Origin of the sequence: Solirubrobacter deserti, assembly GCF_027587175.1 — a bacterium.
Classification (GTDB): Bacteria; Actinomycetota; Thermoleophilia; order Solirubrobacterales; family Solirubrobacteraceae; genus Solirubrobacter; species Solirubrobacter deserti.
The window spans coordinates 1-56,389 of sequence record NZ_JAPCID010000044.1; the positions used below are offsets into that span (position 1 = coordinate 1).

Genomic DNA, 56,389 nt, shown 5'->3' on the forward strand with positions numbered 1-56,389 from the left:
CCCAGCGCGCGCAGGCGCCGGCGGCTCCCTCGCGACCGCAGCCGGCGACAGTGCGGCGAGCCCGGCCGGCGCGCCCGAGGCGGCGCCGCCGGTGGTCAACAAGAACCCGCACGCGGACCCGAACTTCCAGGCCATGAAGGGCAAGGCCCAGGCGGCGGGCGGTGGCGCCAAGGCCCATTCGCCCGCGGCGGCGGGGGCGGCCGCGGCGCAGGCGGCGGCGGTCGGGCCGGCCAACGACGTCCAGAGCCAGGCGGCCGCGGCACAGGTCGACGAGATGTCGACCAAGCAGCCCGGGGCGTTCGATCGCGCCGCGTTCATCCAGGCGGTCAAGCAGGCGGTCGATGCGTCGACGCCGAAGAACCTCGAAGAGGCGGACGAGTTCAAAAAGGGCGGCGCGGGCCAGGTCGCCGGCCAGGTCAGCGGGCTCGTCAAGGACGGCAAGCAGGAGTCCGAGAAGGACATCAAGGATGCGACGGCGGCCGCGCCCGACGCGTCGAAGGGCCAGGCCAAGCCGGTGCAGCCCATGGCGTCGGAGCCGGTGGGGGAGAAGGCCGCGACCGTCGGGGCGCAGGGCGCGATGCCGCCGCCGACGCCCGCCGCGGCGACCGACCTCTCCGCCGGGCCGGACAGCGTCGACGCCAAGATGGCCGAGGCAGAGGTCACGGACGAGCAGCTCCAGAAGTCCAACGAGCCGGACTTCAAGCAGGCGCTCACCGCCCGCGACGCCGCCAAGGAGCACTCCGCCCAGGCACCGCAGGACTTCCGCAAGGACGAGAAGGACGTGCTCGGCAAGGCCAAGGGCGACGCGGCCACGGCCGAGGGCGCCGGCCTGCAGGGCATGCAGGGCGCGCGCGGGAAGGCGTTCGCCCAGGTGCGCAGCCACAAGCAGGGCGCCAAGAGCGACGACGAGGCCAAGCGCGCGAAGGTCGCGACCGACATCCAGGGCATCTACGAGCGGACCAAGGGCGACGTCCAGAAGACGCTCGACGGGCTCGACGGCAAGGTCGACGCGGCCTTCAGCCAGGGCGAGGGTGCGGCGCGCAAGAAGTTCGAGGACTACGTCGGCGCCCGCATGGACGCCTACAAGGAGGACCGCTACGGCGGCCTCGGCGGCGGCGCCCTGTGGCTCAAGGACAAGTTGCTGGGCATGCCCGACGAGGTCAACCGGTTCTACGCGGAGGGCAAGACCCGCTACCTGAAGGACATGGACGGCGTCATCGGCAAGGTCGCCGACGTCGTCGGGGCGGGCCTCACCGCCGCGCGCGCCCGCATCGCGCAGGGGCAGGCTGAGATCAAGAAGTACGTCGCCCAGCTCCCGCAGGACCTGCAGAAGGTGGGCAAGGAGGCCGAGGAGAAGCTCTCCGGCCAGTTCGAGCAGCTCTCGGCGGACGTCGACAGCAAGCAGTCAGAGCTCATCGACACCCTCGCCAAGAAGTACGTCGAGTCCCGCGACGCGCTCGACGCCCGCATCGACGAGATGAAGGCCGCCAACCGCGGCCTGGTCGACAAGGCGATGGAGGCGGTCGCGGGCGTCGTCAAGACGATCCTGCAGCTCAAGAACATGCTGATGGGTGTCCTGGCCAAGGCCGCGGACGTGATCGGCGACATCATCGCCGACCCCATCGGCTTCCTCGGCAAGCTCGTCGACGGCGTCAAGGCGGGCCTGCAGCGCTTCGTCGGCAACATCGCCAACCACCTCCAGAAGGGCCTGATGGGCTGGCTGTTCGGCGCGCTCGGCGACGCCGGCATCCAGCTGCCCAAGTCCTTCGATCTCAAGGGCATCCTCGACCTCGTCCTCCAGGTCCTGGGCCTGACCTACCGCAACATCCGCGCGCGCGTGGTGAAGCTCGTCGGCGAGCCGATGGTCGCCCGGCTGGAGTCCACCGTCGAGGTCTTCAAGACGCTCGTCACCGAAGGCCCCGCCGGCCTGTGGAAGTGGATCATGAAGAAGGTCGGCGACCTCGAAGAGCTCGTCCTCGGCCAGATCAAGGACTTCATCATCGAGAAGGTCATCAAGGCCGGCATCACCTGGCTGATCGCCTTCCTGAACCCCGCCGCCGCCTTCATCAAGGCCTGCAAGGCGATCTACGACATCGTCATGTTCCTGCTCGAGCGCGGCAGCGAGATCATGAACTTCGTCCGCTCGATCCTCGACTCCGTCGGCGCGATCGCCAAGGGCAACATCGGCATCGTCGCCGAGAAGGTCGAATCTTCCCTCTCCAAGGCGCTCCCGCTGGCCATCTCCTTCCTCGCTTCCCTGCTCGGGCTCGGCGGCATCTCCGAGAAGATCCGCTCCGTCATCCAGAAGGTCCAGGCGCCGATCAACAAGGCCGTCGACTTCGTCGTCATGGGTGCGGTCAAGGGCGCGAAGAAGCTCTTCGGCGGCGCGATGAACTGGGCCAAGGGGAAGGTCAAGGCCGGCAAGGACTGGGTCAAGGGCAAGGCCCAGAGCGTCAAGGACCGGTTGAAAGGTAAGCCCGGGAAAGTCGAGGGCGAAGGTGACGATCCTCGAAGCGCCGACCAGAAGCAGCAGGCGCTCGAGGCTGCTGCCGAGGAGGTCAATGCCCTCGCGAAGCAGCCCGACGCCAAGCGAGCTGACATAGAGGCGGCGCTACCGGCCATCAAGGAACGTCACGCTTTGAAGAGTCTCAAGCTGTTCGATGAGAAGGGCGAGACACGAGTAGAGGCGACAATCAATCCCCGTCTTGAGCGACCTATTCCGCTCGCTCCCGAAGACGCCGAGGCGCTGATGGCGAAGCTCGTCACGCTGCGCGCGCCCGGCGGTCAGCGGTTCAGCGAGAAAGAGGCGGACCTGATAGTTCGGCAGCTCGCAAAGTCATCCGGTGGTACCGCGGTCGCCGGGCACATCATGTCCGGGAGGTTCGACGGGTTCAGCGGCTACACCAAAGTGGTGTCCAAGTGCAAGGTCTCCACCGACATCGACGCCGCCCTCATGGCCCTGCACCGCGCAGACGCCATTCTCTCCGGCACTCCAGGCGCGAGGCTGATCTTCGAGGACACGCAGGACAAGGTCGCGCCCAAGCACGACGTGGATCTCGGCGTGGTGGATCCGAACGGCCGCTACTCGGTGATCTATCAATTCGGCCACGCGACGGGCAGTGGCAACATCGCCTCCAAAGCCACGAAGGGTGCTGCGCAGCTCGCCCCCGTCACGGCGACGCGGAAGATCGTCGAGGTCCTCGTGTTCGGCAAGGCGGCGCCGGAGGAACGTGGCGGGCAGATGGTGATCGACGACGGAAGCAAGGCGTACTTCGACGCCCATGGCTTCGATCGGGGCCTCTCTGACTGGCCCGGCCGCAATCCTGGCATGGAGTTGCATGTGACATTCGCCACCGGCGAGACGATCATCTATCCCAAGTGATCGATGATTCTGGGACGCACATACGGGCCGGTGGGGGACTGGTGGTTCGAAGCGCGCGAGTTCGCCGAGCCGCGAGGCGCTGCTTCACTGCGTGAGCTGCTCGGCCGCTGCGAGCTGGTCGCCCGCGTCTTCGCAGACGCCGAGTTGTTGCGCCCGGAGACTTTGACCTTCTCAGGGTGGCTGACAGGACCGCGTGAGAGCTCGCGGCACATCGCGCACAGCGATCTCGTCGTTCCTCTGGCCGGAAACGCTCGCGGGCTCGCCGCTCGCGGGATAGTGCCGGTCGAATCCTTGGCACAGAAACTCGGTGAGTTCGCCTATCCGTTGACGATCGAGGTTGCGGGCACAGGCATCGTGCTCGACGCAAGAGGTGAACGCTCAGCGGAGAGCGACGTCGCTTGGCTTGAAGGGCTCACGATGGGCCACCATGTGGTGTCGGTACGGGTGCAGAGCGATGCCTTCCTCCCCTTCTCGGTCACGGGAACTCCGCAGCATGAGATCTGGGAGCACAATGCGCCCCGGCTGGAGGCAGCGCTGCGGGAAACGTCCGCGCTGTTGGGCGTTGAGCCGAGCGCTGATTTCACCGACCACGCGATCATCGACGGGTTCACCCTCCGTAACCGCACCGACGTGGACGGGGACGTCGTACCGTCGTTCGACGGTTGACAGCGCCTAGGTCGTCTTGCCGATCGCCTGCAGCGCGGTCGGGAGGATCGTCAGCTCGGGAATGAACGCGCGCGGCGGGAGGTTCACAGCGAACACGCACGCCGCCGCGACGTCCTCGGCCATGAGCATCTGGTCGCGTACCTCCCGCGGGGGCGGTTCGGGGCGGTTGTCGAGGATCTCGGTGTCGACCACGCCCGGGAGGATGATCGTCGAGCGGATCTCGCCGGAGGCCTCGAAGCCGACCGCCCGCGTCAGAGCCAGCAGCCCCGCCTTGGCCGCCTGGTAGGCCGGGCCGGAGCGGTCCGTCCAGGCGCCGGAGACACTGCCGATGAACACGACGGTCCCGTGCGCCGCGCGCAGCGCCGGCAGGAAGGCCCGCAGCGCGTTGAACGGGCCGTTCAGGTTCGCGCCGACGACCGTGTCCCAGCCCTCGTGCGTCAACTCGTGCAGCCGCCGCTCCTTGATGTTCGTGCCGGCAGCGACGATCAGCGCGTCGACACCGTCGAACTCGGCGGCGAAGGCGTCGACCGCGTCCCGGTCGGTGAAGTCGAGCCGGTGCGGGACCACGCCTTCGAGGTCGATCGACCGCCGCGCCGCCGCGTGCACGCGGTCGCCCTGGCCGAGGAACGCGCGCGCCGTCTCGAGGCCGATCCCGCTCGAGGCTCCGATGACGACGACCGTGCGGCTCATGCGGCGGTGCCCGCGAGGAAGATTTTGAACTCGGGCGGCGGCGGGCCTTGCGCCAACCGCGCGAACTGCGCCGGCCCGTCCTCCAGCGGCCGGACCGGCTCGAGGTCGTCGCCCAGCGACGCGGCCCCGCTGACGAGCCACTCGTGCGCCTGCTCGAAGTCCGGCATCGTGTACGCGTAGGAGCCCTGGATGCGGTGCTGGGAGCGCACCACGCCGTGGAAGCCGAGCGTCGTGTCGTCGCTCGCGAGCCCGATGCAGACTATCGTGCCGCCGGGGCGCAACAGCTCGAGCCCGAGCTGCCGGGTCGCCTCCGCGCCGACCGCGTCCAGCACGAGGTCGGCCTCACCCGGCTCGGCGCCGTCGGCGTGCGCGCCCAACGACACCGCGCGCGCCCGCCGGGCCTCGTCGCGCTCGACCACCGCCACGTGCGGCAACCCCTCGAGCAACGCGGCCTGCAGCGTCACCAGCCCGATCGTCCCGGCCCCGATGACCACCACGCGCGAAGCGCCGGATGGAGCGAGCCGCACCGCGTGGACGCCGTTCGCGAGCGGCTCCATCAGCGCACCGACCCGCATCGAGACGTCGTCGGGCAGCCGAAGGGCGTCCGCCGCACGCACCTTGACGAAGTCGGCGAACGCGCCTGGCACGTGCACGCCGACGAGCACCCGGTCGGCACACAGGTTCGTGTCCCCCGCCAGGCAGAGCCGGCACTCGCCGCACCCGCTCAACGGGTTCACCGCCACCCGTGCGCCCTGGAGGTCCTGCGCGCCGTCGCCGGTCGCGATCACGGTCCCCGCGAACTCATGCCCCATCACCAGCGGCGGCACGCGGTTCTTCATGTGGCCGACGTAGCCCTCGACCTCGGAGCCGCAGATGCCCACGGCCTCGGGCTGCAGGATCAGCTCGCCCGGCCCGGGATCGGTCGGCGTCGGCTGTTCCTCCACGGCCATCTCGTTCGGCCCGTGCCACACGATCGCCCTCATGGATCCACCCTTACCCCGGCGAGCACATGGTCGAGCACCGCGCGCACCTCCTCGCGGGCACGGGCCGGGTCCTCCGCGTCCGCCACGTAGATCGCGGCCTCGTTCAAGGCGCCCTGGTGCTGACCCACGGCGACGCGTTCGACGTCTTCCGCCCAGGCCCTTCGACGCCCTGTTCGCGGCCGCTCCCGGACGCGCGCTTCGTCGCGGTCCACGGCGCGCGCATTCGTGATGTGTCGCGCAGGCGATCTCACACGACCTCGACCGAGTTCACGAGCTCGCCCAGACCCGTGATCGCGATCCGCACCTCGTCGCCGCCCCGCAGCGTGAACTCGATCGCCGGGATCACCGAAGTACCCGTCAACAGCACCGCGCCCACCGGGAAGTCCTGCGCGCGATAGAGCCAGGACACGAGCTCCTCGAGGCCGCGTTTGAGCGAGGCGGTCGACGTCGAACCCGTGAACACGTCGGACCCGTCGCGCGCGATCGTCAGCGTGATCTCCAGCGCGTCAGCGCTCGGCGCCTCGTCGACCGGCACGATGCACGGACCCAAGGCGCACGAACCGCGATAGACCTTCGCCTGCGGGAGATACAGCGGGTTCTCGCCCTCGATCGAGCGCGAGGAGACGTCGTTGCCGATCGTGTAGCCCAGGATCTCGCCGCCCGCGGAGATCACGAGCGCGAGCTCGGGCTCCGGCACGTCCCAGCCCGAATCGGACCGCACACCGACCGCCGCGCCCGGTCCGCGCACCCGCCCCGGCGCCGCCTTGAAGAACAGCTCGGGCCGCTCGGCGTCGTAGACCTTGTCGTAGAAGTCGTGCGCGCCCTTGGACTCGTCGTTGCGGGCCGAGCGCGAAGCCGCGTAGGTCACGCCCGCGGCCCACACCTCCTGCCCGTCCACCGGCGCCAGGACCACCGACCCCGCCGGCACCGGCCCGTCGGCCTCGGCGTCCAGCGAGCCCGCGGCGAGCAGCGCGTCGAGGTCGCCCTTGAGCAGCTCGACCGGTCCGCCTGCAACCGGCCCACGGGCGAGGCGTGCTCCGCCCGCGGTCTGAACCCGCCAGAGCGCCATGGCTCAGCTCGCCGGGCCGATCGTGATCGTGTGGGTCGTCGTGTACAGCTCGCGCGCGGCCTTGCCCTGCTCGCGCGGCCCGAACGACGACTGCTTCTCGCCCCCGAACGGAGCGTGGAAGTCGACGCCTGAGGTCGGCATGTTGACTCGGATCATCCCCGTTTCGAGGCCGTCCACAACCGTCAGCGCCGAATCCAGGTCGGACGTGAAGACCGACGTGACCAGCCCGTAGGGCACGGAGTTGGAGATCTCCACCGCCTGCTCGGCCGACTCGGCCTTCAGCACCGTGACGATCGGCCCGAACACCTCCTCCTGCGCGAGCCGCGCCGTCGGCTGCTGGCCGTCCACGACCGTCGGCGCGAACAGCAGGCCCGGCCCGTCGAGCGCCTTGCCGCCCGTGACCACCCGCCCGCCGTCGCCGGGCGCGCCCTCGGCGGCCGCGACGAGCTTCTCGCGCGCCGGCGCGTTGATCACGGGCCCGACGATCGTGCCCTCGTCCTTGGGATCGCCGATGGCGAGCCCGTCCACGGCCGCGGCGAGCGCGTCGGTGAACTCGGCCGTGTCGCCGAGCACCAGCACGCGCCCGGTCGCGGTGCACTTCTGGCCCGCGTAGCCCATCGCCGCGCCCGCGATCACCTTCGCGGCCGCCTCCACGTCCGCGTCCGGGAGGACGATCGACGCGTTCAGCCCGCCCATCTCGGCCTGGCTCGCGATTCCGCGCGCGGTCGCCGCCTGCGCCACCTGCAACCCGACGCCGGTCGAGCCGGTGAAGCTCACCACGTCGGCCTGCTCGATCACGGCCTGGCCCGCCTCGGCCTCACCTGAGACGACGTTGAACAGCCCCTCGGGCAGCACGCCGCCCAGCAATTCCTCCAGCAGCAGCGCGCACGCGAGCGCGTCCGTCGACGGCTTGAGCACGACGGCGTTGCCGTACGCCAAAGCCGGCGCCGCCTTCCAGAGCGGGATCGCGAACGGGAAGTTCCACGGCGTGATCAGGCCCGCGACGCCGCGCGGGCGCCGGCGCGCGAGCAGCAACGTGCGCATGTCCGCGGGCGGCGCGGCGGGCAGCGTGTCGCCGTCCGGGTCCAGCGCGGCCTGCGCCTGGTAGCGCAGGATGCGCACGGCGCGGCCGTGCTCCATCACCGACTCGGTCACCGGCTTGCCGACCTCACGCACCATCAGGTCCACGACCTGGTCCTTCGCCGCGTCCAGCGCCGCGGCCGCGGCGCTCAGCGCGTCGGCGCGCACGACGGCGTTGCGCTTCCACGCCTGCTGCGCTTCGCGGGCGCGCTTGAACGCGGCCGCCACCGCCTCGCGATCCGCCGCCGGCGCGGACACCACCACATCGGACTGATCCTGCGGTGACCGGCTCTCGATCGTCTGCGTGCTCATGCTGGGCACGCTAGTACGCGCGAGCGTGCGAGCACTCCGACGGATGCAGGAAACTCCGGCGGGATGGATGCGAACGCGTTCTGGGAGCTCGTCGATCTCGGCCTGCACGACCCTGAGGGCGTCAAACGGCGGGTCGAGGCCCTGTCGGAGCAGGAGCTGGTCGACTTCTACTGGCTGCACCAGGATCACCTCGACCAGCTGCTGCCCGGCGACTTCGACTACCCCGGCCACCACCAGGACGTCGCCCTGTGCGTGATTCGCAACGGCCGGCGCTATTTCGAGGAGATCGTGGTGGACCCGGAGCACCGGCTGCCGCTGGACTCGGGCGGCTTCAACGGGTTCTCGGTCGTGGGCGTCGTGCTGGACGTGTACGAGGCGCGCTACGGCGACGTCATCCGCGACCAGGACGAACCGCCTCCGCCCGGCGCTCGCTAACCTGCGGCCGCCGTGGACGCCTTTCAAGCCATCGTCCTCGGCATCGTCCAGGGGCTGACCGAGTTCCTGCCGATCTCGAGCACCGGACACCTGCTGATCGTGCCGACGTTCCTGGGCTGGGGCGATCCGGGCGCGGCCTTCACCGCCGTCACCCAGCTCGGGACCATGGCGGCGGTCCTGCTCTACTTCCGCAAGGACCTGTGGAACATCGCCCGCTCGTGGTTCTTGAGCCTGTGGATCAAGCCCGAGCTGCGCGGGACGCTCGACGCCCGCATGGGCTGGTACATCGGGCTGGGCACGATCCCGATCGGCATCTTCGGGCTCGTCTTCAGTGACCAGATCGAGGACGGCGCGCGCTCGCTGTACCTCGTGGGTACGACGTTGATCGTGCTCGGCCTGGTGCTCCTGCTGGCCGAGAAGGTGGCCAAGCACGACCGTGAAATCGAGGACATCAAGGCCAAGGACGCGGTGTTCATCGGCTTCGCGCAGGCTGCGGCGCTCGTCCCGGGCGTCTCGCGCTCGGGCGCGACGATCACCGCCGGCCTGTTCTCGGGCTTCAACCGCGCCGCCGCCGCGCGCTACAGCTTCCTGCTGTCGGTCCCGGCGGTCGTGCTCTCCGGGCTGTTCGAGATGCGCAAGATCGGCGACCCGGGCGGCGTCGGCGCGCTGGAGACGGCGCTGGCCACGATCGCCGCGTTCATCGTCGGCTATGCGTCGATCGCGTGGCTGCTGAAGTGGCTCGCGAGCCACTCCACGATGGTCTTCGTCGTCTATCGCGTGGCGCTCGGCGTGCTCGTGATCACGCTGACGGCGACCGGTGTGATCGAAGCGTCGTAGTCTTTTTTGGTCATGGCGACCCGAGAGCGCGTCCGTCTGCCCCCTTCGGTCTTCCGCCTGCCGGTGGAGAAGATCCGCGAGGGCTACTACTCCGACGCCTATTTCAACCTGACCAAGCAGCTGCTGGAAGCCGACAACCACCACCCACGGGTGCTGATGCAGGTCTTCCAGCGCAAGGACTCGATCCTCGGCGGCGTCGACGAGGCGATCGCGGTCCTCAAGACCGGCGTCGGCCACTACGAGGGCGACGTCTGGGTGCCCACGTTCGACCAGCTCGAAGTCAAGGCCCTGCACGAGGGCGACGAGATCGAGCCGTGGGAGACCGTGATGACGATCGAGGGCGACTACGCCGAGTTCGCGCACCTCGAGACCGTCTACCTGGGCGTGATGGCCCGCCGCACGCTGATCATGCGCAACGTGCGCGAGGTGGTCAGCGCTGCAAACGGCAAGCCGATCCTGTACTTCCCCGCCCGCCACGACCACTGGCTCGTGCAGACGGGTGACGGCTGGTCGGCGCACATCGGCGGCTCGATCGGCGTCTCCACCGACGCGCAGGCGTCCTGGTGGGGCGGCCGCGGGATCGGGACGGTGCCGCACGCGCTGATCGCCGCCTACAACGGCGACACCGCGCTCGCGGCGCGCAAGTTCGCCGACCGCTTCGGCCGCGACATGAACGTCACCGTCCTCGTCGACTTCAAGAACGACAGCGTCACGACCGCGCTGGAAGTCGCCGACGCGCTGGGCGAGGACCTGTGGGGCGTGCGGTTGGACACTTCAAACACGCTCGCGGACGAGTCGCTGCGCCGGCTCCACGGCGACACGGCGCCGAAGGGCGTCGCGGCCGAGCTCGTGGAGCTGACGCGCTCAGAACTCGACAAGCACGGGTTCAAGGACGTCCGCATCGTCGTGTCCGGCGGCTTCAACGCGGAGCGCATCCGCGCCTTCGAGGCGGCGAGCATCCCGGTCGACTCCTACGGCGTGGGCTCCTCGCTGATCCGCGGCTCCAACGACTTCACGGCGGACGTCGTGCTCAACGAGGGCAAGCCGGCGGCGAAGGTCGGGCGCGAGTACAGGCCGAACGAGCGGCTCGAGCTCGTCAAGTAAGACGACTTCGGAATAGGTGCCTGCCGGTGGCGTCTCCACCGGCAGGCACCTCATGCCACGACCACGCTCGTCGGCCACGGGCAGCTGGCGAACGGCCTGCTGCAAGGTCCGCCAGCAGGCGGGGCGTCATCGGCGGGCGCGGCATCGACATCACGGTGGACCAGGGCAAGCCGCCGATCGCGGTCAACGCGGACGCCGGCGGGACGGCCCTCGACGCGGACGACCACCTGCTGGGCGTGAGGCCGTTCAAGGGCAGCTAGGAGACCAGCGGGACGAACCGCACGCGCTCGAGCGACCGGCGCTCGAACCCGTCGGCCGTCCGCCGGATGAGCACGAGCCGCTGCTCGTCCTCCTGAACCGGCACGACCAGCCGCCCGCCCTCGACGAGCTGCGCCTCGAGGGCCAGCGGGACGGTCGAAGCCGCCGCGGCGACGTTGATGGCGTCGAACGGCGCCTCGGCCGGCAGGCCCTGTGAGCCGTCGCCCACCAGCAGCGTGACGTTGTCGATCCCGGCGGCCGCGAGGTTCTGCGCCGCCCGCTCCGACAGTGCCGGATGGCGCTCCACGCTCCACACGTGCGCACCGAGCCGGGCGAGGATCGCCGCGTGATAGCCCGAGCCCGTCCCGACGTCGAGGATCCGCTCGCCGCCGCGCAGCGCGAGCAGCTCACACATGCGCGCGACGATCAGCGGTTGGGAGATCGTCTGGTCGGAACCGATCGGCAGCGGGACGTTGTCCCACGCGTCGGAGGCCAGGCGCGCCGGGACGAACCGGTCGCGCGGGACGTCGTGGACCGCCTGCAGCACGCGCTCGTCGGAGACGTGCGGACGCAGTTGCGTGAGCAGCCGGTCCCGGCCGCGCCTCACACTGCGACCCCCCTCACGCGCGAGTACGAGCCTCTTGGGCGAGTGCTCGCAGCGACGCGAGCCGCCAGGCGAGCTTCGCCGTTCACGCCATCACGCCGCCCGCCGCTCGGACCTCGGCCAGGGCGCGCTCGGAGTCGCCCGGCTCCACGTCCACGCCGCGCACCGCGGTGGAGTCCACGGTCACCTGGAAGCCGGAGCGCAGCGCGTCGAGCGCGGTGTTCTTGACGCAGTAGTCCGTCGCCAGCCCGACGACCGTCACCTGCGTGATGCCGTGCTCGCGCAGGATCTCCTCGAGGTCGGTGCCCTCGAAGCCGCTGTAGCCGTCGGTGTCGACCGCCTGACCTTTGTCCACGACGACGTCGATGTTCGTCTGCACGAGCGCCGGGTGCAGCTGCGCGCCCTGCGTGCCGGCCACGCAGTGCACGGGCCACGGGCCGCCCTGGTCGCTGAACGAGTTGTGGTCGGCGGGATGCCAGTCGCGCGTGGCCACCACCAGGTCGTAGTCGCCGGACGTGGCCAGGGCGTTGATGCGGTCGGCGATCCGGTCGCCGTCCGGCACCGCCAGGGCGCCGCCGGGCGTGAAGTCGTTCTGGAAGTCGACGATTACGAGGGCTCTTGCCATAGGGCCCTGATTGTGGCGCTCAGGTCTTCGTCGCCGTAACCGGCCTCGACGACCTTGAGCATCTGCTGCCGGATCAGGCGAGGCAGCGGGAGGTCGGGCGCGGCGTCGGAGATCAGCCCGGCGTCCTTGGCGGCCAGTACGAGCGGGAACGACGGCGGGAACTCGCGCGCGATCATCGGCTCGCCCTTGAGCCGCGCGTACGGCGTGTCCATCAGCCCGCCCTCGATCATGGACAGGAAGGCGCGTGGGTCGACGTCGAGCTGCTCGGCCAGCGCGATCGTCTCCGCCAGCGCCTCGACCAGCCCCAGCACCCACGCGTTGCCGACGAGCTTCATCCGCTGGCCCGCGCCGATCTCGTCGCCGAGGTCGATGACCTTCGCCGACACGGGCGCGAAGACCTCGCCCAGGCGCTCGCGGCCGGGCCCGCTCGCCAGCACGGTGAGCTTGCCGTCCTCGGCCGGCTTGCGCGTGCCCATCACGGGACCGTCGACGTGCGGCGCGAACTTCGCCGGCCACTCGACCCCGATGGTCGACGCCTGCCACCACACGACGCCGTCGGGCAGCGTCACGTCGTCCATCACGGCCGCGACGGTCGGCCCGTCGGCGAGCATCGTGATCACGACCTCTGCGCCTTCGACCGCCTCGCGCGGCGTGCCCGCCACGCTCGCGCCCAGGCCCTCGGCCTTGGCCGCGGTCCGGTTCCAGGCACGGACCTCATGCCCCGCGGAGGCGAGGTTGCGCGCCATCGGCGCGCCCATGATGCCCGTGCCCAGGACCGCGATTCTCATGAGCTCAGAAGCGAAGCACCGCGCCGATGCCGCCGAGCTCGTCCAGATCCGTGTGGTGGCGCACGACCATCGCGCTGGCGGACTGCTCGATCGCCTTCTCGATCGCCGGCTCGACGATGTTGTCCACCGGCTCGCCCTCGTCGCGGCCCTCCGGCAGCAGCAGCCCGGCCTGGAAGTCCACCCGGCCCGGGATCTGGAAGTTCTCCGCGATCAGCAGCGTCTCCACGCGCGCCTGGTTGAGCGCGTCCAGCACCTCGGCGATGCCGGCCGCGCCGCGCCCGCCCGTGCCGACGCCCTGCTGTAGCCGGTCCAGCGCCTCGCGCTCGAGGCGCATCTGGTGCGCGGTGATCTCGGTCGCCGCGGCTGCGCACACGTCGTCGAGCGACGCGTTCTCGATGTCCACGGAGATCTTGCCCGCGATCCGCTCGGCCAGGTACGGGTGCAGCTTGCCCTTGAACTCGGTGATCAGCTCCTCGGGCGCGCCGATCAGAATCCGGTCGGCCCCGCGCTTCTTGTAGAGGTCGAACGCGAGGTCGGCGGCGTTCTGGAGGTGGTCGGAGACCTCCTTGTCGACGGAGCGCTGGTAGCGCATCTGCGACCAGCCGCCCTGATCGTGCTGGGAGTGCACGTCGTCGACGAAGCGATCGGTCTCCTCGAGGCCCTCGTTGGGCCCGAAGAACAGCCGCGCGGCGCGGCGGTTGCTGAGCAGCACCATCCACATCTCGTCCGTGCCCTGGAGCACGAGCGGCTCGACGTACGGCGTGTCGTTGACCACGACCTTGTTGTCCACGGGCCGCCGCAGCCGGATGACCTCCAGCAGATCGGCCGGGCCGCAGGCGTAGACTGCGACGGCGCGCGTGCCGTTCTGCGCGATGTCACCGCCCTCGAGGACGCCGCGCACGCGTTCGATGTCGTCGCGCAGCGCGAGCAGCTCATCGTGCGTCAGCCCCTCGGTCTCGTCGACCTTGTGCGACGCGTCCGTCAGGACCGAGGTGATGGCGGATGATCGCGCGTTCGCGGTGGCGAACTGCGTCGGGTCCAGATTCAGGAACACGGACAGCACGCGCCCCTGCTCAGGGTGCACGGCGGAGAGTGCCCGAAGGCGGGCCTGCGTGATCGGTTCGGCCATTGCGGTCGCCTACCCCACGTTCGCGGCGGCCGAACCGGGTTGCGTCAACACGCGCACCCGGGTGTCACGGCCCCCGGTTGACGGACTCGCCTCGGGCAGGATCCCGAGGCCTTCCAGCATCACGAAGAACGCGCGCGCCCAGACCGACTCGGTCGTGCGGGCGCGGACGTCCTTCCAGTCGATGCGCTCGCGCAGCGCGCGGGAGATGGCCAGCAGGGACTCGTAGCGCAGCGAGTGCTCATCCAGAGCCATGAGCTTCGTCACGAGCACGTCCTCGAGCGCCATCACGCGCATCTCCATGCCGAGTACGGACATTACCTCGCCGCGCTCGATCAGGGCGTCGTCGACCGGCGTGCCCTTGGGGTGGTGGATCAGGTCGACGAGCGTCTCGCCGTCCCAGACCTTCACGAGCCATTCCTCCGGCGGGTCCTCGAAGCGCATGCCGGCGGCCCCGAGCGCCTCGACCGCACGGTCGATGTCTTCGGGCTTGAGCATCAGATCGAGGTCGTGACGGGTCTCCGGGCCGCCGCGCGCCCAGCTGGCGAGGCTCCCTCCGAGCAGGAACGGGACGTCCGCTTCACGCAGGGCTGCGGCGGACTTCTTCAGCGACGCCTCGAGATCCGAGAACGGGCTCTCCTCATCCGTGGACATGTGAACGGGCTACCCGGTGCCCACGATCGGGTAGCCGTTTCGGATATGAGTTCGATCGCCATCGACGGCCGCCCCGCCGAGCGGCGGGAGGAATGCCGGATCCGGATCGCCGCCGCGGGGGACATCCACTACGGGGAACGCGCCGACGACCGGGAGCGCGCGCGGGCGACGTTCGCCGCGCTCGAGGACCGCGTGGACGTGATCCTGCTGGCCGGTGACCTCACGACGCACGGTGAGCCCGAGCAGGCGCAGATCGTCGCCGACGCCGTGCGCGACGTCGGCGTGCCGGTCCTGACCGTGCTCGGCAACCACGACTGGCACGTCAACCGGGCGGACGACTTCAAGGCCGTCCTGCAGGAGGCGGGCGTGGTCGTCCTCGACAAGACCCATTCGCACGAGGTGCTCGACATCTGCGACACGCAGGTCGGGATCGCGGGCGTGAAGGGGTTCATGGGCGGCTTCCCCGGCTCGCACCTGCCCGACTTCGGCGAGCCGTCGCTGCGGGGCGTGTACCGCGAGAGCATCGAGGAGGCCGAGGCGCTCGACGAAGGGCTGCGGGCGATCCAGATGTGCGCGTTCCGGATCGTGCTCATGCACTACGCGCCGACCACCGAGACGCTCGTCGGCGAGCGGGAGACGATCTGGACCTTCCTCGGCACCGACCGGCTCGCGCCGCCGCTGCTCGAGCACAACCCGGACATGGTCCTGCACGGGCACGCCCACGCAGGCACGTTCGAGGGCCGCATCGGCGAGGTGCCGGTCTACAACGTCAGCGTGCCGGTGCTCGGCGAGGACTTCTGGGTCTTCGAGCTCACGGGTGAGCGTCGGCGCGTGCCCTCAGAAGTTCACTGATCACGGCCCTTGCCGGATTCCATGTGCGGACAGTCACCCGCGGCCGGGCCACGAGATGCCGCGGCCCTTGATGTTCGCGGTCAGGTACGGCGGGTCCGAGCCCTCGGGCAGGTACAACAGCCACTGGGGCTCGCCGGCGCTGAACCCGATGTCCGGACGCAGGATCGCGTACATGGCGTTCTTGAGGCCCTTGGCGTACCTGCTCTTGGCCATGCGCTCGATCGCGCGCGGGTCGACGCGGGAGAGCCGGATCGTCTTGGTCTGCGCGCCGTTGGGCGCGCTGATGTCGCGGCCGGTGAGCTCGCCGTCGAACCCGAACTGGAGGGCGACCACGCGCCCGCCGGACTTCATCGCCACCGAGGCGCGCTCGGGCCAGACGGTGAGGTCGTACAGGGCGTCGCCCTCCTTGGCGGCGGCGTCGAGCACCTTATGCAGGTTCTCCGCGCGCATCAGCGAGTCGGGCTCGGCGCCGCCCGGCTCCGGGTTCTCCTCGCCGCTCAGCCGCAGGCCCTTGCCGTTGAGGTTGGCGATGAAGCTGTCGGGCTCCCCGCGCAGCATGTAGACGTTCCACTGGCGGCTGGAGCCGGTCAGCGAGAGGCGCTCCACGGGCTCGCCGGTCTCCTTGCGCGCGGCCTTGCTGATCCGGTCCAGGGCCTTGGGGTCGAGCTTGGCGACGGGCACGGTGCCGATCGGGTCGGCCTCGCCGACGTCGTCCTTCATCGAGCGCCCGGAGGCGTCGATGCGGACGACCAGCCGCCGGCCTGAGTCGATCGCGGTCGCGTCGACCTCGAGCAGGTTGACGTTGAGCGACTGCAGCCGGCCGTCCGGGCCGAGCTCGCGCTCGAGCGCCTCGATCACGCGCTCGAAGTTCGCGGACTGCATGAAGTTGCCCTCGATGGAGGCGGCGTTGCCGCGGCCGTACTGGCCGGTGAGGTCGGCGGGCCCGAGCTCCCGCATGACCCAGAAGCCGCCGTAGGCGCCGGCGACGGTGGCGAGCAGGGCGAAGAAGACGGTGATCGCGCGCATGGTCTAGAGCTCCGAGAGGATCCGCTTGCGCTGCTCGTCGTAGGCCGCGTCGTCGAGCAGCCCGGACGCCTTGAGCTGGTCGAGCTGGCGCAGCCGGGCCGCGATGTCCTCCGGGTCCTGCGCCGTCCGTGGCTGCCACTGCGGGGCGGGTGCTTCGAACGTGGGCTCGCGAGCCGGCTGCGGCCGTGGGGGCGGCGTCCCGAAGGTGGCGGCGACCGGCTGTGCCGGCTGCGGCACGGCGTGCCCGTGGCTGCGGCGGCGGCCGACGAACGGGACGGTGAACAGCACCATCGGCGCGGAGACGGCGGCGATGATCTCCAGACCGGGGCGCGTGTCGTTCTCGTTGACGTCGAGGATGCCGAGCATCACGCCGGCGCCGACGGCGATGATCGCGGGGAGGATGAAGCGCAGCAGCGAGCTGGCCAGCGCCGCGCCGGCGAGCGCGACGAACGCGCCCAGGATCATCAGCACGATCATCTCGCCGAAGCCGTCCGGGCACGGCGCGCCGAGCACGTTGCCGTACTCGTCGGTCCCGCAGCTGCCGTTCTCGATCGCCTGCGCGATCCCGTAGGTCATGAGGGAGAGCCCACCGGCAGCCGCTCCGAGTCCGATCGTCGTCCGTATGAGCACGGCGCGATCGTATGGCCCGTCCGGAACCCCGCGCCATTCGGGGAACCGAACCTTTGGCGGGGGAGTACCGTCCGCGTGGTGAGCGTTACCCGCAAGGAGTTGCTGGCCGGGGGTGCGGCGCTCGCGCTCGTCGGCTGCGGGGAGAAGAAGTCCGCGGGGCCGGCGTTCTTCGCCCTCGATCCGCGCTGGCGCCACTTCGACGCGTTCCTGTTCGCCGCCCACCCGAAGCCGGTGCGCGACGCGATCGAGCGCCACCGGCGCGGGCTGGACGCGGGCGCGGCCGACTACCTGCGGCGCCACGAGGCGGAGCTGGACGAGGCGGTGGCGGTCGCCGGCGCGCGGTATCTCGGCGTTCAGCCCGGGACGCTGGCGTTCGTCGACTCCACCACGATGGGGCTGGCGCTCACCTACCGCGGGCTCCTGCAACCGGGCGACGAGGTGCTCACGACCGAGCACGACCACTACGCGACGCACGAGTCGCTGCGGTTGAGCGGCGCGACGGTGCGCCGGGTGCGCCTCTACGACGATCCGGCGCAGGCGTCCGCGGACGCGATGATCGGCGCGCTCCGAGGTGCGCTGACCGAGCGCACGAAGGTCGTCGCGCTGACCTGGGTGCACTCGGGCACGGGCGTGAAGCTGCCGCTGATGAAGCTGCGCGCCGCGCTCGGCAACGCGGTCACGCTCGTGGTCGACGCCGTCCACGCGCTCGGCGTCGAGCCCGATCCCATCGACATCCACCTGTGCGACGTGCTGGTGGCCGGCACACACAAATGGCTGGGCGGGCCGCGCGGGACGGGCCTGATCTGGTCGATCAAGGCGTGGGACAAGATGGCGCCGGTGATCCCGTCGTTCGGCCGCGAGCCGTACGGCGCGTGGCTGCAGGGCGAGCCGGTCGGGCCCGTCGAGGCCGACCGGGTCGGCGAGCTGTTCACGCCCGGCGGCTATCACTCGTTCGAGCACCGCTGGGCGCTCGCACAGGCGTTCGACTGGCAGCACGGGCTCGGTCGCGCGCACGTCGCCGAGCGCACGCACGGGCTGGCGGAGCGCTTGAAGGACGGGCTGGCGCGCCTGTCGCACGTGCGGCTGGTCACGCCGCGCTCGCGGGAGGTGTCGTCCGGGATCGTGTGCTTCGACGTGGCGGGCATGCGCCCCGACCAGGTCGTGGACCGCCTGGGACGGCGCCGGATCCGTGCGTCCGTGACCCCGTACGCGGAGCAGCACGTGCGGCTCGGGACCTCGCTGCACGTGGACGCGAAGGACGTCGACGCCGCCGTGAGCGCTGTGAAATCGCTACGGGGGTAGGCTCATTGACACGAAAATCCACTCCTACGGGAGCTTGAAACCGTGTCAGAGAATTCCTTCAACGCCCGAGCGGACCTCGAAGTCGGCGGGCGTTCCTATGAGATTTACCGCCTGGACGCGCTCCAGGAGAAGTTCGACGTCGCGCGCCTGCCGTTCTCGCTGAAGGTGCTGCTGGAGAACCTCCTGCGCACCGAGGACGGCGTGTCGGTCCGCAAGGAGGACATCGAGGCGCTCGCCAGCTGGGACCACAACGCCGAGCCCTCCAAGGAGATCGCGTTCACGCCCGCGCGCGTGGTGATGCAGGACTTCACCGGCGTGCCGGCGATCGTGGACCTCGCGGCGCTGCGCGACGCGATGTCCGACCTGGGCGGCGACCCCGCCAAGATCAACCCGCTCGTCCCCGCGGAGCTGGTCATCGACCACTCGGTCCAGGTGGACCAGTTCGGCACGCGCGAGGCGCTGCGCTTCAACACCGAGCGCGAGTACGAGCGCAATCAGGAGCGCTACGAGTTCCTGCGCTGGGGCCAGACGGCGTTCGAGGGCTTCGTGGTCGTCCCGCCGGAGACCGGCATCGTCCACCAGGTCAACCTCGAGTACCTCGCGCGCGTGGTCTTCGAGTCCGGCGGCGTGCTGTACCCGGACACGCTCGTCGGGACCGACTCGCACACGACGATGATCAACGGCCTGGGCGTGCTCGGCTGGGGCGTCGGCGGTATCGAGGCCGAGGCCGCGATGCTCGGCCAGGCGATGTCCATGCTGATTCCGCGCGTGGTCGGCTTCAAGCTCAACGGCGAGCTGCCGGAGGGCGCGACCGCGACCGACCTGGTGCTCACCGTCACGCAGATGCTGCGCGAGCACAAGGTCGTCGGCAAGTTCGTCGAGTTCTACGGCGCGGGCGTGACCAACACGCCGCTCGCCGACCGCGCGACGATCGGCAACATGTCGCCGGAGTTCGGGTCGACGTGCGCGATCTTCCCGATCGACGCCGAGACGATCCGCTACATGCGCTTCACGGGCCGCTCGGAGGAGCAGTGCGAGCTGGTCGAGGCCTACGCCCGCGCGCAGGGCATGTGGCACGACGAGAGCGCCGAGGAGCCGACTTACAGCGAGACGCTGGAGCTGGACCTCGGGGACGTCGTCCCGTCCCTGGCGGGCCCGAAGCGCCCGCAGGACCGCGTGTCGCTCACGGAGTCCAAGGCCGCGTTCCGGATCGCGCTCGAGGACATCCTCCCCGACGCCGAGCCGGAGGCCGCGGCCGACGAGCCGGGCGTGCCGGGCCACGGGACGACGGCGCAGACCGACGTCGACGAGGAGGCCGAGGAGTCGTTCCCCGCCTCCGACCCGCCCGCGCACAACGGCGGCAGCGGCGGGGACGACGGCTCGCCCGCGACGGCCGGCGGCACCGGCGGCCTGCAGGTCGCCGAGCGCGAGGAGCACCACGTCAACCTCACGCTCGAGGACGGCACCGAGACCAACCTCGATCACGGCCACGTCGTGATCGCGGCCATCACGTCCTGCACGAACACGTCGAACCCGTCGGTGATGATCGCCGCCGGCCTGGTCGCGAGGGCGGCGCGCGAGCGCGGCCTGAAGTCCAAGCCGTGGGTGAAGACGTCGCTCGCGCCGGGCTCGAAGGTCGTCATGGAGTACTACGAGAAGGCCGGCTTGACCGAGGACCTCGAGGCGCTCGGCTTCCACCTCGTCGGCTACGGGTGCACGACGTGCATCGGCAACTCGGGCCCGCTGCCGCAGGCGGTCTCGGACGTCGTCAACGCCGAGGACCTCGCGGTCGTGTCCGTGCTCTCGGGCAACCGCAACTTCGAGGGCCGGATCAACCCGGACGTGAAGATGAACTACCTCGCGTCCCCGCCGCTGGTGGTGGCGTACGCGATCGCGGGGACGATGGACATCGACCTGCTCGACGAGCCGCTGGGCCAGGACTCCGAGGGCGCCGACGTCTACCTGAAGGACATCTGGCCCTCCGCGGCCGACGTCGCGCGGGTGGTCGAGGGCTCGGTCGACGAGGAGATGTTCCTGAAGTCCTACGGCGAGGTGTTCGAGGGCGACGAGCGCTGGCGCACCCTCCAGATCCCGGAGGGCGACCGCTTCGCCTGGTCGGACGACTCGACCTACGTGCGGCGGCCCTCGTTCCTGGAGGACGTGCCGAAGGAGCCGGTCGCGCCGGAGGACATCCAGGGCGCGCGCGTGCTGGCCAAGCTCGGCGACTCGGTCACGACCGACCACATCTCGCCCGCGGGCGCGATCAAGAAGGGCACGCCGGCGGCGAACTACCTCAACGAGCACGGCGTCGAGCAGAAGGACTTCAACTCCTACGGCTCGCGCCGCGGCAACCACGAGGTGATGGTCCGCGGCACGTTCGCGAACATCCGCCTGCGCAACCAGCTCGCGCCCGGCACGGAGGGCGGCTTCACCCGCCACCAGCCGTCGGGCGAGGAGATGACGATCTACGACGCCTCGAACAAGTACGCGCAGGAAGACGTGCCGCTGATCGTGCTCGCCGGCAAGGAGTACGGCTCGGGCTCGTCGCGTGACTGGGCGGCCAAGGGCACCAAGCTCCTGGGCGTGCGGGCCGTGATCGCCGAGTCCTTCGAGCGCATCCACCGCTCCAACCTGGTCGGCATGGGCGTGCTGCCGCTGCAGTTCAACGACGGCGACAGCGCTGAGTCGCTCGGGCTGACCGGCGAGGAGGAGTTCTCCATCACCGGCGTCGAGGGCGGCGAGGCCAAGGAGGTGACCGTGCGCGCCGACGACAAGGAGTTCAAGGTGCGTGTGCGGATCGACACCCCCAAGGAGGTCCAGTACTACCAGCACGGCGGCATCCTGCCGTTCGTGCTCCGACAGCTGCTGGCGGCGTAACTTGCCGCTACCGGAGACCCTGCGCCGGCTGCTCACCGCAGCCGGCCCGTCCGGCTACGAGCAGGCGCCGGCCGCGGTGTTCCGCGAGGCGGCGTCGGCGTTCGCCGAGGTGAGGCACGACACCGTGGGCTCCACGGTCGCGCGCGTCCCCGGCACGGGCGGCGGGAAGTCGGTCGCGGTCGTCGGGCACATCGACGAGATCGGGCTGATCGTCCACCACATCGACGACGACGGGTTCCTGTGGTTCACCGGCGTCGGCGGGTGGGACCCGATCGTGCTCGTCGGCCAGCGGGTCGACATCGCGACGCGCGGCGGGGTCGTTCCGGGAGTCGTCGGCAAGCGGCCGATCCACCTCATGAAGGAGGAGGACCGCAAGAAGGGCCCCGAGCTCAAGCACCTGCACATCGACATCGGCGCCGCCGACGGGGATGAGGCGCGGCGCCTGGTGCGGATCGGGGACGTCGCCGTGATCGCCGGGGAGCCGTTGGAGTTTCCCGGCGGGCGGTTCGTCTCACGCTCGATGGACAACCGGCTCGGGTGCTACATCGCGCTGGAGGCCGCCCGGCTCGTGAGCGAGGCGGGCGGTGCGCCCGGCGACGTGTACGCCGTCGCGGTCGCGCAGGAGGAGATCACCTTCGGCGGGTCGCACACCACGGCCTACTCGCTGGCGCCGGACGTGGCGATCGCCGTCGACGTGACCTTCGCCACCGATCAGCCGGGCATCTCCGAGCAGGAGCTGGGCAAGCACCGCTTCGGGTCGGGCGCCGTGCTGACGCGCGGCTCGACGCTGCACCCGCTGCTGTTCGAGCTGCTGCACGAGACCGCCGAGGCCGAGGGCATCCCGTTCACGATCGACGCCTCGGGCCGCGCCACCGGCACCGACGCCGACGCGATCCACCTCTCCCGCGCCGGCATCCCGACCACGGTCATCTCCGTGCCGCTGCGCTACATGCACTCGCCGGTGGAGATGGTGCAGCTCTCCGACGTGGACGCGGCGGCGCGGCTGATCGCCGCGTTCGCGCAGCGCCTCCCGGCCGACGTGGACTTCCGTAGGTAAGTTGCTCCTGCTGCTGTTCGACATCGACGGCACGCTGCTCCAGCGTGCTTCCGGTGAGCACGCGGCCGCGCTGCGTGCGGCGGCCGGCCGCGTGCACGGCGTGGACCTGTCTCGGGTGGACTCCGTCGAGTACGCCGGGCGGACCGACCGCGCGATCGCGCGGGACCTGCTGGCCGCGGCGGGCGTCGAGGAGCTCGACGAGGCGTGGGTGGAAGAGACCGTGCGCGAGTACGAGCGGCTCTGCCCGCCCGACCTGAGCGCGACGGTCGCGCCGGGGATGGTCGAGCTGCTCGACGCGCTGGCGGCGCGCCCGGACGAGTTCCGGCTCGCGCTGGTCACGGGCAATCTCGAGCCGGTCGCGCGCCGCAAGCTGGGCGCGGCCGGGATCGGGCACTACTTCGAGCCCGGCCAGGGCGGGTTCGGCTCCGACGACGAGGACCGCGGCCGCCTGCCGGCGATCGCCCGCGGCCGAGCGAGCGACCCGGCGTGGCCGCGCGGACGGACCGTGGTGATCGGTGACACGCCGCGGGACATCCACTGCGCGCGCGTGGACGAGGTCCGCGTCGCCGCGGTGGCGACGGGCTCGTTCGGCGTCGAGGCGCTGGCCGAGGCGGACGCGGTCGTCGACGACGCCCGGTCGCTCCTGCCGGTGCTCGAAGATTGGCGCTGACCCCCCCGAGTGCTCAGTTTGTCAACCTCTGGTTGACCGATCGAGCACTCGGCGAGATCAGCGCGCGAGCTGCAGCACCGCGGCGGTGGCCGGCGCGCCCTTGCGCTTGCGCACACGCGTGACGAACACCGAGTCCGACCCGGCCGCGGTGGTGGTCAGCGTGTCCTGGACGCCCGCGGGCGGGCGGTCCCAGATCGGCTTGTTGATGTGGCCGCGCGCCGGGAAGCGGCCGGGCTCGTGGCCCGGATCGGCGCGGGCGGTCGGGTAGGTGCCGTAGAGCGCGTGGTCGCGTGAGACGGATTGGCGGCCCAGGCGGCCGACGCGGACCTGCTGGCGGCTGTAGGTGGCGCGCACGTACACCAGCTCGGTGCCGACGACCGATGGGCCGCGCAGCTGCACGCGCGCTTCGCGGCGCAGCACCGTCCGGGTGCCGGTGAGCAGGTCGACGGCCTCGATCCGGCCGTCGACGTCGTAGACGAGCAGGCTGCCGCTCAGCGCCGGGCGGCCGAGCGCGCCGATCGTGATCTGGCGCGGCGCGAGGTCGGTCAGTGAAGCCGCGACGAGCTCCTGGCCCGCCCGCCAGGCGACGAAGGTGCCGGAGATCGCGACCGCGTCGGCCGAGGGTGCGGGGATCGCGCCGACGCCCGGGATCACCACGTGGCCGTTCTCGAGCCAGGCCTGGCGGCCGCCGCCGATCGCGGGGTGAACGCCGGGCAAGGCCTGGATGCCGGCCGGGCCGCGCAGCTCGCCCAGGCCACCGGGGCGATGGAAGGCGACGGCCTCGCCGTCCACCGACGGATCGGCGAAGCCGGCCGCGGCGCCGACGATCTGCGCCTGGGCGGGCGCGGCGAACAGCGCGGCGGCCACGACCGCCAACACGGCCGCGTCGGCCCACCGCAGCGAGCGCAGGATGTGCGGCTGCTCGGCCATCGCGGCGTGTGCGGCGCCACCGCCGAACGGCGCCAGGACGACCACCGGGAGCGTACGGCCCGCCCCGAACGCGAGGCCCACCAGCACCCCGAGCGCCGGGTCGCCGAGCGCGACGGACACACCCGCCAACGCCCACACGGCGAAGGTGAGGATGAAGGTCGTGAAGCCGAGGCCGAGCAGCACGCCGTACAGGCCGGCCGCGAGCGGGACGGGCATGACGCGCCGCCAGGACTCCGGCACCTGGCGCCGCACCTGCGGCATGATCCGCGCGCCGCGCGCCTCACCCGCGCCGGCTGCCAGGGCGATGACCGCGGCCACCGCCGGCGCCGCGGCGCCCAGCCCGGAGCCGAGCAGCGCGAGCCCGCCGAACGTGAACACGCCGCCGACCAGCGCGCCCGCCGCGAACGTCGTGCACGCGACGATCGTCGTCCGCAGCCGCCCCGCGTAGCCTGCCGGGGCGAGCGTCTCAACCATCGAGAACCCGCACGGCGACCACGCGCCGGTGACGCCGGCGACCAGTGCCAGCGCGATCAACGTCACTTCGACCATTGTCGACCAGCTTACGGGCGATTGCTGAGTTCACGCGCTCGTAACCACTTCCGGCTGACGGTCGAGAGACTCCCGCCCCGATATCGACGGATCGGGGAGCGATGCGGTTCAAGGACGAGCTGGCCGAAGCGCGGCCTGAGGCCCTGCTGGGCACCAGGCGGCGCTTCCTGACATTGGCGGGGGCGGCAACCGTCCTCGCGTTGAGCACGCGGCTACCGGGCTCGGGCACCGCCTACTCGAGCGCGCGCACGCTCTCCGGCTACCCGTTCACGCTCGGCATCGCGTCCGGCGACCCGCTGCCGGACTCGGTCGTGCTGTGGACGCGGCTCGCCCCCGAGGCGCTCGTCCCGTTCGGCGGGATGCCGTACGCGCCGGTCGACGTCGAGTGGGAGCTGGCGCACGACGAGGCGTTCAGGCGGATCGCCGCACGCGGCGTCGAGGTCGCGTGGCCGGAGGTCGGCCACAGCGTGCACGTGGACGTCAAGGGCCTGGAGCCCGGCCGCGAGTACTTCTACCGCTTCGTGGCGGGCGGCGAGCGCAGCCCGATCGGCCGCACGCGCACGGCGCCGGCCGCCGGAAACGGCGCGCTCAAGTTCGCCATGGTCTCCTGCCAGAGCTGGCACGCCGGCTTCTACACGGCCTACAAGCACCTGGTCAACGAGGACGTCGACGTCGTCCTGCACCTCGGCGACTACATCTACGAGTTCGCGACCGACCCGGTCGGCGGCGCCCGCAACACGCCGATCCCCGAGTCCGCGCAGGTCCCGACCGAGAGCCTGGACCAGTACCGGCAGCGGTACGCGGTCTACAAGACCGACCCGGACCTGCAGGCCGCGCACGCGGCGGCGCCGTTCATCGTCACCTGGGACGACCACGAGGTCGTCAACAACTACGCCGACGAGAACACCACCAACGACCAGCCGGAAGCCGAGTTCCTCCTGCGGCGCGCGAACGGCTACCGCGCCTACTGGGAGAACATGCCGCTGCGGCTGCCGAGCAAGCCGGCCGGCCCGGACATGCAGCTCTACCGCCGCTTCCGCTACGGCGACCTGGTCGAGTTCAACGTGCTCGACACCCGCCAGTACCGCGACCGCCAGCCGGGAGCGGCCGGGCAGGACCGGTTCGACCCGACGCGCACGATCCTCGGGGCCGAGCAGGAGCAGTGGCTGCTGGACGGGCTCTCGGCCTCCCCGGCGCGCTGGAACGTCCTCGCCCAGCAGGTGCTGATGGCGCAGCTGGACTCCGACCCGGGCGCCGGCACCTCGATCCCGACCGACGCCTGGGACGGCTACGCGGCCAACCGCATCCGCGTCGCGGACGCGCTCACGCAGCGGCGGATCTCCAACCCGGTCGTGCTCTGCGGCGACGTGCACCGCCACCAGGCCTCGCACGTCAAGGGCGACTACCGCGTCGCGAACGCGCCGATCGTGGCCCCGGAGTTCACGTGCACGTCGATCTCCAGCGCCGGTGACGGCTCGGTGGAGACGCCGAACGCGGCCAACCTGCTGCGGGCCAACCCGCACCTGGAGATGACGACCAGCCAGCGCGGCTACGTGACCTGCACGGTCACGCCGGACACCTGGCACACCGACTTCCGCGTCGTGCCGTACATCACGCGCCCCGGCGCGCCGGTGTCCACGCACGCCAGCTACGCAGTCGAGAACGGCAACCCGCAGATGGAGACGGCATGAAGCGCCTGATCGGCTTCACCGCGCTGGCGCTCGTGAGCGCCGCGTTCACCGGCACCGCCGTCGGTCAGCTCGGTGGCGGGCCGGATCCGGTTCAGCTCGACCCGAGCGTGGACCAGCTGGAGATCCTGCGCTGCATCGGCTACGGGCAGGTGCGCCTCGGCCTGCACAACGCGACCACCGACCACCAGTACGGCGACCTGTTCGTCGAGCCCACCGGGCCGCTGGCGTCCTCGCGCCTGCAGTTCTCGAGCTATGTGCCGCCCGGGCTGGATCCGAACCTGCCGCTGCGCGTGACGGTGCCGCCGGACGCCGCGCCCGGCGACTACGCGGTCGGCTATCGGCTCGGCGCCAAGGCGCACGCCTCCACGCCGGTGAAGGTGGTGTCCGACCCGGCGGCGCAGTGCGTCCCCTCCGCCCGCATGACGGCGACGGCGTCCAGCCACGCGGGCGCCGACGATGCGTCGCACGCGGTCGACGGTGACCCGTCGACGATCTGGCGCTCGGTGGCGCAGGAGCTGCCGGCGACCATCACGATCGACCTCGGCGGCGTCTACGACATCAGCGAGCTGCGCTACCAGCCGCGCTTCGACGGGCTGCTCAACGGCCACATCAACGCGTACACGATCGCCGTGAGCACAGACGGCACGACGTTCACGAACGTCCGCACGGCCACGTGGGCCGCGTCGGAGCTGCAGAAGGTCGCGCGTCTGGCCACGCCCGCGCGGGGGGTCCGCAAGCTCCGGGTCACGGTCACGGGCGCCCGCAACAACCTCGCGGCCGCGGCCGAGTTCCACCCGCTCGGCGTGCCGGTCGACGTGCCCGACGCGAGCGCCGGGACGCTGGCCGTCCCGAACGACCTGTTCGCGGGCAGGCCGGTCAACGCAACCGTCACGGCGGGCAACTGGACCAACGACCCTCTGCCGGTCGACGTGTCGGTCGACGCGCCCGCGGGCTGGAAGGCGGACCCGGTGCGGGCGACGCTCCCGCCCGGCGTCATGACGCCGGTCAGTGTGCCGCTCACACCGCCCGCGATGCCGTTCCCGGAGCCGGGCGTGCAGGGTGAGGTGACGCTGACGGGCCGCGTGACGCCGGTCGGCGGCGGCGACTCCGAGGGCGCGCCGAAGGCCACCGTGTGGGTCAAGCCCGACGCGCCCTCGTTCACCTACGCCTACGACGCCGGCACGCCGAGCTCGGTCGTGATCGTCGGCGGCGCTTCGCGGCTCTCGCCGGACGACGTCTGGCGCGAGGGCGCCGTGCTGGGCTGGGTCGGCACCGCGCCGGGCTCCCGGGACCGCGGGGCGGGCTCGGACGCCATGCGCCGCGATCACGTGTTCGGGACGGCCGCGACGCTGCGGATCGCGGTTCCGCCCGGCAAGCACGACGTTGCGCTGCTGCGCGGCGACCCGGGCGCCGCGTCCGGCGCGATGACCGTGCGCGAGGGCGAGCAGACGCTCGTCTCCGGCGCGGCGCTGCCCCAGCGCGTGTTCGCGTGGGAGCGGTTCGTGCTCGACGGCGGCTCCAGCGGCCGCACCGCCGACCTGAACTTCAGCGGCAACTGGACGCTGGCGGGGCTCGTGCTCGGGCCGCGCTACGAGACGACCGTCGGGGGCACGGTTCCGGCGACGCTCTCGCTCGCGTTGCGCGCGCCCGCGTCCTTCGGCACGTTCGTGGCCGGGCGGGAGGCGACCTACGACACCAGCACGTGGGTGGATGTCATCTCCACGGCCGGTGACGCGACGCTCAGCGCCTCGTCGGTGCGGCTGCGCAACGGCGCGTTCTCGCTCGCTTCGCCGGTCGAGGTGTCGCTCTCGAAGTCCGTCTGGACCGCCCCGGTCTCCAACGAGGAGGTCACGGTCGGGTTCCGGCAACGGATCGGTGCCGACGAGCCGCTGCGGACCGGTTCCTACTCCGGCGCCGTGACGCTCACGCTCGCGACGACCGACCCGTGAGGCTCAGCACTTGACCTTCGTGTCGTAGTACATGACGCAGAAGACCTTGCGGCCCTTGTAGCAGTAGCCCGTGAGCGCCTTGTCGCCGTTGATGCGGTTGCGCATGGTGCCGCAGCAGTCGACGAGCTTGCGCACGCGGCCGCCGCAGCAGCGGTACCAGGCGCCGTCGACGTGGGGCTTGAAGCCGTACACCGCGGCCGTCGCCGTGCACACGGCGGTGCGCGTCGCCTGCGGGAGGCGCGCGCCGTCGGCGTCGGTGAGCGGCGCGCCGTCGTCGTCGACCGGGAGGCCCTGGGCGTCCACGTAGCGGCCGAGGTCGTCGACCGGACGGCCGTTCTTGGCGCGGATCGGGAAGCCCTTGCTGTCGATCCGCGGCAGGCCCGTCGGGTGCGGGCAGGAGTCCGTCGTGTAGATGTGACCGCAGAAGTGGTAGGCCTCGGCCTCGCCCGGGGTGACGAGGGAGCCGATGGTCTTCGCGCCCGTGACGCCCATCACGGCCGCGCCGACCCGCGCGAGGAAGCCGCGCCGCGAGCTCTGCGCCGCAACCCCGTCCGCCAGCTTGCCGCCGTTCATGCGCGCACCATCCGCTGCCGCCGCTCCGCCGCGTGCAGCACGGACTCCAGCTGCGCGCCGGTGTTGAACGTGCCCTTAGACAGCACCGTGCCGTCTGCGTCGAGCGTCACCGCGAACGGGCTGCCGGGCACGTCCGCCGCCGCCCAGGCCTGCGCGTGCTCGACCTCGTCGAAGGTCTGCAGAGCGATCGCGTGGTGGCGGCCGAACGCGTCGATCTGCGGCTTGAGCGCGCGGCACAGGCCGCAGCCCTCCGACGTGAACACGGCGAGGCCGATCTGGCCGGGCGCGAGCGCGTGGAAGTCCTGCGCGAGCGGGCTGTGCGCGCCGACCTCCGGGCCTTCGTGCGCGACTTCGAGCGCGCCCTGCGGGGCGACCGAGAGCCGCAGCATCCCGACCTCACGCGCGAGCGCGAGCACCACGACCGTGAGCGCCGCCAGGCCGAGGAGCGCGGCCGCCAACCCGATCGCGAGCCACTCCTCGGTGGTCGGCGTGCGGCGCGGCAGCAGCGGCGCCAGCGCCAGCGCGGCGGCCAGCAGCGCCGTCCGCCCGGCGGAGCGCGTCGAGAGCCGGCCCTTGGCGCCGAAGCACGCGCACGGCGCCCCGGCCCGGCCGGACGCGAGCGCGGCGATCTGCGCGGCCGTCGCGGCGCTGAGGAATACGGCCGCCGCCCGGGCCGCGGTGTCGAGCCCCGCGGCCACGAGCGCGCCGAGCGTGAGCTCGACCGCGATCACGGCTCCCCACGCGGCCGTCATGGCCTGCGGCGAGCGGACGCCGTACGTGGCGAACGCCGCCCGCGCGGACGGGCCGCCGGCCGCCTTCAATCCTGCGGCGGCGACCAGCACGAGCCCCAGGACGAGGCAGACCACGACTGACACCATTGACGGCGGCGAAGGTACCAGCAATCCCTGAGAAGACGGCGCACGTTGGCGCGCCGCTTCTCAGAAAAGCCAACTACGAGCAGGTCTTCTGAACCTTCGTCGACCCGGGCAGCACGCAGTACGGCACGATCGCGGGCTGCTTGCCCTTCTTGAGCGCGATTCGCGCCACCTTCGTGTTGAAGTTCGGCGCGCTCACCCAGATCTCGACCGTCTGCCCGGCCCGGAACTTGCGCTGCTTCTTCGTCAGCGCGGTGATCACGTTCGACGCCTGCTTGGACACCTTGCCGGCCTTCAGCGACTTCGTCTTGAACGGGCACCGCTTCCCGGAGCACTTGATTTGGACCTTCCAGCCCTTCGGGAACTGCTGCGTCACCCGCAGCATCTTCAGCGTGAACGAACCGCCCTTGGTCCACGACCAGTTGTGCGCGACGCCGCTGGCGATCGTCGGGAACGGCTCGGCGGTCCCGTCGCAGTTCTCGTCGATGTTGTTGCCCTTGATCTCGGCCGAGCCCGGGCGGATGTTGCGGTTGCCGTCGTTGCAGTCCTGGCCGGCCGTGAACCCGTCACCGTCGGCGTCGAGCCCGCTCGGACCGGGGCCCGGGTTGACCACCGGCGCGCCGACGACGTTCACCTGAACCGACCCGTCGCCCGTGAACGCGCCGAACGCGGTGTTCTTGTACGTCGCGCGGAACGTGATGGTGCTCGAGCCGTTCTGGCCCTGCGGCGCGGCGTAGATCACGCTCGCGGCTTCGTGGGTGAAGCCACCGAGCGAGCCGAGCGTCGGCGGGGTCACCGTGGAGAAGACCAGCTCGTCGCCGTCCGGGTCGAAGCAGGGGATGGCGATACTGCCCTGGAACCCGTGCTGCACGGTCACGGAGGTGTTCCCGCAGACCGGGCTGCTCGAGTCTCGGCGCAGCGTGGTGACGCGGCCGGCGGACAGCGCGTACACGTGCCGGCCGTCGGGGGCGATCACGAGCTCGGTCGGCGTCGACATCGTGTTGGTGGGGGCCGTCGCACAGCCGGGCGTCGAGCCGGACGGAAGCACGCAGCCGCGGCTGTCGGCGCGGGGCGCCAGATTGCCGGGGCGGTCGAGCTCGACGACGCCGGTGCCGGTCGCGTAGACGTCCTGCCCATCGGGCGTGGTGATCACGCGGCTGCTCGCGGACGTCGCGAGCGCGCGGCCGGGCGTGCAGCCGGAGCCGTTGCTGACGCACCCGGTGCCGCGACGAGCGAGCCCTGGTCCCGACGGATCCAAGGTGACGACCCGGCTGGACTGAGGGCTGACGCCCTCCGCGGCCGCTCGCGGCAGCAGGCTGGCGTACACCTGGCCCTCCGCGCCCAGTGCGATGTCGGCGAGGCCGACGGCGATCTCCCCGTTGACCGTGCACGTGGCTGCCGGGCCGGCGCCGATGCAGCTCTGCGGTGCCCGGCTGCCAATGAGCCTGCCGGTGTTCGGGTCACGCGCGATCGTGAGGACGCGGTTCCCGGTCATGGCGTACACGCGGTCGTACGCAACCTCGAGCGCGATCGTCGACCCGAGGCCTGTGGCAAAGGCGCACCCGTCGGTGGTGGAGCCGCCCACCGCGCACGCGTACGTCGTCCCGACGTCGGCCGCCTGACTGAGCACGCCGCCATCGGTCGTCAGCACCGTCACGCCGCTCGCGGAGCCCACGTACACGAGGTCGCCCGCGATGACGAGGTCCGTCGGGGCGGACATCGCCCGGGCATCGCTACAGGGACTCAGACCAGCGCCGCTGTTGGCGATGCACGGCGCCCCGGCCTTCAGCGCGATCGAGCCGTCCGCGCCGCGAATGAACTCGTGGATGACGCTGTTGTCGTCGTTGGCGACATAGACACTGCGGCCATCCGCGGCGACCGCCACGGACCGCGGATCGTCCAGCGTCCACGCGGCGTGGATCGTCGGCATGAGCGCCTGGCAGCCGCCGGTCGTGGTCGCTCGGAAGCACTGCAGGAACGAGAGCTGACCAGTCGCGACGTCACGGCGGAACGCGAACACCGCCGGCGTCGACGTAGTGACATAGACGTTCTGACCGTCCGGTGACATCGCGATGTCGGAAGGCGTTCCCGTGAACCCGGAGACCACCGTGCACGGGGCCGCGGTGCCGATGCACCCGGTCGCCAGCACGCCGCCCGGCACCGCCGCGGACGCCGACGCCGCTCCCACGAAGGCGAACAGCGCAGCGGTCAGCGCCACGATCCATGCTCGTCGCGTCCTGCTCCAGCCCCGCATCAGCGCCTCCCTGACCCTTCCAATCAACATCCCTGGGACGCGGGAAGCTAAGCGCCGACGTTCAGGCCGTCAACCGCCCAACGCTCACATGCGGTCGTTTTGGACCATCGTTCGACTCAATTCGGGCGCTCAGGCACAGGTCTTCTGCGCCTTCGTCGAGCCGGGAAGCGCGCAGAACGGCTGGCTGACGGGGATCTTGCGCGCCTTCAGGACGAGCCGGCTGATCCGCGAGTTGAAGTCCGGCGCCGAGACCCACACTTCCAGGGTTTGTCCGGCTCGGAACTTCCGCTGCTTACCGGTGAGCGATGAGATCACGCTCGCCGCGTTGCGCCGCACCTTCCCGACCTTCAGTGCCTTCGACTTGAACGGGCACCGCGAGCCCTTGCACGTGATCTTCACCTTCAGGCCCTTGGGGAACTGCTGCGTGATCTGCAGATTCACGAGCCTCAGCCGCGTGCCCTTGATGTCCCAGGTCGGCAGGATGCCCGACGTCAAGTTCGGGAAGCTCGCGTCGCGGCCGGAGCAGTCCTCGTCCACGCTGTTGCGCGGCGTGTCCTTCGCGCCGGGCCGGATCGCGGCGTTCGCATCGTTGCAGTCCCCGGGCCGCGCCGCCCCGTCCCCGTCGCGGTCGAAGTTCACCGCGTCCGCGCCGTTGCAGTCCTCGTCCACACCATTGTCGGCCGCGTCGGCCGCACCCGGCCGGATGCCGCCGTTGGCGTCGTTGCAGTCCGCGGGCCGAGGCGACCCGTCCGCGTCGCGGTCGGGGTTCTCGGCGTCCGCGCCCGAGCAGTCCTCGTCCACGCCGTTGTCGAGCGCCTCCGCGGCGCCGGGGAAGATGCCCGCGTTCCCGTCGTTGCAGTCCGCCGGCGCCACGTGTCCGTCGAGATCGCCGTCGTCGCCCACGAACCGCCCGTAGATCTCGTACTCACCGTTCGCCAGCGGCGGTCGGTTGTCGTCCGCGTCCCACACGTTGAGCCAGGCCCGCTTTCCGGTGACCGGAACCGTCGCGGCGTCTTCGGGAGCGACGGAGGTGTTGCTGTCGGGACCCGTGAAGGTGAGCCGAAGGTCGTCGGTCGCCACCTCGGCGCCGTCCCCGGTGAGCGCCTGGCCGTAGCGCTCGATCTCCCCGTCAATCAGCCCGGGGAGGTCATCCTCTCCGCTCCAGGTGACGAAGTAGCGATCGAGATCCGGGTGATACGACGCCGTGGTCACGTCGGCGGTGCTCGCGCCGAACGCCGCGTTGCCAACGCCCATCGCGGAGATGCGCTGGTCCGTCCCGTTGGGTCGAAGCCCGCCGTCCGCCGCGACGCGTTGGACGAAGACCTCACCGTCGTCCGTGGTCGAGTCGTCCTTGACGAAGGCCACGAGCGCCTCGTTCGTGACCGGGTTCGTTGCGATCGACGGCTTGACCGCTTGTCCACTCGCGGTGACGACGGTGGATGCCTCTACTTGGGAGAAGGCGCCGAGACCCAGTGAGCTGCTCACGCCGCGGACGAAGATCGACGGTCGGTCCGCTGCGTTCGGAGCCTCCCAGGCGATCATGAACCGGTCGTTGGCCGGCAGGTACGAGATAGCCGGTTCGTCAGGTGCGGCGTCTTCGTCGGGGGTCAAGGACACGGTCAGCTCGATGCCACTGCCACTCGCCAGAGCAGAGGACACCGCCTGGGTCCGGATCTCCACGTTGTCGTCATTGGGGTCGTTGGCGGAGCTGGCCACCCAGGCAAAGCGGAAGCGATCGGCTTCTGGGTCGTACGCCACCGCCGGTTGCGAAGCCACGTCGGCGTCTGCGTCCAGCGAACCGGTGTCGGAGATGCGTACGGGCGGGCCCGTGCTGATCCCGGCGGCGTTGACGACCTGCGCGATCAACTCGCGCTGTCCATCGGGGCTGTTCGGCGGCACCGGGTTCTGGCTGATCACCTTCGGCGTAGCGATGTAGCCCAGGACGTACTGATTGACCTTCGGGCTGTAACTGACGACTGGACTCGTTGGGCTTTCGGCGCCGGGCACTTCGCTTAGGCGAGCCACCGACCCCTTCGCAACCCCTCGCCCGTCGAGGATTTGCCCGAGTATCTCGACGTCCCCGCTCACCGTCGTGTTCCCGACCCAGGCGACGAGGTACTCGTCGTTGAGCGAGTTATGCGCCACGGACGGGTTTCGCGCCTGGACGGACGTGTTGCCGTCAGGTCCGACGCGCGTCAGGCGCGACTGCGAGCCGATGGCGAAGATGTCCGCCGCCTGCGCCGCTGACGGAGTAGCGACGAGTGCGATGAGGCAGAGCAGGAAGGCGCGGACGGCGGGCATGCGCCGACGCTATCCGCGATGGAAAGACACCGCCACGGGGGCGACCTAGACAAAGGTGGTGTGGGCAACCGCCGCATGCGCCGGACCTTGCTCTTGTGCCTCTACCAGTGGAGAATCCTCGCTCTCCTGGGGGCGAGATTTTGCGAGAGGCACCTACGAAGACCATGAGGGCACTAGCAGTCGTCGCGGTGATCGCCGCGGTCACTCTGGGCGTGTCGGGCGCTGCGCACGCCGGAACGTACGTCGTCGAGGCGTGCAGGACGGGCAGCGGGCCTGCCGCCACGGACTCGTGGACGGCCAGCTCGATTCCAGAGGGCGTTGCGGAGGATGTTGTGATCGACGGTTGCGACCGCGGCCAGCAGCTGACGTTCGAGTTGTTCAATGAAGCACTGCAGGGGGTGCGCTTGAGCTTTCGTGCTCCGGCCGGTACGACGGTTGCGGGCGTAACTCTGGTTCGATCCGGGGCCGCGCTCTTCGGGCAGCCGGCGACCTATCGACTCCGCGCCGGCCAGCAGACCCTGGAACAGAGCCCTGACGAACCTGAGTGGCAACTCCTTCCTGGCCCGTTCACGGCTTCTGGTCTGCGGGCGTCCGGTCTGGACGTCGAGTACCTATGTGGGGGCGAGAGCTGTGCCGGCGATGCGCGGTTTCTGAGCATCGAGCGGGCGGCAGTGACGGTGAGCGACGAGGTCGCGCCGGAGCTCACCGGACTTCCCGCGGGCCGGCTCGTCGCCGGTCGGATGCAGGACGGCATCGTCGATCTGAAACTCGGTTTCAAGGACGTCGGCGGCGGCGTACAGGCCATCGAGTACAAGGTCGACGGCGCGGTGCGGTTCATCGAGAACGTGGGGGGACTGTCCTGCAGGACGCCCTATGTCGTCGTGACCCCGTGCGCGTCCGAGGGGTACGCGACGTTGATGCTCGACACAGATGAGCTCAGCGACGGGCCGCACACCGTCGAAGCGGTGCTCGTCGACGTCGCGGGCAACCGCACGATCGCCGGGCCGTTCGGGATCTCGGTGCGCACACCGCCTCCGGGGCCGCCCACGGTGGTGAGCGCGCCACCACAGGCGCCGGACCTGGTCGCCGCCCCGCCGGCGCCGCTTCGGCCGGGTGTTCTGACGCTGGCGGGCGCGCGGACGCGTCGCACGGCGTATCAGGCGGTGACGCTGAAGGGATCGGTCGCGGCTCCGGACAAGGCGGCTCTCGCCAACGCGACCGTGACGCTGACCAGCCGGCCACTCCACACGCAGGCCTGGAGCGGCCCGACGACCACGACCACGGACGCCGAAGGGCGCTTCGAACTCGCGGTGCCGCCCGGCCCTTCGCGCGAGCTCAAGCTCGCCTACGGCGACTCAACGCAGACGGTGAAGCTCGTCGTGACGGCACCCGTGCGGCTGAAGACCGACCGCAAGCGCACCCACAACGGGCGCAGCGTCAGGTTCGAGGGCTCGGTCCCCGGGGCGGGAACGGCCACCACACGCGTTGAGCTGCAGGCGTGGGCCGGTCGCAAATGGGTGCCGTTCAGGACGACGGCGCTCCGGAACGGGACGTTCAAGGCGTCCTACCGGTTCACGTCGACCTTCCGGACGACGCGGTACCGGTTCCGCGCCGTGGTGCACGAGAGCGGCGACTTCCCGTACGCGAGTGGGAAGTCGCCGGTCGTGGACGTGGTGGTGCGGCCCTAGGCGCGGGTGAGCTTCTTGTAGCTGATCCGGTGGGGCCGGTCGGCCTCCGCACCCAGGCGGGCGCGGCGGTGCTCCTCGTAGGCCTCGAAGTTGCCTTCGAACCAGACGACCTGGGAGTCGCCCTCGAACGCCAGCACGTGGGTGGCGACGCGGTCCAGGAACCAGCGATCGTGGGAGATGATCACCGCGCAGCCCGGGAACGCGAGGATCGCTTCTTCCAGCGCGCGCAGCGTGTCGACGTCGAGGTCGTTGGTGGGCTCGTCCAGCAACAGCAGGTTGCCGCCGCGGCGCAGGAGCTTGGCGAGGTGGACGCGGTTGCGCTCACCGCCCGAGAGCACCCCGACCTTGCGCTGCTGGTCGGCCTTCTTGAAGTTGAACCCGCTCACGTAGGCGCGGGAGTTGATCTCGCGGTTGCCGACCTTGATGTGCTCGTAGCCCTCGGAGATCTCTTCCCAGACGGTCTTCTCCGGGTCCAGCGCGTCACGCGACTGGTCCACGTAGGAGAGGTCGACGGTCTCGCCGAGCTTCAGGGTGCCGGAGTCGGGCTGCTCGAGCCCGGCGAGCATCTTGAAGAGCGTCGTCTTGCCGGCGCCGTTCGGGCCGATCACACCGACGATGCCGGCGGGCGGGAGGTTGAACGAGAGGTCCTCGATCAGGAGCCGGTCGCCGAAGCCCTTGCGCAGGTTCTTGGCCTCGATGACGGTCCCGCCGAGGCGTTCGCCGCCCGGGATGTGGATCTGGACGTCGTCGAGCTTCGCGTTGCCCGCCTCGGCCACGAGGGCCTCATAGCGGTTCAGGCGGGCCCGGCTCTTGGTCCGGCGGCCCTTGGGGTTCTGGCGGACCCACTCGAGCTCTTCCTTGATCGTGCGCTGGCGAGCGCTCTCCTTCTTCTCCTCCATCTCGAGGCGCTTCTGCTTGGCCACGAGCCAGGCGGAGTAGTTGCCCTCGTAGGGGATGCCGTAGCCGCGATCCAACTCGAGGATCCAACCGGCGACGTTGTCGAGGAAGTAGCGATCGTGGGTGACCGCGACGATCGTGCCCTTGTAGTCGGCGAGGTGCTGCTCGAGCCACGCGACGCTCTCGGCGTCCAGGTGGTTGGTGGGCTCGTCGAGCAGCAGCAGGTCGGGCTGGCTCAACAACAGCCGCGCCAGAGCCACGCGACGCCGTTCGCCACCGCTCAACGACGTCACCGGGGAGTCGCCGGGAGGACAGCGCAGCGCGTCCATCGCCTGGTCGAGCATGACGTCGAGCTCCCAGGCGCCGGCGGCGTCGATCTCGTCCTGCAGCCGCGCGAACTCCTTCGCGGTCTCGTCCGAGTAGTTCATGGACAGCTCGTTGAAGCGGTCCAGAAGGTCCCTCATGTGGCGGACGCCGTCCTCGACGTTCTCGCGCACGGTCTTGGTCTCGTCCAGGTGGGGTTCCTGCTCGAGGAGTCCGACGGTGGCGCCGGGCGCGAGCTGAGCCTCCCCGCGGTAGTCCTTGTCCTGGCCGGCCATGATGCGCAGCAGGGTGGACTTACCTGTCCCGTTCAATCCGAGGACGCCGATCTTGGCGCCGGGGTAGAAGCTGAGCGTGACCTCTTTCAACACCGTCTTATCCGGTGGATGGGTCCGGCTCAGCTTGTACATCGTGTAGATGTAGGAGCTCGACATCGCGCCCTTCACGTTAGAAGGGCGGCGAAGTCGCCCGCCTAAATAGGAGCTTGTTGGCCGCCGCCAGGCGGCGAACAAGCGGACACCCCTACCACTGGGCGAATCGAGGGCCTGCAAACTTGGACCAACGGCGGGGTGTGAACCGGGTCCGCGCGGCCGATGATTCCTCAATGCGGCCGCTGATCGGCGTCACCACTTCGGAGTTGCGACCCAGCCACCTGGCGACGACCCGCCGCCACGGCGAGCCGGCGCACCCCGAGATGGCGCTGGGCATGACCTACCTGCGCACGCTCGACGCCGCCGGGGCGATCCCCGTCGTGCTGCCCCCGACCGGGACCGACCACCTGCAGGGCCTGCTCGAGCGCCTCGACGGCATCTGCCTGAGCGGCGGCCCGGACCTCGACCCCGGGGCCTACGGCGCCACCGAGCGCCACACGCAGCTCGGCCCGACCGAGCCGAGCCTCGACGCCTTCGAGCTCTCCCTGGCCAAGGAGGCGCTCACCCGCAACATCCCGATCCTCGCGATCTGCCGCGGCAGCCAGGCGCTCAACGTCGCCTGCGGGGGCACGCTGCACCAGCACATCGACGGCCACCGCCAGACCGAGGCGGCGACCGAGCCCACGCACGAGGTGCACATCGAGACGGGCTCCAAGCTGCACCGCATCACGCGCACGCGCACGCTCGCGGTCAACTCCTTCCACCACCAGGCGGTGGACCGGGTGGGGGACGGACTGAGCGTCACCGCGCGCGCGACCGACGGCACGATCGAGGGCATCGAGGGACCGGGCGCGTTCACGGTCGGAGTGCAGTGGCACGCCGAGACACTGTTCGCCCACCTGCCGCTGTTCGAGGCGCTGGTTAGGGCGGCTGCCCGTACCGAACTGCGCATAGCCGCGTGACAATCTGGGGCGGGTGCCCGCCCTTCGCCTCCGTGGCGTCGTCAAGCGTTTCGGCAACCTGACGGCTGTAGACCACCTCGACCTCGAGGTCCCCGAGGGAACCTGCGTCGGCCTGCTCGGCCCCAACGGCGCCGGCAAGTCCACCACGATGCGCCTGCTGACGGCGCAGGCCATCCCGGACGAGGGTGAGATCGAGATCCTCGGCCTCCCGCTGCCGCAGCGCAGCAAGGAGGCGCGCGCGCTGTGCGGCGTCGTCCCGCAGCTCGACAACCTCGACGTCACGCTCACGGTCGAGGAGAACCTGCGCGTCTTCGCCTACCTGTACCGCGTGCCGCGCAACGACCGCAAGGCCGCGGTCGAGCGCGCCCTGCAGATCGCGAACCTGACCGACCGCGCCGATACGAAGGTCGACAAGCTCTCCGGCGGCATGCGGCGGCGGCTGCTGATCGCCCGCGGCCTCGTGCACCAGCCGCAGCTGATCCTGCTCGACGAGCCGACCGTCGGCCTGGACCCGCAGGTCCGCCAGGAGCTGTGGGCGCTGATCGACCGGCTGCGCTCGGAGGGCGTCTCGATCCTGATGTCGACCCACTACATCGAGGAGGCCGAGCGCCTCGCCGACACCGTGACGATCATGTCCCACGGCCAGGCCGTCGCCACCGGCACCCCGCGCGACCTCATCACCGAGCACGCGGGCCACGAGGCCGTCGAGGTGTACGGGCCGCCGGCGAAGCTGCACGAGGTGGAGCAGGAGGCGAAGGCCGCCGGCTACGCCACGCGACGGACCGGCACGAGCATCAGCATCCTCAACGCCAACGGGTACGAGGGCGAGCGCCGGCCGACGAACCTCGAGGACGTGTTCGTCCTGCTCACCGGGGAGGAGATCGCGTGAGCGCGCCCAAGCGGCTCGGCCGCCTCGAGCGCCCCGCGCTGATGGGCGTCCTCGTGCGCGAGATCATCAACTTCGCCAGCTTCTGGCGCTCCTCGACCTTCAGCGCGACCGTCGAGCCGACGGTCTACCTGCTCGCGTTCGGCTTCGGCTTCGGGTCGCTGGTCTCCACCGTCGGCGGCTACGACTACGTCGAGTACGTCGGCACTGGGACGGTCGCCACCGCGGTGCTGTTCTCGTCCGCGTTCCCGGCCATGTTCGGGACGTTCGTCAAGTACAAGTTCCAACGCACCTACGACGCCATCCTCGCCGCCCCGGTGGACACGGAGGAACTGGTGACCGCCGAGGTGCTGTGGCTGAGCGTCCGCGCGGGGACGTACGGCTGCGCGCCGATGCTCGTCGCGATCGTCTTCGGCCTGGATCCGAGCTGGGGCATGCTGCTCGTTCCCTTCATCGCGATGATCGCCGGCTTCGGCTGGGCCTGCTTCGGCACGACGATCAGCGCGATCGTCAACTCGATCGACAACTTCAACTACATCACCAGCGCCGTCCTCACGCCGCTGTTTCTGGTCGCGGGCACGTTCTTCCCCATCGACGGCCTGCCGCAGTGGGCGCAGGTGATCGCGCAGATCAACCCGCTGTACCACCTCGTCGAGCTCGTCCGCCACGCCGTGTTCGGCTTCGAGCCCGGCGCGGACCTGATTCACCTGGGCGTGCTGGTGTTCTTCGCGCTGCTGATGTGGCGGCTCGCCATCCACTTCATGGAGAAGCGCCTCATCGCATAGGCGGCCCGAGCACGAACGGCCCGTCCAGGGCGCCACGGACGGCGCGCTGGACCTGCAGCTCGGCCTCGAGGTCCGCGATGTGCTCCAGGTGGTCGCTGTGGCGGCCGCGCAGGACCTGCGTGGCGAACAGCCACACCAGCCGGCCGTCGAGCTGGGAGCCGGCGACGTTGCGCAGCTCGTCCTCGGCCTCGTGCGCGGGCATCTGGATGCGATAGGAGTCGGGCGAGGTCAGCACGTCGTAGACCTCGGCGACGGCGAGGATGCGCGCCGTCATCGGGATCGAGTCTCCGGCCAGCCCGTCCGGGTAGCCCTTGCCGTCGATGCGCTCGTGGTGGGCGAGCACGGCCGCGGCGACCTCGCCCATGCCCTCGACGCGCAGCAGCAGGCGCGCGCCGTCCGCCGGATGGCGCTTGATCAGCCGCAGCTCGGCCGGGTGCAGCTCGCTGCGGCCGATCAGGATGTGATCGGGGAGCGCCTCCTTCCCCAGGTCGTGCAGCAGCCCCGCGGTGTGGACGACCGCCTGCTCGCGCTCGGACAGGCCCGCCGCCCGGGCGAGCTGGTGCGCGTAGTGGGCGACCGCCGCGGCGTGGCGCGCCGCGCTGGGATCGCGCAGGGCGAGCGTCTCCAGTAGCAGGCCGAGCATTCCCTCGTGGCGGACGTCGAGCTGATTGGTGCGGCGCTCGATCTCCTCCGAGTGCGCCTGGCCCTCGAGCAGCGCGCGCAGCAGCAGCTGGTAGACGCCGAGGGCGAGCGCGAACAGGCCGATGATCCAGGGGCCGAGGGCCTCGAAGCCGTAGACGGCCATCGCGGTCATCACAGCGCTGGCGATCTCCCACGGCAGCACCGGCACGAACACGCCGCGGAACATCTCCAGCAGTGAGCCGCCGCGCAGGATGCGGGTGTGGCCCGCGATCATCAGGAAGTTCAGGAGGTTCGCGACGAGGAAGACCGTGAAGACGGCGATCGCGTAGCCGCCCTCCATCGACTCCTCGTGCACCGCGTGCAGGACGATCCCACCGACCAGCGGGAAGGTCGTGTACGTGAGCAGGTTGTTGAGCAGGTACGTGCCGCGGACCTTGCGGCGCAGCGCGTCCACGAGCGCGCTCGCCAGGCCGAGGAACGCGGCCGGCGCGGGGCCGAGCAGCGCCATGGCGAGCACGAGGCCCGTGAACGAGCCCCCGATCCGGAAGCGCTTGGCGTCCAGCACCAGGATGTCGGAGCCGAGCACGAGCAGCGCGATGAGGCCGACGAGCGGCAGCGGCTCCCACTGGTTCTCGCCCGACAGGTAGGCCGCCGCGGCGAGCACGCCGATCAGCAGCACGCCCTGTGTGACCGCGGTCGCGCGCCGACGTCCCGCGTACGGGACACGCCCCGACGGCGCCCGTTCGGGCGGGGGCGCAGGGGCGTCCGCCACCGCGGCCGCTCTCACGACGGAGAGCGCCCAGGTGACCAGCCCAAGCCAGACGATCAGTGCGAGCCAGACGACCACAGGGAGCAAGTTAGTGCGTACCCCTGTTCACGCGCAATCAGGCTCGGACCTGAGGTTTGCCGCCGCCGCGACCGGTACGTCGATCTACAACCAAAAAGTCGGCCGATGAACACTTTCTGGTTTCGGTGTAGGACTTGCATTGGTGGGTATATTTCGGCGCGGCGGGGGTCAGCCCGCCTGTTCCGAATCCAACGACCGTCAGGGGGGTCATCATGGGTTGGCGGAACTAGTTCCGGTACGGATGCCGGCCCGGCGAGGCTGTAGGGGTCGCCGGGCCGGCAGTCCCGGTTCGTCCAGGCGGCGCGCGGTACCGTAGATGGGTCTATGCCCCAGGTGCTCGACATCGAACAGGCCGTGCTGCTGCTCGAGATCGAGCCTCCCTTCGACAAGCGCGACATCCAGCTTGCGCGCCGCAAGCTCGCGAAGGTCTGGCATCCGGACATCGCGCCGCCCGGGCGTCAACACGAGCACGAGCGCCACCTGAAGGCGATCAACGAGGCGGCCGACCAGCTCGAGCAGCTGGCCGAGCAGTCGCGCGGCGGGAAGGTCTCCAAGAACGCCGTCAAGGTCTCCGCCGCCGCCGCGCGCAAGCGCCGCGCGGAGGAGGGTGCTCGCGCGTACGCCGAGGAGCAGCGCCGGCGCGAGGAGGACGCCGACCGCGAAAAGCACGATCCGTTCGGTTCGCGCGTGCCCGACCACTCAGTGGTCCACCGCTACGCGCGCTGCCTGTCGTATCCGGAATGGGGCGTCGGCAGCGTCAACGGCATCTACTTCACGGGCCACGGGGACGACGTTCAGCAGTGGGCGCGCGTCTCCTTCCAGCCCGGCATTCGCACCGTGCCGGCCGGGTCGCTGCAGTTCGTCGACTTCTCCAAGCCCGACCCCGGCGCCGAGCGGGTGATGCGCTTCATGACCGCGGCCAAGCACGCGCTGGCCGAGGGCGACTTCAAGCTCGCCGCCCGCCGGCTCGTGTACGCGCGTGACGCGGAACCCGGCAACGCGCAGGTCCTGCGCCTGATGACGCTCGCGTTCTGGCAGGCCGGCGACTTCAGCGCCGCCGCGCGCAGCGTGCGCGACTGGATCCGCGCCGAGAAGGACCGTCCGGCGCCCTATCGCTACGCCGCACGCATCTACGAGGACATGGGAGCGCTGTCGCAGGCGGTCGACGCGGCCGAGCGCGAGGTGGCGGCCGCGCCACAGGACGCGTCGGCGTGGGAGCGCCTCGGCCGGCTGCGCATGCGCACCTTCGATCGCGAGGGCGCGCGCGAGGCGCTGGAACAGGCCCGGGCGCTCGCGCCGACCGAGGAAGGGCTGCTGGACCTGGCGCTCGTCGCGAACCTGATGGGCGACGTCGGGGCCGAGGTCAGTGCGTGCGAGCAGGCCACGACGCTGTTCCCGAAGAGCGCGGCGGCGTGGGCCCGCTACGCACACGCCCTCGCGCGCACGGACCGGGTGTCCGAGTGCCTGGAGGCGTGCGAGCGCGCGCTCAAGCTCGGCAACGATCCCGAAGTGCGCGACCTGCGTGATCAAGTGGCACGCATGGTCCCGCGCGAACTCAAGGCCGCTTAGTCCGCAGCGGGCGTTCGGGGAGCGCCCACGCCAGCACGAGAATCACGGCGGCGAGCGGGACACAGGCCACGAACACGGCGTGCGTGGCGGTGTTGAGCGCCTCCCGTGCGGCGTCCGGCACTTGCGCGGTGCCGGCGGTGAAGCGGTTCGGGTCGACGTCCGCGGGCAGCCGGGCGAGCAGCAGCGCGCCGAGCACGGCGACGGCGACGCTCCCGCCCATCGAGCGGAAGAACTGGATCGCGGCGGTGGCGACGCCGAGGTCGCTCGCCTCCACCCGGTTCTGGGTGGCGATCACGAACGTCTGGAACATCAGCCCCATCCCAACGCCGATCACGACCAGGTAGGCCGAGGCCAGAGTTCGCGAGGTGTCGGCGTCCAGCAACGTGAGCAGGACGGTCCCTGCGAGCACGAGCGTCGAGCCGAGCAGCGGGAAGATCCGGTAGCGCCCCGTCTTGGCGATCAACTGGCCGGAGGTGAAGCTCGCGGCGACCCAGCCGAGCGTGAGCGGGATGAGCACGACGCCGGAGCTCGTCGCGGAGGCACCCAGCACGCCCTGCATGTAGACGGGCACGTAGATCGTGATGCCGAAGAGCACCGCGCCGATCGCGAGCGCGGCGGACGTGGAGACGGCGAACGTGCGGCCGCGGAAGAGCGTGAGCGGGAGCAGTGGCTCCGGCGCGCGGCGCTCGACGAACAGGAACGCGGCGATCGCGGCGGCGCCGAGCGCGAAGCCGCCGAGCACCGGCACCGACGTCCACGCATAGTCGGTGCCCGCCCACGCGCAGGCGAGCAGGATCGACGACACCCCGACGCTCAGCACCGCCGCGCCGAGCCAGTCGATCCGGTGCTCGCGCGTGCGGTCGCCGGGGCGCATCGTGCGCATCACGACGACGAGCGCGAAAGCGGCCAGCGGCAGGTTGATGAAGAAGATCCAGCGCCACGACACGGTGTCCGTGAGCGTCCCGCCCAGCAGCGGCCCGGCGACCGCCGCCGTGGCCCACATCGAGCCGATGTAGCCCTGGTAGCGGCCCCGTTCCCGCGGTGAGAACAGGTCGGCGATCGCGGCCTGGCTGAGCGGCAGCAATCCGCCCGCGCCGATTCCCTGCAGCGCGCGGAACGCGACCAGCTGGCCCATGCTCTGCGCGAGCCCGCACAGCACCGAGCCGACCAAGAAGACGCTGATCGACACCACGAACAGCCGCCGGCGGCCGTAGAGGTCGCTCAGCTTGCCGTACAGCGGGACGGTGACCGTGCTCGCCAGCAGGTACGCCGTCACCACCCAGCTGAGGTGCTCGAAGCCCTGCAGGTCGGCGGCGATCTGCGGCAGCGCCGTCGCCACGATCGTCTGGTCGAGCGCGGCCAGCAGCGTCGCGAGCATGATCGCGGCGAACGCGACGAGCACCTGCCGCTGCGACCGTGCTTCGGTGGCCATCGAACCACCTACGGTACGAGCGGCGGGCGGCGATCAGCAGTGCCGCTGCGGCTCGAGCCGGCCGACGGGCACGCACAGGCTCTTGCCGGTCGGCGTGACGCCGCGGCGGATGTCGAAGCGCGTGACCTTGGTGATCATGTTCGGCGCAGCGACGGCGACCTCGACGCGGGTTCCCTGCCGCAGGCGCCGGCCCTTGAAGAGCCTGGTCAGCGACACCTCTCCGTGCCGGTCCGTCGTCGCGCGGCGGAGCTTGAAGGGGCAGCCGCGGCCTTCGCAGGTGACCGTGACCTGCGCGCTCGGGAGCGCGTCGCGCACGCGCATCGACCGGACCTTCGGGTTCGTCCGGGGCGTGACGGCCCAGTCGTGCTTGACGGCGCCCGGCATCTTCGCGGCCTGGTCGCCGCCCGCGCAGTCGTCGTCGCGGCCGTTGCCGGGGTACTCCCGGGCGCCGGGGAAGATGGCGTCGTTGGTGTCGTTGCAGTCGACGGTGTCGGGGAAGGTGTCGCCGTCACGGTCGAGCGCCGGCGCGGGCTGGGGGACCGGCGTCGGCGTCGCGCCCGGCGCCGGTCCGCCAGGGGCGGGCGTCGGCGCGGGCGACGGCGGGCGGCTGAAGGTGTTCGTCATGCACTCCGCGGCCGGCACCGTGCACAGTTCGAAGCGCACCGCCAGCACCGGGGCCGACAGGTTGAGCCGCCGCTCGAGGCTGCGGTAGACCGCGCTGCCGTCGGCGACCGTGTACTGGTCAAGGGCCTGGCCGGACGCGCCGAGCGCGGTCACGGTCATCTTCACCGAGTAGCTGTCCGGGGTCCCGCGGTCCTTGACCTGGCCGCGCGGGTGTGCGCTGTTCGCGGGCAGCGGCGCGCCCGTGCTCGGGTCCACGAACGGCTGATTGTCGACCCAGGCCCACGCCCACGCGGGCATCATGTCGACACGCTCGGCCTGCGCTGTTGCCACCACCAACAACATCAACGCCACCGTCACCGCGCCCGACACCGCCCGCATCATGGGCCAGCCTCTCAGATCAGCGGCTCCATTTCCAGCTGATCGGCGATCTCGCGCGCGACGGCCTGGAAGCGCGCGCGGGCCCGTTCGTCGCCGCTCCAGTCGAATCCGGACGCCGCTTCGACGCGGCCGATCAGCGGGTCGGCGGCGTGGTCGGCGGCCACGCGCAGCCAGCGGGCGGCCGCGAGCGCGGACTCGCGGTCACAGCGCTGGAGGATCTGCCCGGCGGCGATGCCGGCGTCGTCCTCGTCATCGGTGTCGTCGCCGTTGAAGGACCGCGTGAAGGCGCTCACGATCGCCGCCTCCGCCGCCGCGGTCAACGCCTGCACGCGATCGCCGATCCGCTGCGCCAGCGCGTGGCCGAGTGGGCCGAGCTCGCCGTCGAACCAGTGCAGCCAGGCGGTGTCGTTGAGCGGCTCACGCAGAGGATGGGCCGGGTCGGCGGCGATCTCGAGCAGCTGGCGGGCGGCGGCGCGGGCCAGGACGGGACCCCAGCCGAGCGTCCAGTCCTGCGCCGTGGCGTCGCCCTGCTCGAGCACGCGTTCGTCGAGCGCGACGACGGTGTTCGCGTGGAACTGGGTGACGATCGCGTCGAACACGACGCGCTCGGCGGGGCTGGACAACGCGCGCACCGACGTGACCCGGGCGGGATCGGCCCCGGTCGCGGCGCCGAGCGCGACGACCGCCTCGGCCTCACGCCGGGTGAGCGGCGTCGCCGACGCGATGAGTGTGTCCGCGAGGGCCTCCACCGCGCCGCGCTCGTGCGGCAGCCCTTCGACCACCGGCGCGAGCACGGCCGGATCGACCGGCTCGGCCGGGTAGAGGCCCGGCCACGTCGCTTCGTGGCGGCGCAGCGTGCCTTCGCGCGTGAGCACCATGACGGCGCCGAACGCGATCACGGCCACAGGCTCCTCACCCGTCTCCAGCACGCGCTCCGTGAGCGCCGCCACGTGGGCGACGGCCGTGCCCAGCCGCTCGGCGTCGAGCTCGATCTCCACGCACAGGTAGCGGTCCGGGTTGAACTCCCACGGCCCGCACTGGAACCGCCCGTGCCGGCCCGATTCGAGCGCGATGCTCAGCCCGAGCTCGTCGAAACGCCCGCGCCACACCTCCCCGGAGCGGTCGAAGCGATCCCGCGTGAACCCCAACCGCGTGATCACGCGGCGGCGCGCCGCCGCACCGGCGAGCACGATCGTGTACGTCAACGCCATGTCCGAAGCCTGGCGTACCCTGGTCGGCCCATGCGCTTGATCGTCGCCCGCTGCTCCGTCGCCTACACCGGCCGTCTCACCGCCCACCTGCCGGAAGCGCTGCGATTGATCATGCTCAAGGCCGACGGCAGCGTCCTCGTCCACGCCGACGCCGGCGGCTACAAGCCGCTGAACTGGATGACGCCGCCGACGGCCGTGATCGAGGAGGGCGAGACGATCACGGTGCGCAAGGTCAAGGGCGAGGACCAGCTCGAGATCACGCTGCACGAGGTGCTCAGCGACGTCACGCACACGATGGACTTCGACGCCGCCCGGCTGAGCAAGGACGGCGTGGAGGCCGACCTGCAGGTCGCGCTCGCGGACGCGCCGCACTGGTGCGGCGAGGGGTTCCGGCTCGTGCGGCGCGAATGGCCGACGGACATCGGCCCCGTGGACTTGATGTGCCGCGACGAGGCCGACGGCTGGATCGCGGTGGAGATCAAGCGCATCGGCACGATCGAGGCCGTCGAGCAGCTCAGCCGCTACCTCGAGCGGATCCGGCTGGACCCGGCCAAGGCGGACTGCCGGGGCGTGCTCGCGGCGACGATCGTCAAGCCGCAAGCACGCGTGCTGGCCGAATCGCGCGGGCTCACCTGGGTCGAGGTGGACCTCGCGGTGCTGCGCGGCGAGCGCGAGCCCGCGCTCACGTTGTTCGGCTAGTAGACGGCGTTCCCGTACAGCTGGAACGAGGTCTTGGCGAAGTCGCCGCCCTCGTACTTGTTCGCGATGTCGAGCACGACCGCGCCGGAGTTGATGAGCGAGGGCCGCGTGTAGAACGCGTTCATCCAGCCGTCGATCGCGCCGCCGTCGTAGTCGTCGCTGTTGCAGCTCGCGCCCTCGAACATCTTCGCGAACACCTCGAAGCGGTTCATGTTGAGGTCCTCGCGCTTGAGCGTGATCTCGAGGTCGATGCGGACCTCGCCGCCGGCGCAGCGGCTGACCTTGAACAGCTTGGACGTCTGGCCGGTGATGCGACCCACGTACAGGTTGGAGAGGTCGAATGTCTTGACCTCGTTGGCGCCGAAGGTCTCATGGTCGGTGATCGTCAGGTAGGAGCCCGGGGTGAAGTAGTAGTCGGTGCCGGTGGGCGTGGCGGCCTGAGCGCTGCCGGCGCCGGCGAAGAGGAGGGCGGCGGCGCTCAGCAGGGCGGGGAGGATCTTGTTCATGGGCCGCATGCTCCCGGCCTGGGCCCGCCCCGTCGTCGGGGAACCGTCCCTGATCTTTGCGCAGTGCGGTCAACCACACCCCTCCCGATACGGCTGGCCTAGCCCTTTCCGGAGATCACTTCCCAGGCGCGGCGGAGCTTCTCGTGCAGCTCGCTGCGGTCCAGGTCCGCGGGCTCGGCGCTCATCGTCGCCGGGTTCTCAGCCGGTTCGGGCAGCTGCTCCACCTCACGCTCGCTCAGCGTCAGGGTCACGCCGCCGTCCTCGTCCATCTGCGCGACCTGCGGTGCGTCGACGAAGCGGTGCCCGCCGGGCCCGGTCCTCACGTCGATCACGAGCCCGTCGAAGATGTCGGCAGCGCTGTCGGCCAGGACGTGCTCGACCTTGCCGACCTCGGTCCCGTCGCTCGCGCGCACGGTCGCGCCGGCTTCCAGCGTGTAGTACGAGGCCATCGTCACTCTCCGTTCAGGGTCAGGATCAGCGAGCGCGCGCCGCCGTGGTCGCGGTGCTCGCACAGGTAGATGCCCTGCCAGGTACCCACTGCGAGCCGTCCGCCTGCCACCGGCAGCGTCAAGGACGGCCCGAGCAGGGACGCCTTGATGTGCGCCGGCATGTCGTCGGGCCCTTCGATCGTGTGCGTCCAGAAGCGCGCGTCCTCGGGCACGGCCTCGTTGAACCAGGTCTCGAAGTCCTCGCGCACGTCCGGCGACGCGTTCTCGTTCAGCGTCAGCGAGGCGCTCGTGTGCCGGATGAACACGTGCAGCAGGCCCACCCGCAGCCGCTGCAGCTCGGGCAGCGCCTCGAGCACGTCACGCGTGATGAGGTGAAAGCCGCGCGGTCGCGGCCGCAGGGTCACTTCCCGCTGAATCCACATCACGGAATCCTGGCAGCCCGCATGTCCACGCGGTCGCCGCGGAACGGGACGCCCTCGGCCTCGAGCAACGCGCGCTGGCGCGCACCCTTGGCGAGTGAGCCGTCGGCGCGGACGATCCGCCACCACGGCACGTCCTCCTCCGTGTGGGCGAGCACCGTGCCCGCGAAGCGGGGCGCGCCCGGCGAGACGTCGCCGTACGCGCGCACGAAGCCCTCTGGCACCGCGCGGATGCGCGCGAGCACGGCGGCCTCCCTATCGTCCGGTGCATGCGCCATGGGACGTATTCAATCGTGGCCCGCGACCCGGCGACGGGTGAGCTCGGGGTGGCCGTGCAGTCGCACTGGTTCTCCGTCGGCCCGCTGTGCGCGTGGGCGCGTGCGGGCGTCGGCGCCGTCGCGACGCAATCGGTGGTGGAGCCCGCCTACGGGCCGAACGCCCTCGACCGCCTGGCCGACAAGATCCCGGCCGCGCAGGCGCTCGGCGAGCTGCTCGCGGCCGACCCGCTGGCCAAGGTGCGCCAGGTGGCGCTCGTCGACGCGCACGGCCACGTCTCCACCCACACGGGCGGGGACTGCATCGCGCACGCCGGCCACGTCGCGGGCGACACCTTCAGCTGCCAGGCGAACATGATGGCCGCCGAGACGGTGCCGGACGCGATGGCGAGCGCCTTTGCCGCGGCCACCGGGCTCTTCCAGGACCGCCTGCTCGCCGCGCTGGAGGCGGCGGAAGGGCAGGGCGGCGACGTCCGCGGCCGCCAGTCCGCCGCGATGATCGTGGTCCCGCCGGAGGGGGAGCCGTGGCGCCGGACCGTGGACCTGCGCGTGGAGGACTCGCCCGAGCCGCTGGTGGAGCTCAAGCGGCTCCTGACCCTGCAGCGCGCCTACGACCTGGCGGGTGCGGGGGACGAGCTGCTCGCCGCGGGGCGGACGGAGGAGGCCGGCGAGCTCTACGACCGGGCGGCCAAGCTCGCGCCCGAGTCCGACGAGCTGCTGTTCTGGGCCGGCCTGGCCCGCGCCCAGGCCGGTGACCTGGACGCTGGAGTGGCTGCGGTGAGGAGAGCCGCGGAGGTCAACCCGAACTGGTTGACGCTCTTGTCGCGGCTCTCACCCGAGTTCGCTCCGGCCGGAGAATCAGTGCGTCAGCAGATCACCTGAAGGTGGAACGAGCCGCGCGTCGGCGCCGGGGTCGGCGTGCCGCCGTCGTTGCCCCAGTTGACCGCGACCTGGTTGGCCTGGTTGGCGACCGCGGACACGCCCGGGGTCACGTCGCTCGGCGAGCCCACCGGGGCGGCCGTGTACGAGCACTTGCTGACGTCGCGCTTGAAGTCGACCGTGTAGACGGAGTTGCCGTCGACGGTGGCGCGCGTGACGGTCGGGCCGGTCGGGCCGGCGGCAGTCGGGGTCGCGTCGCCGCCCGGATCGGAGATCGCGGCGAAGGTGAGGCTGGTGGCGGCCGCGAAGTCAGCGGCCTCCTTGCCGTCGAGCTTGTCGGAGTTCAGGCCCGTGGCGACGCCCGTGGCGTTGGTCGTGAACGGGGCGCCGGACTTGTCGCCGCCGATGTCGATGCGGCCGCCTTCCTTGCCGACGGTGATGAACTCGAACGCGCGGCCGCCCTTGAGGTTGACCGAGCGGATGCAGGGCTCGTTGCCCGGGTTGGAGCGGCAGCCGTAGATCGCGCCGCCGCCGTCGCCGTCGCGCTTGTTGGACTGACGCGTGCCGAACGTGGTGTTGTCGGCGATGATCTCCGTCTCGGAGTTCAGCGCAAGCGCGGGGTTGCTGGACGGGTTGCGCTTGCCGAGCAGGAGGTTGCGCCCCTCGCCGAAGCCCACCGCCACCGACGGGATGCCGAGGGCGAGGATGAGGGAGCAGATGACCGCGGCGCGGCCGGAGAACCGGAATCGCTTCATGTCCTGTGCGACACCGTGGGCCCAGCCAAGTTGCGCGGCTGCAACGGTTCGCCCAGCGCTTCGTCCGGTCCGTTACGAAGCAAAACCGCCCCGCGTAACAAACGCGGGGCGGTTTCGTTCAGGGCGACTAACGCTCCCCGGGGAGCTTGTCCGGGTTGACGGACACCGGCACGGTGGTGTCCAGCGCGGTGCGGATGATCCGCGTCTGCTCGACGGTGTGCGCGGCCGGGTAGCCCTCGCCCGGCGAGGCGCGCTCCGGCCGGCCGACGTACCCGAACTCGATGTCCGGCGGCAGGATCTGCAGCAGGCGAGGCGACATGTGCGCGCGGGCGCCCATGTTGCGCGGCTCCTCCTGCACCCAGAGGACCTCCTTGAGGTTCGGGTAGCGCCCGACCTCCTCGAGGATCTGCCCCTGCGGGAACGGGTACAGCAGCTCGACGCGGGTGATCGCGACGGACTCGTTGTTCTCGCGCGTGGCGTGGCCCTTGAGGTCGTAGTAGATCTTGCCGGTGCACAGCACCAGCCGGGTCACCTTCTCCTCGTCGATCCGCGGCTCGGCGAGGACCGGGAAGAAGCGGCCCTCGGCGAGGTGCTCGATCCGCGACGTCGCCTGCGGCAGGCGCAACAGGGACTTCGGGGTCATGATCACCAGCGGGCGCTGCTTGGCGACCCGCGCCTGGCGGCGCAGCATGTGGAAGTACTGCGACGGCGTCGTGAGGTTGGCGACGCGGATGTTGCCCTCCGCGGCCAGCGAGAGGAACCGCTCCAGCCGGCCGGAGGAGTGCTCCGGACCCGAACCCTCGTAGCCGTGTGGCAGCAGCAGCGTCAGGCGCGTCGTCTGGCCCCACTTCGACAGCGCGGACACGATGAACTGGTCGATGATGACCTGCGCCGAGTTGACGAAGTCGCCGAACTGGGCCTCCCACAGCACGAGCGTCTCCGGCGCCTCCATCGAGTAGCCGTACTCGAAGCCGAGGCACGCGATCTCGCTCAGCGGCGAGTTGTGCAGCTCCATCGGCGCCAGCGCGCCCGGCAGGGACTGGATCGGCGAGATCCGCTGCCCCGTCTTCGGGTCGTGCAGGACGAGGTGACGCTGCGAGAACGTGCCGCGCTCGGCGTCCTGGCCGGTCAGGCGCACCGGCGTGCCCTCGGTGAGCAGCGACGCGTAGGCGAGCGCCTCGGCCTGCGCCCAGTCGATGCCGCCGTCGGGCCCGATCGCGGTCCGCCGGCGCTCCAGCTGCTTGATCAGCTTGGGGTGCACGGTGAAGCCCTCGGGGATCCGCAGCAGCTCCTCGTTGAGCGTCTGCAGACGGTCCTTCGAGACTTGCGTCTTGACGTCCGGCGAGGCCGAGCGGTCCAGCTCGTAGCCGCCCGTCGGCTGCTCGTTGCCCGCGCTGGCCAGCTGCTCCTTGAGCTCGCGGTGGCGCTTGGCGAGGTCGTCCCAGATCTCGGCGGCGACGGCGTCGGCTTCCTCTTGGGTGATCGTGCCGTCGTTCACCAGCGACGCCGCGAACAGCTCCCGCACCGGCTTCTTGGCCTTGATCTTGGCCGTCATCTCCGGCTGCGTGTAAGCGGGCTCGTCCGCCTCGTTGTGGCCGTAGCGGCGGTAGCCGATCAGGTCGATCAGGACGTCGTGGCCGAACTCCTGGCGGAACGCGAACGCAAGCCGCACGGCGCTCACGCACGCGGCCACGTCGTCGGCGTTGACGTGGAAGATCGGCACGTCGAAGCCCTTCGCGAGGTCGGAGGCCCAGCGCGTGGAGCGCGAGTCGTCCGGGTCCGTCGTGAAGCCGACCTGGTTGTTCTGGATCAGGTGCAGCGTGCCGCCGACGGTGTAGCCGTCCAGCGCCTGCAGGTTGAACGTCTCCGCCACGACGCCCTGGCCCGGGAAGGCCGCGTCGCCGTGCAGGACGATCGGCACGGCGGCGCTGGTGTCCAGCTGCGCGTGCGTCCCCTGGCGCGTGGTCTGGATCGCGCGCGTGGCGCCGGTCACGACGGGCGCGACGTACTCGAGGTGCGACGGGTTGGACTCCAGTCGCACGAGCACGCTGTCGGTGTCGCCGCACTGATAGGTGCCCTGGGCGCCGTGGTGGTACTTGACGTCGCCGGTGCCGCCCTGCGGGATCGTGGTTACGGCCTCGATCGAGGACGCTCCCTCGAACTCGCGGAAGATCGTCTCGTACGCGCGGCCCAGGTTGTGGGCCAGCACGTTCAGACGGCCGCGGTGGGCCATGCCGATGACCACCTCGCGCGCGCCCTCGGCGGCCGCGAGCTGGATCATCTCGTCGAGCATCGGGACCGTCATGTCCAGGCCCTCGACCGAGAACTGCTTCTGGCCCAGGTACGCCTTGTGCATGAAGCGCTCGAGCGAGTCCACCTGCGTCAGGCGGCGCAGCAGCGCATGCTTCTCGTCCGCCGACAGCGGCTTGCGGAAGGCGCCCGTCTCGATCTTCTCGCGCAGCCAGACGCGCTGGCGGTGCGAGGCGATGTGCTCGATCTCGTAGGCGATCGTGCCGCAGTAGGTCTCGCGCAGGCGCGGGATGACGTCCGCGAGCGTCTCGCCCGGGACGCCGACACGCAGGATCGAGGCCGGGATCTTGGCCATCAACTCTTGCGAGAGGCCGAGCGGCTCGGGATCGAGCGCGGGGTCGCCCTCGGGCTCGGAGCCGAGCGGGTCCAGGCGCGCGGCCAGGTGGCCGTGCGTGCGGTGCGCCTTGATCAGCGACATCGCGGCCTGGACCGCCTGCAGCAGCTCCAGGTTCGGCTCGGCCGAGGTGGCCGGCGCCGGCTCGGTCTTGGTCTCCGGCGTCGCGGCGGCGATGGCCTGGGGCGTCGGGGCGGTGGGCGCCGCGCCGATCTCCACGCCGAGGTCGGAGAAGACCTGCTCGTAGAAGCCGTGCTCGCCCTGCAGGTACTGCTCGACCACCTGCAGGAACTGACCGGACTCGGCGCCCTGGATGATGCGATGGTCGTAGGTCGACGTCATCGTCATCACCTTCTCGGCGCCGATCGTGGCGCCGATGGCCCCGAGGCCGGGCGGGTAGCCGATGGCGCCGGTGGCGACGATCGTGCCCTGCCCGTTCATCAGGCGCGGCACGGACGCGATGGTGCCGATGCCGCCGGGGTTGGTGAGCGAGACGTTCGCGCCCTGCAGGTCGTCGGCGGTGAGCTTGTTGTCGCGCGCCTTGCCGATCAGGACGTTGAAGGCGTCCAGGAACTGCGGGAACGTGAGGCGCCCGGCGTCCTTGATCACCGGGACCATGAGCGTCCTGCCGCCGCCCTTCTTCTCGACGTCCACGGCGATGCCGAGGTTCACGCCGCCGTCGTCGATCACGTGCGGCTTGCCGTCGATCTCGGCGAAGTGCGTCGCCATGACCGGCATCTGCTCGGTCGCCGCGCGGGCGATCGCGTACGCGATCAGGTGCGTGAAGGAGACCTTCTGCCCGCCGGCCTTGAGCTGCTTGCGGTAGCCGTCGAGCGTGGTGACGGTGAAGGTGCGGAACGAGGTCGCGGTCGGGATCGCGCGCGACTCGTCCATGTAGCGGGCGAGCATCGCGCTCGCGCCCTTGAGCAGGGTCTGCTTGCCCTCGGTCGGAGCCGGCGCGGACGGCGCGGCGGTGGCGCCGTTGGACTCGAAGTTCAGGACGTCGGCCTTGCCGATGCGGCCGTTGGGGCCCGTGCCCTTGACCTTGCTGAGGTCGATGCCCTGCGCGGCGGCGACGCGCTGCGCGACCGGCGTGACCTTCAGGCCCTCGGGCGTCTCGACGGTCTGGCTGTCGGCGTCGGTGCCGGGGCGGGAGTCGGTGACCTCGGGTGCCGGGGCGGCCTGCTTCGGAGCGGCGCCGTTGCCGCTGGTCATGCGGGCGATGACCTGGCCGACGGTGACGGTGTCGCCGGCCTCGGCCAGCAGCTCGGTGATCGTGCCGGCCGCGGGGGACGGGACCTCGGCGTCCACCTTGTCGGTGGAGATCTCCACGAGCGTCTCGTCCTCGGCGACGCTGTCGCCGACGGCCTTGGACCACTCGAGGATCGTGCCCTCGGAGACCGACTCGCCCATGGCGGGCATCTCGATCTCGATGACGGTGCCCTCATCGCCGCCGTCGCCGGGCGGACTGTCGCCCTCGTCCTCGTCGGCATCGCCTTCGAGCGCGGGGCCGGAGCCGTCGCTCGGTGCGATCTCGGCGAGAACGCTGCCGACACCGATCGTGTCGCCCTCGGCGGCGTGGATCTTGACCACGGTGCCGGAGACCGGTGAGGGAACTTCCGCGTCCACCTTGTCGGTGGAGACCTCGACCAGTGTCTCGTCTTCGGAGACCTCGTCGCCTTCCTGCTTATGCCACTCCAGGATGGAGCCCTCGGTGACCGAGTCGCCCATCGGGGGCATGACCACTTCGACCGTGGTGTTTACCGCCATATCAAGGTCCTAGACCATATCGCGTTGAGGGATTCTCGGCGCTGCTTTCGGACGCCGCTCTGCACACAAATCCGATGCTGCCCGCAAAGGGCCCTACCCCACCGACGACCGCGACCATCACCCCGAGCCAGAGCGGGATCACGCGGCGTCGCACTGCGTCCACGCATAGCAGCGACATGAAGATCCAGCCGATGCCGTGCGCCCAGCCCAACACGTACTTCACATCGTCTAACACGCCTGCAATCGAGACGACCAGCAGGGCCGTGTAGACGGCCGAATGGACGAACGACAGATACTTCAGGGTGCGGAAGCTCATGCGGGGCTTTCGGTAACTAGCAACGTGGCCATCCGCCGAAGTTGCGGATGTGCTTCTTCAGGCCAACTTTCCGGGTCGGCGGGCCACCATGCGTGGGCGTCGTGCTCGGGGTCGCGCGTGACCTGCGCGCCCGGCGCAAGCCACGCCTGGCCGATCAACATCGCCATGTTCCCGGGCGTCGCGAGCAGGGCCTCGACCTGAATGCGCTCGGGCTCGACGCTCCACTCCTCCTGCAACTCCCGTCCCAGTGCGAGCTCGGGCCGCTCGCCCGCGTCGACCGCGCCGCCGGCGCCGAGCGCCCACACGCCGGCCCAGCTGGCCACCCACGGCGCGCGCCGGCCGGCGAGCCAGCGGCCTTCGTGGTCGCGCACGACGCACAGCACGCTCAGGGCGCCGACGGAGTCGCCGATCAGCCGCAACGCCCAGCGCATCTCCTCGAGCTCGAGCCGCAGGTCGCCGTCCTCGGCGGTGAAGCCCACCAGGCGCGCGGCCACGCCGTCGTGCGCGGGTGAGCCGCGGTCGCGCAGCTCCTGGATGACGCGATCGGCCGCCGCGCTGTGCTCGGGCGAAGGCTCGTACGTCGTGCCGCTCCAGTGCGAGGACACCCGGTCCAGCGGCCACGGCCCGCGCGCGAGGATTCCGGGTGGGTAGGGCAACACGCTGAGACTAGCTCGCCGCGCGAGCTCGAGCCCCTAGGGCGAGAACTCGCAGCGAAGTGGCCCCTGGGCCACTCTCGCCGGGTACCCTTCCGGACGTGAGCGTCGAGGCTTCCAGCAAGAACATGAAGGTCGTGTGCGATGCGAAGGAGCATCACGACAAGACGTGCCGCTGGAAGGGCAAGGCCACCGAGGTCCACATGGCGTTCTTCGACATCGAGCGCCTGGGCTGGGAAGAGGGCGACGTCATCTGCGGCCT

General features: G+C 70.9%; 50 protein-coding genes (1 of these 50 cut by a window edge). 20 read left to right on the plus strand and 30 right to left on the minus strand.

Features of this window, described 5'->3' with window-relative positions:
- The coding region (locus OJ962_RS24625; protein ID WP_270006670.1) for a phage tail protein at positions 1-3,382 on the plus strand (3,382 nt) is incomplete at its 5' end.
- Between the two features lie 3 nt (positions 3,383-3,385).
- Complete coding sequence (locus OJ962_RS24630; RefSeq protein WP_202958104.1) at positions 3,386-4,048, plus strand: hypothetical protein; 663 nt, start codon at positions 3,386-3,388, stop codon at positions 4,046-4,048.
- A 6-nt stretch (positions 4,049-4,054) separates the two neighbouring features.
- Here OJ962_RS24630 and OJ962_RS24635 read toward each other — a convergent pair whose 3' ends face one another.
- Genes OJ962_RS24635 through OJ962_RS24655 form a run of 5 tightly spaced genes read right to left on the minus strand, consistent with a single transcriptional unit; the run spans position 4,055 to position 8,182 of the window.
- On the minus strand, positions 4,055-4,738 hold the full coding sequence (locus OJ962_RS24635; protein ID WP_202958105.1) for an SDR family oxidoreductase: 684 nt from the start codon (positions 4,736-4,738) through the stop codon (positions 4,055-4,057).
- Complete coding sequence (locus tag OJ962_RS24640; protein ID WP_202958106.1) at positions 4,735-5,721, minus strand: alcohol dehydrogenase catalytic domain-containing protein; 987 nt, start codon at positions 5,719-5,721, stop codon at positions 4,735-4,737. The genes OJ962_RS24635 and OJ962_RS24640 overlap by 4 nt, the downstream gene beginning before the upstream one ends.
- Positions 5,718-5,933, minus strand: coding sequence for a hypothetical protein (locus tag OJ962_RS24645; RefSeq protein WP_270006671.1), 216 nt, complete (start codon positions 5,931-5,933; stop codon positions 5,718-5,720). Before OJ962_RS24645 ends, OJ962_RS24640 begins: the two co-directional genes overlap by 4 nt.
- A 35-nt stretch (positions 5,934-5,968) precedes the next feature.
- Positions 5,969-6,790 (minus strand): fumarylacetoacetate hydrolase family protein, encoded by an 822-nt coding sequence (locus tag OJ962_RS24650; RefSeq protein ID WP_202958108.1) that lies wholly within the window; start codon positions 6,788-6,790, stop codon positions 5,969-5,971.
- A 3-nt stretch (positions 6,791-6,793) separates the two neighbouring features.
- Entirely contained in the window at positions 6,794-8,182 is a 1,389-nt protein-coding gene (locus tag OJ962_RS24655) for an aldehyde dehydrogenase family protein (protein ID WP_202958109.1), read from the minus strand.
- Between the two features lie 63 nt (positions 8,183-8,245).
- Here OJ962_RS24655 and OJ962_RS24660 point away from each other — a divergent pair, with 63 nt between their 5' ends.
- From OJ962_RS24660 to OJ962_RS24670, 3 genes are read left to right on the plus strand one after another with little or no spacing between them, the layout of a single operon-like run.
- Positions 8,246-8,617 (plus strand): DUF4240 domain-containing protein, encoded by a 372-nt coding sequence (locus OJ962_RS24660; protein ID WP_202958110.1) that lies wholly within the window; start codon positions 8,246-8,248, stop codon positions 8,615-8,617.
- Positions 8,618-8,629: 12 nt separating this feature from the next.
- On the plus strand, positions 8,630-9,454 hold the full coding sequence (locus tag OJ962_RS24665; protein WP_202958111.1) for an undecaprenyl-diphosphate phosphatase: 825 nt from the start codon (positions 8,630-8,632) through the stop codon (positions 9,452-9,454).
- 12 nt (positions 9,455-9,466) lie between these two features.
- Positions 9,467-10,558: a nicotinate phosphoribosyltransferase gene (locus tag OJ962_RS24670; RefSeq protein ID WP_202958112.1), complete on the plus strand. Its 1,092-nt coding sequence runs from the start codon at positions 9,467-9,469 to the stop codon at positions 10,556-10,558.
- Positions 10,559-10,814: 256 nt separating this feature from the next.
- Here OJ962_RS24670 and OJ962_RS24675 read toward each other — a convergent pair whose 3' ends face one another.
- The 5 genes from OJ962_RS24675 to OJ962_RS24695 all read right to left on the minus strand — a co-directional run bounded on the left by OJ962_RS24675 (position 10,815) and on the right by OJ962_RS24695 (position 14,613).
- Positions 10,815-11,423: a protein-L-isoaspartate(D-aspartate) O-methyltransferase gene (locus tag OJ962_RS24675; RefSeq protein ID WP_202958114.1), complete on the minus strand. Its 609-nt coding sequence runs from the start codon at positions 11,421-11,423 to the stop codon at positions 10,815-10,817.
- A gap of 82 nt (positions 11,424-11,505) precedes the next feature.
- A complete protein-coding gene (pncA, locus tag OJ962_RS24680; RefSeq protein WP_202958115.1) occupies positions 11,506-12,045 on the minus strand; it encodes a bifunctional nicotinamidase/pyrazinamidase in 540 nt (179 codons plus the stop codon).
- Positions 12,027-12,833, minus strand: coding sequence for an NAD(P)-dependent oxidoreductase (locus OJ962_RS24685; protein ID WP_202958116.1), 807 nt, complete (start codon positions 12,831-12,833; stop codon positions 12,027-12,029). Before OJ962_RS24685 ends, pncA begins: the two co-directional genes overlap by 19 nt.
- 4 nt (positions 12,834-12,837) lie before the next feature.
- Positions 12,838-13,962, minus strand: coding sequence for a baeRF10 domain-containing protein (locus tag OJ962_RS24690; protein WP_202958117.1), 1,125 nt, complete (start codon positions 13,960-13,962; stop codon positions 12,838-12,840).
- Between the two features lie 9 nt (positions 13,963-13,971).
- Entirely contained in the window at positions 13,972-14,613 is a 642-nt protein-coding gene (locus OJ962_RS24695; protein WP_202958118.1) for a nucleotidyltransferase, read from the minus strand.
- A gap of 45 nt (positions 14,614-14,658) precedes the next feature.
- Here OJ962_RS24695 and OJ962_RS24700 point away from each other — a divergent pair, with 45 nt between their 5' ends.
- Entirely contained in the window at positions 14,659-15,465 is an 807-nt protein-coding gene (locus tag OJ962_RS24700) for a metallophosphoesterase family protein (protein ID WP_202958119.1), read from the plus strand.
- 33 nt (positions 15,466-15,498) lie between these two features.
- Here OJ962_RS24700 and OJ962_RS24705 read toward each other — a convergent pair whose 3' ends face one another.
- Both OJ962_RS24705 and OJ962_RS24710 read right to left on the minus strand, forming a co-directional pair.
- Complete coding sequence (locus tag OJ962_RS24705) at positions 15,499-16,491, minus strand: hypothetical protein (RefSeq protein ID WP_202958120.1); 993 nt, start codon at positions 16,489-16,491, stop codon at positions 15,499-15,501.
- Positions 16,492-16,494: 3 nt separating this feature from the next.
- The gene (locus OJ962_RS24710; RefSeq protein ID WP_202958121.1) at positions 16,495-17,121 is read right to left on the minus strand and encodes an SHOCT domain-containing protein; all 627 of its coding nucleotides are present in this window, start codon (positions 17,119-17,121) and stop codon (positions 16,495-16,497) included.
- A gap of 78 nt (positions 17,122-17,199) precedes the next feature.
- On the opposite strand from OJ962_RS24710, the gene OJ962_RS24715 reads away from it, so the two are divergent.
- The 4 genes from OJ962_RS24715 to OJ962_RS24730 are packed head-to-tail and all read left to right on the plus strand — an operon-like array spanning position 17,200 to position 23,027.
- Positions 17,200-18,423 (plus strand): aminotransferase class V-fold PLP-dependent enzyme, encoded by a 1,224-nt coding sequence (locus tag OJ962_RS24715; protein WP_202958122.1) that lies wholly within the window; start codon positions 17,200-17,202, stop codon positions 18,421-18,423.
- 42 nt (positions 18,424-18,465) lie between these two features.
- A complete protein-coding gene (gene acnA, locus OJ962_RS24720) occupies positions 18,466-21,300 on the plus strand; it encodes an aconitate hydratase (RefSeq protein ID WP_202958123.1) in 2,835 nt (944 codons plus the stop codon).
- Position 21,301: 1 nt separating this feature from the next.
- A complete protein-coding gene (locus tag OJ962_RS24725) occupies positions 21,302-22,357 on the plus strand; it encodes a M20/M25/M40 family metallo-hydrolase (protein WP_202958124.1) in 1,056 nt (351 codons plus the stop codon).
- Between the two features lies 1 nt (position 22,358).
- Positions 22,359-23,027: a haloacid dehalogenase-like hydrolase gene (locus tag OJ962_RS24730; RefSeq protein ID WP_202958125.1), complete on the plus strand. Its 669-nt coding sequence runs from the start codon at positions 22,359-22,361 to the stop codon at positions 23,025-23,027.
- Positions 23,028-23,084: 57 nt separating this feature from the next.
- Here OJ962_RS24730 and OJ962_RS24735 read toward each other — a convergent pair whose 3' ends face one another.
- Entirely contained in the window at positions 23,085-24,506 is a 1,422-nt protein-coding gene (locus OJ962_RS24735; RefSeq protein ID WP_270006672.1) for a hypothetical protein, read from the minus strand.
- A 101-nt stretch (positions 24,507-24,607) separates the two neighbouring features.
- Between OJ962_RS24735 and OJ962_RS24740 the strand changes: the two genes are divergently transcribed.
- Complete coding sequence (locus tag OJ962_RS24740; protein WP_202958127.1) at positions 24,608-26,197, plus strand: alkaline phosphatase D family protein; 1,590 nt, start codon at positions 24,608-24,610, stop codon at positions 26,195-26,197.
- Complete coding sequence (locus OJ962_RS24745) at positions 26,194-28,146, plus strand: discoidin domain-containing protein (RefSeq protein WP_202958128.1); 1,953 nt, start codon at positions 26,194-26,196, stop codon at positions 28,144-28,146. Before OJ962_RS24740 ends, OJ962_RS24745 begins: the two co-directional genes overlap by 4 nt.
- 3 nt (positions 28,147-28,149) lie before the next feature.
- Here the strand turns inward: OJ962_RS24745 and OJ962_RS24750 are convergent, their stop codons facing one another.
- The 4 genes from OJ962_RS24750 to OJ962_RS24765 all read right to left on the minus strand — a co-directional run bounded on the left by OJ962_RS24750 (position 28,150) and on the right by OJ962_RS24765 (position 34,149).
- On the minus strand, positions 28,150-28,719 hold the full coding sequence (locus OJ962_RS24750; protein WP_202958129.1) for a hypothetical protein: 570 nt from the start codon (positions 28,717-28,719) through the stop codon (positions 28,150-28,152).
- Positions 28,716-29,597, minus strand: a complete 882-nt coding sequence (locus OJ962_RS24755; protein WP_202958130.1) for a MauE/DoxX family redox-associated membrane protein — start codon at positions 29,595-29,597, stop codon at positions 28,716-28,718. Before OJ962_RS24755 ends, OJ962_RS24750 begins: the two co-directional genes overlap by 4 nt.
- A 73-nt stretch (positions 29,598-29,670) precedes the next feature.
- The gene (locus tag OJ962_RS24760) at positions 29,671-31,812 is read right to left on the minus strand and encodes a MopE-related protein (RefSeq protein ID WP_202958131.1); all 2,142 of its coding nucleotides are present in this window, start codon (positions 31,810-31,812) and stop codon (positions 29,671-29,673) included.
- Positions 31,813-31,977: 165 nt separating this feature from the next.
- Entirely contained in the window at positions 31,978-34,149 is a 2,172-nt protein-coding gene (locus OJ962_RS24765) for a putative metal-binding motif-containing protein (RefSeq protein WP_202958132.1), read from the minus strand.
- A gap of 188 nt (positions 34,150-34,337) precedes the next feature.
- Here OJ962_RS24765 and OJ962_RS24770 point away from each other — a divergent pair, with 188 nt between their 5' ends.
- Positions 34,338-35,837: a carboxypeptidase-like regulatory domain-containing protein gene (locus tag OJ962_RS24770; protein ID WP_270006673.1), complete on the plus strand. Its 1,500-nt coding sequence runs from the start codon at positions 34,338-34,340 to the stop codon at positions 35,835-35,837.
- On the opposite strand, the gene ettA is transcribed toward OJ962_RS24770, so the two are convergent.
- Positions 35,834-37,489 carry an energy-dependent translational throttle protein EttA gene (gene ettA / locus OJ962_RS24775; RefSeq protein ID WP_202958167.1) on the minus strand — a complete coding sequence of 552 codons (1,656 nt, stop codon included), beginning with the start codon at positions 37,487-37,489 and terminating at the stop codon, positions 35,834-35,836. The two genes, OJ962_RS24770 and ettA, sit on opposite strands and share 4 nt — an antisense overlap.
- Positions 37,490-37,659: 170 nt before the next feature.
- On the opposite strand from ettA, the gene OJ962_RS24780 reads away from it, so the two are divergent.
- The 3 genes from OJ962_RS24780 to OJ962_RS24790 are packed head-to-tail and all read left to right on the plus strand — an operon-like array spanning position 37,660 to position 40,059.
- Positions 37,660-38,388: a gamma-glutamyl-gamma-aminobutyrate hydrolase family protein gene (locus OJ962_RS24780; protein ID WP_202958134.1), complete on the plus strand. Its 729-nt coding sequence runs from the start codon at positions 37,660-37,662 to the stop codon at positions 38,386-38,388.
- 13 nt (positions 38,389-38,401) lie between these two features.
- A complete protein-coding gene (locus OJ962_RS24785) occupies positions 38,402-39,277 on the plus strand; it encodes an ABC transporter ATP-binding protein (protein WP_270006674.1) in 876 nt (291 codons plus the stop codon).
- A gap of 41 nt (positions 39,278-39,318) precedes the next feature.
- The gene (locus OJ962_RS24790) at positions 39,319-40,059 is read left to right on the plus strand and encodes an ABC transporter permease (RefSeq protein WP_202958169.1); all 741 of its coding nucleotides are present in this window, start codon (positions 39,319-39,321) and stop codon (positions 40,057-40,059) included.
- Here OJ962_RS24790 and OJ962_RS24795 read toward each other — a convergent pair.
- Positions 40,049-41,548, minus strand: a complete 1,500-nt coding sequence (locus OJ962_RS24795) for an HD-GYP domain-containing protein (protein ID WP_202958135.1) — start codon at positions 41,546-41,548, stop codon at positions 40,049-40,051. The two genes, OJ962_RS24790 and OJ962_RS24795, sit on opposite strands and share 11 nt — an antisense overlap.
- Positions 41,549-41,872: 324 nt before the next feature.
- On the opposite strand from OJ962_RS24795, the gene OJ962_RS24800 reads away from it, so the two are divergent.
- Positions 41,873-43,117, plus strand: coding sequence for a J domain-containing protein (locus OJ962_RS24800; protein WP_202958136.1), 1,245 nt, complete (start codon positions 41,873-41,875; stop codon positions 43,115-43,117).
- On the opposite strand, the gene OJ962_RS24805 is transcribed toward OJ962_RS24800, so the two are convergent.
- From OJ962_RS24805 to OJ962_RS24815, 3 genes are read right to left on the minus strand one after another with little or no spacing between them, the layout of a single operon-like run.
- Positions 43,104-44,549, minus strand: a complete 1,446-nt coding sequence (locus OJ962_RS24805; protein ID WP_202958137.1) for an MDR family MFS transporter — start codon at positions 44,547-44,549, stop codon at positions 43,104-43,106. The two genes, OJ962_RS24800 and OJ962_RS24805, sit on opposite strands and share 14 nt — an antisense overlap.
- A 33-nt stretch (positions 44,550-44,582) precedes the next feature.
- Entirely contained in the window at positions 44,583-45,554 is a 972-nt protein-coding gene (locus OJ962_RS24810; protein WP_270006676.1) for a putative metal-binding motif-containing protein, read from the minus strand.
- 11 nt (positions 45,555-45,565) lie between these two features.
- Entirely contained in the window at positions 45,566-46,762 is a 1,197-nt protein-coding gene (locus tag OJ962_RS24815; RefSeq protein WP_202958139.1) for a hypothetical protein, read from the minus strand.
- Between the two features lie 30 nt (positions 46,763-46,792).
- On the opposite strand from OJ962_RS24815, the gene nucS reads away from it, so the two are divergent.
- Positions 46,793-47,461, plus strand: coding sequence for an endonuclease NucS (gene nucS / locus OJ962_RS24820; RefSeq protein ID WP_202958140.1), 669 nt, complete (start codon positions 46,793-46,795; stop codon positions 47,459-47,461).
- Here nucS and OJ962_RS24825 read toward each other — a convergent pair.
- From OJ962_RS24825 to OJ962_RS24840, 4 genes are all read right to left on the minus strand, one after another.
- On the minus strand, positions 47,458-47,967 hold the full coding sequence (locus tag OJ962_RS24825) for a hypothetical protein (RefSeq protein WP_202958141.1): 510 nt from the start codon (positions 47,965-47,967) through the stop codon (positions 47,458-47,460). The genes nucS and OJ962_RS24825 overlap by 4 nt on opposite strands.
- A gap of 98 nt (positions 47,968-48,065) precedes the next feature.
- Complete coding sequence (locus tag OJ962_RS24830; protein ID WP_202958142.1) at positions 48,066-48,422, minus strand: DUF2171 domain-containing protein; 357 nt, start codon at positions 48,420-48,422, stop codon at positions 48,066-48,068.
- Complete coding sequence (locus OJ962_RS24835; protein ID WP_202958143.1) at positions 48,419-48,838, minus strand: secondary thiamine-phosphate synthase enzyme YjbQ; 420 nt, start codon at positions 48,836-48,838, stop codon at positions 48,419-48,421. The genes OJ962_RS24830 and OJ962_RS24835 overlap by 4 nt, the downstream gene beginning before the upstream one ends.
- On the minus strand, positions 48,838-49,113 hold the full coding sequence (locus tag OJ962_RS24840) for an MGMT family protein (protein ID WP_202958144.1): 276 nt from the start codon (positions 49,111-49,113) through the stop codon (positions 48,838-48,840). The genes OJ962_RS24835 and OJ962_RS24840 overlap by 1 nt, the downstream gene beginning before the upstream one ends.
- On the opposite strand from OJ962_RS24840, the gene OJ962_RS24845 reads away from it, so the two are divergent.
- Positions 49,105-49,992, plus strand: a complete 888-nt coding sequence (locus OJ962_RS24845; RefSeq protein WP_238932540.1) for a DUF1028 domain-containing protein — start codon at positions 49,105-49,107, stop codon at positions 49,990-49,992. The genes OJ962_RS24840 and OJ962_RS24845 overlap by 9 nt on opposite strands.
- Here OJ962_RS24845 and OJ962_RS24850 read toward each other — a convergent pair.
- From OJ962_RS24850 to OJ962_RS24865, 4 genes are all read right to left on the minus strand, one after another.
- Positions 49,977-50,744 carry a hypothetical protein gene (locus OJ962_RS24850; protein WP_202958146.1) on the minus strand — a complete coding sequence of 256 codons (768 nt, stop codon included), beginning with the start codon at positions 50,742-50,744 and terminating at the stop codon, positions 49,977-49,979. The genes OJ962_RS24845 and OJ962_RS24850 overlap by 16 nt on opposite strands.
- A 127-nt stretch (positions 50,745-50,871) precedes the next feature.
- Complete coding sequence (locus OJ962_RS24855) at positions 50,872-55,158, minus strand: multifunctional oxoglutarate decarboxylase/oxoglutarate dehydrogenase thiamine pyrophosphate-binding subunit/dihydrolipoyllysine-residue succinyltransferase subunit (RefSeq protein ID WP_202958147.1); 4,287 nt, start codon at positions 55,156-55,158, stop codon at positions 50,872-50,874.
- Between the two features lies 1 nt (position 55,159).
- Entirely contained in the window at positions 55,160-55,474 is a 315-nt protein-coding gene (locus tag OJ962_RS24860; protein ID WP_202958148.1) for a hypothetical protein, read from the minus strand.
- On the minus strand, positions 55,471-56,130 hold the full coding sequence (locus tag OJ962_RS24865) for an NUDIX hydrolase (protein WP_238932542.1): 660 nt from the start codon (positions 56,128-56,130) through the stop codon (positions 55,471-55,473). The genes OJ962_RS24860 and OJ962_RS24865 overlap by 4 nt, the downstream gene beginning before the upstream one ends.
- Positions 56,131-56,228: 98 nt before the next feature.
- On the opposite strand from OJ962_RS24865, the gene OJ962_RS24870 reads away from it, so the two are divergent.
- On the plus strand, positions 56,229-56,389 hold the 5' portion of the coding sequence (locus OJ962_RS24870) for a hypothetical protein (protein ID WP_202958149.1). 184 nt of this gene lie beyond the right edge of the window; the window shows 161 of its 345 coding nt (coding positions 1-161); the start codon lies at positions 56,229-56,231; the stop codon falls past the right edge of the window.

Bases quoted from the DNA above. Each gene is read 5' to 3' on its own strand.
- OJ962_RS24755 (WP_202958130.1), bottom strand. From the start codon at position 29,597: ATGGTGTCAGTCGTGGTCTGCCTCGTCCTGGGGCTCGTGCTGGTCGCC.
- OJ962_RS24655 (WP_202958109.1), bottom strand. From the start codon at position 8,182: ATGAGCACGCAGACGATCGAGAGCCGGTCACCGCAGGATCAGTCCGAT.
- OJ962_RS24630 (WP_202958104.1), top strand. From the start codon at position 3,386: ATGATTCTGGGACGCACATACGGGCCGGTGGGGGACTGGTGGTTCGAA.
- OJ962_RS24835 (WP_202958143.1), bottom strand. From the start codon at position 48,838: ATGTGGATTCAGCGGGAAGTGACCCTGCGGCCGCGACCGCGCGGCTTT.
- OJ962_RS24840 (WP_202958144.1), bottom strand. From the start codon at position 49,113: ATGGCGCATGCACCGGACGATAGGGAGGCCGCCGTGCTCGCGCGCATC.
- OJ962_RS24815 (WP_202958139.1), bottom strand. From the start codon at position 46,762: ATGGCGTTGACGTACACGATCGTGCTCGCCGGTGCGGCGGCGCGCCGC.
- OJ962_RS24825 (WP_202958141.1), bottom strand. From the start codon at position 47,967: ATGAACAAGATCCTCCCCGCCCTGCTGAGCGCCGCCGCCCTCCTCTTC.
- OJ962_RS24650 (WP_202958108.1), bottom strand. From the start codon at position 6,790: ATGGCGCTCTGGCGGGTTCAGACCGCGGGCGGAGCACGCCTCGCCCGT.
- OJ962_RS24790 (WP_202958169.1), top strand. From the start codon at position 39,319: ATGGGCGTCCTCGTGCGCGAGATCATCAACTTCGCCAGCTTCTGGCGC.
- OJ962_RS24860 (WP_202958148.1), bottom strand. From the start codon at position 55,474: ATGAGCTTCCGCACCCTGAAGTATCTGTCGTTCGTCCATTCGGCCGTC.
- OJ962_RS24660 (WP_202958110.1), top strand. From the start codon at position 8,246: ATGGATGCGAACGCGTTCTGGGAGCTCGTCGATCTCGGCCTGCACGAC.
- OJ962_RS24805 (WP_202958137.1), bottom strand. From the start codon at position 44,549: ATGGCCACCGAAGCACGGTCGCAGCGGCAGGTGCTCGTCGCGTTCGCC.
- ettA (WP_202958167.1), bottom strand. From the start codon at position 37,489: ATGTCGAGCTCCTACATCTACACGATGTACAAGCTGAGCCGGACCCAT.
- OJ962_RS24705 (WP_202958120.1), bottom strand. From the start codon at position 16,491: ATGCGCGCGATCACCGTCTTCTTCGCCCTGCTCGCCACCGTCGCCGGC.
- OJ962_RS24685 (WP_202958116.1), bottom strand. From the start codon at position 12,833: ATGAGAATCGCGGTCCTGGGCACGGGCATCATGGGCGCGCCGATGGCG.
- OJ962_RS24850 (WP_202958146.1), bottom strand. From the start codon at position 50,744: ATGAAGCGATTCCGGTTCTCCGGCCGCGCCGCGGTCATCTGCTCCCTC.
- nucS (WP_202958140.1), top strand. From the start codon at position 46,793: ATGCGCTTGATCGTCGCCCGCTGCTCCGTCGCCTACACCGGCCGTCTC.
- OJ962_RS24670 (WP_202958112.1), top strand. From the start codon at position 9,467: ATGGCGACCCGAGAGCGCGTCCGTCTGCCCCCTTCGGTCTTCCGCCTG.
- OJ962_RS24640 (WP_202958106.1), bottom strand. From the start codon at position 5,721: ATGAGGGCGATCGTGTGGCACGGGCCGAACGAGATGGCCGTGGAGGAA.
- OJ962_RS24750 (WP_202958129.1), bottom strand. From the start codon at position 28,719: ATGAACGGCGGCAAGCTGGCGGACGGGGTTGCGGCGCAGAGCTCGCGG.
- OJ962_RS24690 (WP_202958117.1), bottom strand. From the start codon at position 13,962: ATGGCCGAACCGATCACGCAGGCCCGCCTTCGGGCACTCTCCGCCGTG.
- OJ962_RS24635 (WP_202958105.1), bottom strand. From the start codon at position 4,738: ATGAGCCGCACGGTCGTCGTCATCGGAGCCTCGAGCGGGATCGGCCTC.
- OJ962_RS24810 (WP_270006676.1), bottom strand. From the start codon at position 45,554: ATGATGCGGGCGGTGTCGGGCGCGGTGACGGTGGCGTTGATGTTGTTG.
- OJ962_RS24695 (WP_202958118.1), bottom strand. From the start codon at position 14,613: ATGTCCACGGATGAGGAGAGCCCGTTCTCGGATCTCGAGGCGTCGCTG.
- OJ962_RS24745 (WP_202958128.1), top strand. From the start codon at position 26,194: ATGAAGCGCCTGATCGGCTTCACCGCGCTGGCGCTCGTGAGCGCCGCG.
- OJ962_RS24855 (WP_202958147.1), bottom strand. From the start codon at position 55,158: ATGGCGGTAAACACCACGGTCGAAGTGGTCATGCCCCCGATGGGCGAC.
- OJ962_RS24740 (WP_202958127.1), top strand. From the start codon at position 24,608: ATGCGGTTCAAGGACGAGCTGGCCGAAGCGCGGCCTGAGGCCCTGCTG.
- OJ962_RS24700 (WP_202958119.1), top strand. From the start codon at position 14,659: ATGAGTTCGATCGCCATCGACGGCCGCCCCGCCGAGCGGCGGGAGGAA.
- OJ962_RS24800 (WP_202958136.1), top strand. From the start codon at position 41,873: ATGCCCCAGGTGCTCGACATCGAACAGGCCGTGCTGCTGCTCGAGATC.
- OJ962_RS24765 (WP_202958132.1), bottom strand. From the start codon at position 34,149: ATGCCCGCCGTCCGCGCCTTCCTGCTCTGCCTCATCGCACTCGTCGCT.
- OJ962_RS24845 (WP_238932540.1), top strand. From the start codon at position 49,105: ATGCGCCATGGGACGTATTCAATCGTGGCCCGCGACCCGGCGACGGGT.
- OJ962_RS24780 (WP_202958134.1), top strand. From the start codon at position 37,660: ATGCGGCCGCTGATCGGCGTCACCACTTCGGAGTTGCGACCCAGCCAC.
- pncA (WP_202958115.1), bottom strand. From the start codon at position 12,045: ATGGCAAGAGCCCTCGTAATCGTCGACTTCCAGAACGACTTCACGCCC.
- OJ962_RS24735 (WP_270006672.1), bottom strand. From the start codon at position 24,506: ATGGTCGAAGTGACGTTGATCGCGCTGGCACTGGTCGCCGGCGTCACC.